51 protein-coding genes and 3 pseudogenes (2 of these 54 cut by a window edge) are annotated in these 55,977 nt (G+C 70.7%); 21 read left to right on the top strand and 33 right to left on the bottom strand.

The window, feature by feature from the left end:
• The 5 genes from ABZ876_RS26005 to ABZ876_RS25985 form a co-directional block, all read right to left on the bottom strand.
• Window positions 1-652 carry the start of an MFS transporter gene (locus ABZ876_RS26005; protein ID WP_361785805.1) on the bottom strand. The gene continues 905 nt to the left of window position 1, outside the view, so 652 of the gene's 1,557 nt are visible here — the first part of the coding sequence; its start codon is at window positions 650-652; the stop codon falls past the left edge of the window.
• A gap of 50 nt (window positions 653-702) precedes the next feature.
• Window positions 703-1,332: an NUDIX hydrolase gene (locus ABZ876_RS26000; RefSeq protein ID WP_361785802.1), complete on the bottom strand. Its 630-nt coding sequence runs from the start codon at window positions 1,330-1,332 to the stop codon at window positions 703-705.
• Between the two features lie 121 nt (window positions 1,333-1,453).
• On the bottom strand, window positions 1,454-1,990 hold the full coding sequence (locus ABZ876_RS25995; protein ID WP_361785799.1) for a GTP cyclohydrolase I: 537 nt from the start codon (window positions 1,988-1,990) through the stop codon (window positions 1,454-1,456).
• A gap of 329 nt (window positions 1,991-2,319) precedes the next feature.
• On the bottom strand, window positions 2,320-3,258 hold the full coding sequence (locus ABZ876_RS25990) for an NAD(P)-dependent oxidoreductase (RefSeq protein ID WP_361785796.1): 939 nt from the start codon (window positions 3,256-3,258) through the stop codon (window positions 2,320-2,322).
• Window positions 3,255-4,418, bottom strand: coding sequence for a pyridoxal phosphate-dependent aminotransferase (locus ABZ876_RS25985; protein WP_361785793.1), 1,164 nt, complete (start codon window positions 4,416-4,418; stop codon window positions 3,255-3,257). Before ABZ876_RS25985 ends, ABZ876_RS25990 begins: the two co-directional genes overlap by 4 nt.
• A 371-nt stretch (window positions 4,419-4,789) precedes the next feature.
• Here ABZ876_RS25985 and ABZ876_RS25980 point away from each other — a divergent pair, with 371 nt between their 5' ends.
• Window positions 4,790-5,710 carry a helix-turn-helix transcriptional regulator gene (locus ABZ876_RS25980; RefSeq protein ID WP_361785790.1) on the top strand — a complete coding sequence of 307 codons (921 nt, stop codon included), beginning with the start codon at window positions 4,790-4,792 and terminating at the stop codon, window positions 5,708-5,710.
• Window positions 5,711-5,792: 82 nt separating this feature from the next.
• Window positions 5,793-6,323, top strand: a complete 531-nt coding sequence (locus ABZ876_RS25975) for an N-acetyltransferase (RefSeq protein WP_361785787.1) — start codon at window positions 5,793-5,795, stop codon at window positions 6,321-6,323.
• A 44-nt stretch (window positions 6,324-6,367) separates the two neighbouring features.
• On the opposite strand, the gene ABZ876_RS25970 is transcribed toward ABZ876_RS25975, so the two are convergent.
• The 6 genes from ABZ876_RS25970 to ABZ876_RS25945 are packed head-to-tail and all read right to left on the bottom strand — an operon-like array spanning window position 6,368 to window position 12,960.
• On the bottom strand, window positions 6,368-7,384 hold the full coding sequence (locus ABZ876_RS25970; RefSeq protein WP_361785784.1) for a DUF6879 family protein: 1,017 nt from the start codon (window positions 7,382-7,384) through the stop codon (window positions 6,368-6,370).
• Between the two features lie 60 nt (window positions 7,385-7,444).
• Complete coding sequence (locus tag ABZ876_RS25965; RefSeq protein WP_361785781.1) at window positions 7,445-8,410, bottom strand: SCO2521 family protein; 966 nt, start codon at window positions 8,408-8,410, stop codon at window positions 7,445-7,447.
• Between the two features lies 1 nt (window position 8,411).
• The gene (locus ABZ876_RS25960) at window positions 8,412-9,371 is read right to left on the bottom strand and encodes an SCO2522 family protein (protein ID WP_361785778.1); all 960 of its coding nucleotides are present in this window, start codon (window positions 9,369-9,371) and stop codon (window positions 8,412-8,414) included.
• A complete protein-coding gene (locus ABZ876_RS25955) occupies window positions 9,368-10,282 on the bottom strand; it encodes an SCO2523 family variant P-loop protein (protein WP_361785775.1) in 915 nt (304 codons plus the stop codon). The genes ABZ876_RS25960 and ABZ876_RS25955 overlap by 4 nt, the downstream gene beginning before the upstream one ends.
• Before the next feature lie 4 nt (window positions 10,283-10,286).
• Window positions 10,287-12,125 (bottom strand): SCO2524 family protein, encoded by a 1,839-nt coding sequence (locus ABZ876_RS25950; RefSeq protein WP_361785772.1) that lies wholly within the window; start codon window positions 12,123-12,125, stop codon window positions 10,287-10,289.
• A 49-nt stretch (window positions 12,126-12,174) separates the two neighbouring features.
• Window positions 12,175-12,960 carry an SCO2525 family SAM-dependent methyltransferase gene (locus tag ABZ876_RS25945; protein ID WP_361785769.1) on the bottom strand — a complete coding sequence of 262 codons (786 nt, stop codon included), beginning with the start codon at window positions 12,958-12,960 and terminating at the stop codon, window positions 12,175-12,177.
• A 247-nt stretch (window positions 12,961-13,207) separates the two neighbouring features.
• Here ABZ876_RS25945 and ABZ876_RS25940 point away from each other — a divergent pair, with 247 nt between their 5' ends.
• The gene (locus ABZ876_RS25940) at window positions 13,208-13,741 is read left to right on the top strand and encodes a GNAT family N-acetyltransferase (protein ID WP_361785767.1); all 534 of its coding nucleotides are present in this window, start codon (window positions 13,208-13,210) and stop codon (window positions 13,739-13,741) included.
• A gap of 57 nt (window positions 13,742-13,798) precedes the next feature.
• On the opposite strand, the gene ABZ876_RS25935 is transcribed toward ABZ876_RS25940, so the two are convergent.
• Window positions 13,799-14,236, bottom strand: coding sequence for a protein phosphatase (locus ABZ876_RS25935; protein WP_361785764.1), 438 nt, complete (start codon window positions 14,234-14,236; stop codon window positions 13,799-13,801).
• A gap of 81 nt (window positions 14,237-14,317) precedes the next feature.
• Window positions 14,318-15,067: a FadR/GntR family transcriptional regulator gene (locus tag ABZ876_RS25930; protein ID WP_361785761.1), complete on the bottom strand. Its 750-nt coding sequence runs from the start codon at window positions 15,065-15,067 to the stop codon at window positions 14,318-14,320.
• A gap of 238 nt (window positions 15,068-15,305) precedes the next feature.
• Here ABZ876_RS25930 and ABZ876_RS25925 point away from each other — a divergent pair, with 238 nt between their 5' ends.
• Genes ABZ876_RS25925 through ABZ876_RS25905 form a run of 5 tightly spaced genes read left to right on the top strand, consistent with a single transcriptional unit; the run spans window position 15,306 to window position 21,954 of the window.
• Complete coding sequence (locus ABZ876_RS25925; protein ID WP_361785758.1) at window positions 15,306-16,934, top strand: ABC transporter substrate-binding protein; 1,629 nt, start codon at window positions 15,306-15,308, stop codon at window positions 16,932-16,934.
• Window positions 16,935-16,953: 19 nt separating this feature from the next.
• Complete coding sequence (locus ABZ876_RS25920) at window positions 16,954-17,916, top strand: ABC transporter permease (RefSeq protein ID WP_361785755.1); 963 nt, start codon at window positions 16,954-16,956, stop codon at window positions 17,914-17,916.
• Window positions 17,913-19,892, top strand: a complete 1,980-nt coding sequence (locus ABZ876_RS25915) for a dipeptide/oligopeptide/nickel ABC transporter permease/ATP-binding protein (protein WP_361785752.1) — start codon at window positions 17,913-17,915, stop codon at window positions 19,890-19,892. Before ABZ876_RS25920 ends, ABZ876_RS25915 begins: the two co-directional genes overlap by 4 nt.
• Window positions 19,889-21,019 (top strand): ABC transporter ATP-binding protein, encoded by a 1,131-nt coding sequence (locus tag ABZ876_RS25910; protein WP_361785749.1) that lies wholly within the window; start codon window positions 19,889-19,891, stop codon window positions 21,017-21,019. Before ABZ876_RS25915 ends, ABZ876_RS25910 begins: the two co-directional genes overlap by 4 nt.
• Window positions 21,019-21,954, top strand: a complete 936-nt coding sequence (locus tag ABZ876_RS25905) for a dihydrodipicolinate synthase family protein (RefSeq protein ID WP_361785746.1) — start codon at window positions 21,019-21,021, stop codon at window positions 21,952-21,954. Before ABZ876_RS25910 ends, ABZ876_RS25905 begins: the two co-directional genes overlap by 1 nt.
• Before the next feature lie 3 nt (window positions 21,955-21,957).
• Here ABZ876_RS25905 and ABZ876_RS25900 read toward each other — a convergent pair whose 3' ends face one another.
• The 3 genes from ABZ876_RS25900 to leuA all read right to left on the bottom strand — a co-directional run bounded on the left by ABZ876_RS25900 (window position 21,958) and on the right by leuA (window position 26,158).
• Entirely contained in the window at window positions 21,958-23,169 is a 1,212-nt protein-coding gene (locus ABZ876_RS25900) for a sialidase family protein (RefSeq protein WP_361785743.1), read from the bottom strand.
• Window positions 23,170-23,557: 388 nt separating this feature from the next.
• Entirely contained in the window at window positions 23,558-24,262 is a 705-nt protein-coding gene (locus tag ABZ876_RS25895; RefSeq protein ID WP_361785740.1) for a TerB family tellurite resistance protein, read from the bottom strand.
• 174 nt (window positions 24,263-24,436) lie between these two features.
• Window positions 24,437-26,158: a 2-isopropylmalate synthase gene (gene leuA, locus ABZ876_RS25890; protein ID WP_361785737.1), complete on the bottom strand. Its 1,722-nt coding sequence runs from the start codon at window positions 26,156-26,158 to the stop codon at window positions 24,437-24,439.
• 367 nt (window positions 26,159-26,525) lie between these two features.
• Here leuA and ABZ876_RS25885 point away from each other — a divergent pair, with 367 nt between their 5' ends.
• The 8 genes and pseudogenes from ABZ876_RS25885 to ABZ876_RS25850 all read left to right on the top strand — a co-directional run bounded on the left by ABZ876_RS25885 (window position 26,526) and on the right by ABZ876_RS25850 (window position 33,444).
• The gene (locus ABZ876_RS25885) at window positions 26,526-27,593 is read left to right on the top strand and encodes a M4 family metallopeptidase (RefSeq protein WP_361785734.1); all 1,068 of its coding nucleotides are present in this window, start codon (window positions 26,526-26,528) and stop codon (window positions 27,591-27,593) included.
• Between the two features lie 33 nt (window positions 27,594-27,626).
• Entirely contained in the window at window positions 27,627-27,893 is a 267-nt protein-coding gene (locus ABZ876_RS25880) for a protealysin inhibitor emfourin (protein WP_361785731.1), read from the top strand.
• A gap of 78 nt (window positions 27,894-27,971) precedes the next feature.
• Window positions 27,972-29,285 carry a GH1 family beta-glucosidase gene (locus ABZ876_RS25875; RefSeq protein WP_361785728.1) on the top strand — a complete coding sequence of 438 codons (1,314 nt, stop codon included), beginning with the start codon at window positions 27,972-27,974 and terminating at the stop codon, window positions 29,283-29,285.
• A pseudogene (locus ABZ876_RS25870) lies at window positions 29,282-29,922 on the top strand (MFS transporter); the annotation flags it as partial. The gene ABZ876_RS25875 and the pseudogene ABZ876_RS25870, both read left to right, overlap by 4 nt.
• Window positions 29,923-30,151: 229 nt before the next feature.
• Window positions 30,152-31,228, top strand: a complete 1,077-nt coding sequence (locus tag ABZ876_RS25865) for a PhoH family protein (protein WP_361785725.1) — start codon at window positions 30,152-30,154, stop codon at window positions 31,226-31,228.
• Window positions 31,229-31,240: 12 nt separating this feature from the next.
• Window positions 31,241-31,738 (top strand): rRNA maturation RNase YbeY, encoded by a 498-nt coding sequence (ybeY, locus tag ABZ876_RS25860; RefSeq protein WP_361785722.1) that lies wholly within the window; start codon window positions 31,241-31,243, stop codon window positions 31,736-31,738.
• The gene (locus tag ABZ876_RS25855; RefSeq protein ID WP_361785719.1) at window positions 31,735-33,045 is read left to right on the top strand and encodes a hemolysin family protein; all 1,311 of its coding nucleotides are present in this window, start codon (window positions 31,735-31,737) and stop codon (window positions 33,043-33,045) included. Before ybeY ends, ABZ876_RS25855 begins: the two co-directional genes overlap by 4 nt.
• A gap of 45 nt (window positions 33,046-33,090) precedes the next feature.
• Window positions 33,091-33,444 carry a cytidine deaminase gene (locus ABZ876_RS25850; RefSeq protein ID WP_361785716.1) on the top strand — a complete coding sequence of 118 codons (354 nt, stop codon included), beginning with the start codon at window positions 33,091-33,093 and terminating at the stop codon, window positions 33,442-33,444.
• A 47-nt stretch (window positions 33,445-33,491) separates the two neighbouring features.
• Here the strand turns inward: ABZ876_RS25850 and ABZ876_RS25845 are convergent, their stop codons facing one another.
• Complete coding sequence (locus ABZ876_RS25845; RefSeq protein ID WP_361785713.1) at window positions 33,492-33,830, bottom strand: P-II family nitrogen regulator; 339 nt, start codon at window positions 33,828-33,830, stop codon at window positions 33,492-33,494.
• Entirely contained in the window at window positions 33,827-35,155 is a 1,329-nt protein-coding gene (locus ABZ876_RS25840) for an ammonium transporter (protein WP_361785710.1), read from the bottom strand. The genes ABZ876_RS25845 and ABZ876_RS25840 overlap by 4 nt, the downstream gene beginning before the upstream one ends.
• A gap of 176 nt (window positions 35,156-35,331) precedes the next feature.
• On the opposite strand from ABZ876_RS25840, the gene era reads away from it, so the two are divergent.
• Window positions 35,332-36,282 carry a GTPase Era gene (gene era / locus ABZ876_RS25835; RefSeq protein ID WP_361785707.1) on the top strand — a complete coding sequence of 317 codons (951 nt, stop codon included), beginning with the start codon at window positions 35,332-35,334 and terminating at the stop codon, window positions 36,280-36,282.
• A 57-nt stretch (window positions 36,283-36,339) separates the two neighbouring features.
• On the opposite strand, the gene ABZ876_RS25830 is transcribed toward era, so the two are convergent.
• Both ABZ876_RS25830 and ABZ876_RS25825 read right to left on the bottom strand, forming a co-directional pair.
• Window positions 36,340-37,470: a PfkB family carbohydrate kinase gene (locus ABZ876_RS25830; protein WP_361785895.1), complete on the bottom strand. Its 1,131-nt coding sequence runs from the start codon at window positions 37,468-37,470 to the stop codon at window positions 36,340-36,342.
• A gap of 124 nt (window positions 37,471-37,594) precedes the next feature.
• Window positions 37,595-38,048: pseudogene (locus tag ABZ876_RS25825) on the bottom strand (enolase C-terminal domain-like protein); the annotation flags it as partial.
• Between the two features lie 228 nt (window positions 38,049-38,276).
• Here ABZ876_RS25825 and ABZ876_RS25820 point away from each other — a divergent pair.
• Window positions 38,277-39,617 (top strand): MFS transporter, encoded by a 1,341-nt coding sequence (locus ABZ876_RS25820; RefSeq protein ID WP_361785704.1) that lies wholly within the window; start codon window positions 38,277-38,279, stop codon window positions 39,615-39,617.
• A gap of 16 nt (window positions 39,618-39,633) precedes the next feature.
• Here ABZ876_RS25820 and ABZ876_RS25815 read toward each other — a convergent pair whose 3' ends face one another.
• The 7 genes and pseudogenes from ABZ876_RS25815 to ABZ876_RS25785 form a co-directional block, all read right to left on the bottom strand.
• On the bottom strand, window positions 39,634-40,632 hold the full coding sequence (locus tag ABZ876_RS25815; protein ID WP_361785701.1) for an adenosine deaminase: 999 nt from the start codon (window positions 40,630-40,632) through the stop codon (window positions 39,634-39,636).
• Window positions 40,633-40,653: 21 nt separating this feature from the next.
• Window positions 40,654-41,559 (bottom strand): ribonuclease Z, encoded by a 906-nt coding sequence (locus ABZ876_RS25810; RefSeq protein WP_361785698.1) that lies wholly within the window; start codon window positions 41,557-41,559, stop codon window positions 40,654-40,656.
• A 6-nt stretch (window positions 41,560-41,565) separates the two neighbouring features.
• The gene (locus ABZ876_RS25805; RefSeq protein ID WP_361785695.1) at window positions 41,566-41,919 is read right to left on the bottom strand and encodes an HIT domain-containing protein; all 354 of its coding nucleotides are present in this window, start codon (window positions 41,917-41,919) and stop codon (window positions 41,566-41,568) included.
• A gap of 162 nt (window positions 41,920-42,081) precedes the next feature.
• Entirely contained in the window at window positions 42,082-45,375 is a 3,294-nt protein-coding gene (locus tag ABZ876_RS25800; protein ID WP_361785692.1) for a S41 family peptidase, read from the bottom strand.
• A 71-nt stretch (window positions 45,376-45,446) separates the two neighbouring features.
• A complete protein-coding gene (locus ABZ876_RS25795) occupies window positions 45,447-46,019 on the bottom strand; it encodes a hypothetical protein (protein ID WP_361785689.1) in 573 nt (190 codons plus the stop codon).
• Between the two features lie 99 nt (window positions 46,020-46,118).
• A pseudogene (locus ABZ876_RS25790) lies at window positions 46,119-46,508 on the bottom strand (VOC family protein); the annotation flags it as partial.
• 37 nt (window positions 46,509-46,545) lie between these two features.
• The gene (locus ABZ876_RS25785) at window positions 46,546-47,745 is read right to left on the bottom strand and encodes a transposase (RefSeq protein ID WP_361785686.1); all 1,200 of its coding nucleotides are present in this window, start codon (window positions 47,743-47,745) and stop codon (window positions 46,546-46,548) included.
• A gap of 87 nt (window positions 47,746-47,832) precedes the next feature.
• Here ABZ876_RS25785 and tnpA point away from each other — a divergent pair, with 87 nt between their 5' ends.
• Window positions 47,833-48,225 carry an IS200/IS605 family transposase gene (tnpA, locus tag ABZ876_RS25780; RefSeq protein ID WP_361785683.1) on the top strand — a complete coding sequence of 131 codons (393 nt, stop codon included), beginning with the start codon at window positions 47,833-47,835 and terminating at the stop codon, window positions 48,223-48,225.
• A gap of 122 nt (window positions 48,226-48,347) precedes the next feature.
• Here tnpA and ABZ876_RS25775 read toward each other — a convergent pair whose 3' ends face one another.
• From ABZ876_RS25775 to hrcA, 4 genes are all read right to left on the bottom strand, one after another.
• Window positions 48,348-49,085 carry a 16S rRNA (uracil(1498)-N(3))-methyltransferase gene (locus tag ABZ876_RS25775; protein ID WP_361785681.1) on the bottom strand — a complete coding sequence of 246 codons (738 nt, stop codon included), beginning with the start codon at window positions 49,083-49,085 and terminating at the stop codon, window positions 48,348-48,350.
• Window positions 49,082-50,158: a nitronate monooxygenase gene (locus tag ABZ876_RS25770; protein ID WP_361785678.1), complete on the bottom strand. Its 1,077-nt coding sequence runs from the start codon at window positions 50,156-50,158 to the stop codon at window positions 49,082-49,084. The genes ABZ876_RS25775 and ABZ876_RS25770 overlap by 4 nt, the downstream gene beginning before the upstream one ends.
• Window positions 50,159-50,302: 144 nt before the next feature.
• The gene (gene dnaJ, locus ABZ876_RS25765) at window positions 50,303-51,439 is read right to left on the bottom strand and encodes a molecular chaperone DnaJ (protein ID WP_361785675.1); all 1,137 of its coding nucleotides are present in this window, start codon (window positions 51,437-51,439) and stop codon (window positions 50,303-50,305) included.
• Window positions 51,440-52,456, bottom strand: coding sequence for a heat-inducible transcriptional repressor HrcA (gene hrcA, locus ABZ876_RS25760; protein WP_361785672.1), 1,017 nt, complete (start codon window positions 52,454-52,456; stop codon window positions 51,440-51,442).
• Window positions 52,457-52,652: 196 nt separating this feature from the next.
• Here hrcA and ABZ876_RS25755 point away from each other — a divergent pair, with 196 nt between their 5' ends.
• Both ABZ876_RS25755 and ABZ876_RS25750 read left to right on the top strand, forming a co-directional pair.
• A complete protein-coding gene (locus ABZ876_RS25755) occupies window positions 52,653-53,387 on the top strand; it encodes an MBL fold metallo-hydrolase (protein ID WP_361785669.1) in 735 nt (244 codons plus the stop codon).
• Window positions 53,388-53,433: 46 nt separating this feature from the next.
• A complete protein-coding gene (locus tag ABZ876_RS25750; RefSeq protein ID WP_361785666.1) occupies window positions 53,434-54,243 on the top strand; it encodes a DUF3097 domain-containing protein in 810 nt (269 codons plus the stop codon).
• Here ABZ876_RS25750 and ABZ876_RS25745 read toward each other — a convergent pair.
• Window positions 54,221-54,799, bottom strand: coding sequence for a Uma2 family endonuclease (locus ABZ876_RS25745; protein ID WP_361785663.1), 579 nt, complete (start codon window positions 54,797-54,799; stop codon window positions 54,221-54,223). The genes ABZ876_RS25750 and ABZ876_RS25745 overlap by 23 nt on opposite strands.
• 100 nt (window positions 54,800-54,899) lie before the next feature.
• Window positions 54,900-55,977, bottom strand: the 3' portion of a protein-coding gene (gene hemW, locus ABZ876_RS25740; RefSeq protein WP_361785660.1) for a radical SAM family heme chaperone HemW. It continues 155 nt past the right edge of the window; the window shows 1,078 of its 1,233 coding nt (coding positions 156-1,233); its start codon lies off the right edge, out of view; its stop codon occupies window positions 54,900-54,902.

The raw sequence follows: 55,977 nt of genomic DNA, 5'->3' as shown, positions 1-55,977 counted from the left end.
TCTGTTTGAACCCGTAGACCACCGGCAGCACCGTCGTGACGGACAGCACGACGCTGACCGGGTCCAGCCGGCCGGCCGCCGGATCGCGGTATTCGGGCAGCAGCGGCGGACCGGCGACCAGCAGGACGATGCCCACCGGCACGCCCAGCAGGAAGACCGAGCCGTACCAGAAGTGTTCCAGGAGCAGCCCGCCGATCAGCGGGCCGATCATTGCGCCGATGCTGAAGTTGGTCATCCACGCCGCGACGGCCAGCCGCCGCTGCCGCGGGTCACGGAACATGTTGCTGATCAGGGAGAGGGTCGACGGCATCAGTGTCGCTCCCGCGACGCCCAGCAACGCGCGCGACGTGATGAGCATCGCCGCGCTGGACGACCAGGCGGCGAGCAACGAGGCCGCCGCGAAGGCGGCGGCACCCGTCAGAAGGAGTCTGCGGCGGCCGATCCGGTCCCCGAGAGTGCCCATGGTGGTGAGGAAACCGGCCACCATGAAACCGTAGATGTCGACGATCCAGAGCAGTTGCGTGCCGCTCGGGTGGAGTCGCTCGCTGAGGGCGGGTGCGGCCAGATGCAGCACGCTCATGTCCAGGCCGATGAGCATGGTCGGCAGTGCGAGGACCGCGAGGCCCATCCATTCCCGTCGCCCGGCCCGCATCGGAACGTCGGTGTCCGTGCGGGGCCTCTCTTCGCAATGAACCATCGGAATCAGCCGGCTGTTCGGGGGGAGATCAGTGCGTCCCGGCATTCGCCGAGCAGTCGGCGTACGGCGTAGGTCACCGGGTGGTGCAGCGCTTCGTCGGGCGTGAGCCAAAGGGCCGAGGTCCCCTCCGGGCCGAGTTCCACCGCGAGTTCCGCGTCCACCGCGACGGCCGTCCGGTAGACGTGCCACAGATGGGCGTCGGCGCCACGGCGGCAGCCGTCACCGGGTACGGGAGTCCTGGTCAGGTGTTCGAGCCTCCGGCCGGTGATGCCGGTCTCTTCTTGCAGTTCGCGCGCCGCCGCCTCGTCGGAGTCCTCGTGGCGTTCGACGTGCCCGGCGGGGATCGTCAGGCCGAAGGGGAACGCCGTACGGTCGAAGAAGAGGAGGCGGCCGTGGACGTCCTGGACGAACACTCCCGCCGTCTCGTGCCAGTACTCGCCCTCGGCGTCCGTCCACCATCGGACCGCGGGATCGAGCACCAGCGCCCGGTCGGCGACGTGACCGCAGGCGAGGCACACCGAGTGGCGGCGGGCACCCTCGGTCCGCCACTCCACCGACGTGCTGTGGCAGCGCAGGCAGTAGTTGCGCACGGCGCCGTCCCGCAGCGCGTGCGGCGGAAGGAAGTCCAGTTTCATCTCTCACTCCGGTTCTCCGACGTCCCGTCACCCGCGTTCCGGCCGCGGGACCCCCGGCTTCCCGCGGCAGACAGCAATGTGTCCGCCGCGGAAGCGGGGTGCGTCGGACCTGGCGGAACGCCTAGGTGTCGAGGCCGAACCGGGTGAACAGTTCCTTGTCGCCCGTGACGTAGGAGGTGTCGGTGACACACGTCTGGTCGGACGGGCCCCGGCTGCACATGCACATGTGCCGGCCGGTGGAGACCACGCGCGCCGCACGGGCGCCGCCCGAGGACATGATCTCCTCGGCGATGTCCTTCACCAGGTGCTCCTGGATCTGGAACCTGCGGCTGAACGCCTGCACCAGACGGGGGAACTTGCCCAGGCCCAGGATCCGGCTGCCGGGCACGTAGGAGATCGCCACCTTTCCGTAGAACGGCAGGAAGTGGTGCGCGCAGATGGAGTAGTAGTTGATGTCGTGCACGCGGACCACACCGGCGTGCTCGCCCTGGACTTCGACTGTGGTCTTGAGGATCGTCGACGTGTCGATCTCATAGCCGCTCAGCAGTTGGCGGTAGGCCCGGACGATGCGGGGTTCGCACTCCGGCTCCCGGTACCAGTCGAGCGCACGTTTGTCGGTTGTGACGTTCTCTTCGAGCCACTCGGCGATGGTGCTCATTAACACCTCCTGATGGACGCGCTTGTCGCGCCTCTACTGCTGCTGTTCCAAGGCGGTCTGAGGCCGGTTCCACACATGCGGCTCCAAGGAACTCGGTCGTGACGTTCCGGCGAAGTGGTCGCTCCTGACGACCGTGCGGCTTCCGGTACCGCAACGCCGGTCCTACGGGTGCTCGTGCCGCTCGTGGCCCTGTCCGAAAGCGCGTTCCGGGGGCCACAAGCACGGGCGCACGTGCCGTGAACAGCAGCTTTGTGCTGACGTTGCCATGCTGCCTGCCGGTCACTTGAGGCCGCAACTTGTCCGGGATATCCGAGTGATCCTGATTTTTCTCACCGTCTGCCCGGCCCGGTGAGGACGTTGCGCGGGTGACCGGCGAGGTAACTTGTGAGGTTGTCGTACACCTCCTGGAGGTTGGCCGACCGGGCCGTGTCGGTGTACCAGGCGGTGCCCGGGGTGAGGATCACGTTGTCCAGCGTGCGCAGCAGCTCGGCGTCCTGGGTGGTGATGTCGTCCAGGGCGGCGCCCGCGAGCCTCCCGGTGGTGAGCATCCGGGTGAGCGCGGCCTGGTCGAGGAGCGCGCCGCGGCTGGTGTTGACGAGGACGGCCGAGGGCTTGAGGGTCCCGAGGCGCTCGGCGGTCAACAGTCCGCGTGTGGTCCCGTCGAGGGGGACGTGCAGCGACAGAACGTCGCTGCGGCGCAGTACCTCATGAAGCGGCAGCACGGTGATGCCGGGTGCCGCCCTGCCCGTACGGTTGGCTCCGATCACCTCCATGCCGAATCCGGCCGCGATCCGGGCAACGGCCGTGGCGATGCGGCCGGTACCCAGCAGCCCGAGGGTCCGGCCGTGCAGTTCCAGGCCGAGGAACGGCCCGTACAGGTGACTGGCTCCGGCCCGCACCGCCCGGTCCGCCGCGGGCAGCCGGCGGATCAGGGCGAGCAGGGATGCGAAGACGTGTTCGGCGACGGCCTGACGGGAGTACGTCGAGCAGTGCGCGACGGTGAGACCGGCGCGGGCGGCGGCGTCGAGGTCCACCGTGTCGAAGCTCGTGGTGACCAGCGTCAGATAGCGCAGCCGGGTGATCCTGCTCAGCAGGCCGGCGGCCAGACGGGTCCACTCCACCACGGCGAGGTCGGCCCCGCACAGCCGGCGCAGGGCGGTCTCGGGATCGGGGCGGTCGATGAAGACCTCGAATTCCCCGAGCGTGGCGAATCTGGCCCGCCACCACTCGGGCAGATAGGTCGGCTCGTCGAGGTAGACGATCCTCATCGGGCGCGGCTCCCCGACAGCCGCGGAACTGTCTCGACCGCGCTGCGCAGACGTGCGCAGGCCCTGGCGAACATGACGGGGTCGCGGGCGAGGGCGATACGGATGTGGTGGGAGCCGAGATCCGGGTCGTGCCAGTAGAAGTGGTCGCCGGGCACCACGGCTATGCCGAGGTCCCCGAGCAGTTCGACGACCTCCAGGCTGCCCGGCGAGGGGGCCGCGATGCGTACCCATTCGACGCTGATGGTGGCCTCCGGTGCGCCGGGTACCAGTACGGAGCCGTCCAGGGCCCGGTGGAGGGCCCGGCGGTTGGTGCGGATCAGCCGGCGTACCGAGGCGTCCAGACCGCGCCGCACGGAGTCGTCGAGATAGGCGGTGAGCAGGGTCAGGACGAACGGGCTGACGTTCAGCAGCAGGTCGTTGTGGAGTTCGGCGAGACGGTCGTGGAGGTCGGCGCTGGTGGCGAGGATGCTGCACTTGAGGTCGAGGGTGGGCCAGGTCTTGCCGGTGTCCTCGATGCACAGGTAGCTCACCCCGGAGCGGTCCAGCTCCGCGTACTGGTCCCAGACGTCGCCCCGGTCGAAGAAGCGGAAGGTCCAGTCGATCACCAGTACGGTGCCATGGGCGGCGCAGACCTCCGCGACCCGCCGGAAGTCCGCGGGTTCCAGGGTGAAGCCGGTGGGGTTGTTGGGCAGGGTGAGGAAGAGCGCCCCGGGCGCGTCGACGGCCGCGAGCAACCGGGCGAGGTCCGGTCCGTTCACCGCCGTCTCGGGGACGGGCGTGAGCGTCACGCCCCGGCGCATGAGCAGGGTGGCAAGGTTGTCGAAGCACGGCTGCAACAGGGCCGCCCCGATGTCCGCGCCGCCCAGGAAGGCTCCGACCAGGTCGATGGACAGGGAGGCCGAGTAGCAGAGCAGGGCGTGCGGGTGGCGGATCGCGGATCGCTGTCCGGCCAGCCGGTAGAACGTCTCCTTGAAGGTGTTCTCGACGTTCTGTTGCCGGCTCAGTTCGCTTGTTTCATAGAGTGCCGGCAGGCGCCGGGTTATCTCCCGCTGTGCCGCGTCCGCCCGTTGATGGGCGTGACCGTCGGCGAGGTTGAGTTCACGATCGAATCCGATCCGCTCGTACTGCGTCAGATTCGGCAGCCGGGTCGGTTGCGTCATGACTTCCCCCTCCGTTCTCGGCAGCCGCCGGCTCTCGCCCGCTGTCGTCCTTTTCGGTTCCGTGCAGCCGAATGAGCAGATCGTGCACCACGAGGACCGCGGTGAGGTATTGCCAGAGATCCGGCCGTGCGATGAGTACCGTGGACAGGCCCAGAGCGAGTGTTCCGACGATGAGTCGACGCCGCCTGTTCCGCGACCTGAATAACCGGAACTTCGCCCCCATCATGGCTGCTCCTCCTCCCGTTGCCTCCACGATACGGACGCCGACAACGGCCAGCAACGGCCGTCTGTACCGACGGAGCAGCAGCCGATAGCGTGGGTAACTCCCCGACGCGGAATCCGCGTTCACCGGTTGTGCTGAGGTAGCGATCATGGTCTCAAGCCAGCGCCGCGTTGAGTTCGAGACAGTTCTGCGGGACCTTCTCGACAGTCCAGCGATATCCGGAGGCAGAAAAAAGTTGGCGCGCGCACTCGCCGTCAACGAAGCGACGATCTCCCACTACCTCAACGGCCGCATCAGGCCGAGCTTCGAGACTCTCGTGCGTATCGCGGACCACTTCAACGTCAGCCTGGACTATCTGGTGTTCGGTGAACGCCCCCGGGCCCAGGCGGAGGACGACCCAGCCGGTGTGCGGGCGCAGATCCGCAGGGCGGTCGTGGAGGCCAGTGACGCGAGCGGGCGCCATCTGGACATGGTCACGCGCATCAGCCGCCGACTGCAGGCGAAGATCGACGAAACGGCCCGGGTTCTCGTCGAGCACGGCGAGAACCAGGGCCCGGTGGGCTTCGTCACCGACGCGGAAGCGATCGGCATGGAGGCCTGCGTGCGGCGCATGCGCATCATGACGCGCCTCTTCCAGTCCGATGTCAACGACGGCGAACCGGGCGCGTTCATGGACGTGGTGATCCACAATCTGAAGCTGGGCCGCCCTTATCAGTATCTGCTCTACGGAGAGGGCGACTCCTGGCGGCCATCGGTCGAGAAATTCCGGGAGCTGGTCGTCCACAGCGGCGTCCCGGTCGAACTGTCACGCGAGAATTTACAGTTCCGCTGGCTCTCCCAGGAACTCGTCAGTTCCGTCTGCATCCTCGATCTGGATCTGCCGTTGATCAAACGCCAGGAGCCCATCCTGTGGGAACGGCATCAGGACAACATCTCTCCCGAGGGCATCTGGGCCTATTTGTCGATCGAGCGTCCCGACGCACAGGGCGGGGTGACCATCGAGCCGCTCTACCTGCTGTCGACCCTTCGTCAATTCAGCAGGGACTGGGCGACCGCGAAACCGATATGAGCCGCGCAGACCACGGACCTCGGTGTTGGTATAGTGACGCGCTCAGGAAGGCCCAGGTCGACGTGGACTGAGTGGACACCAGATGAGTCAGGCAGCAGACGAGCCGAGGGACACCACACACGACGGGGACGAGCGCACCGAGGGAACCGGCGCCCCATTCGTACCGGCCGGCTTCACCATCCCCCGCGGTTTCAGTGACGGGAAAATCCATTTGGTTCCGCTCGGTCCGGAGCACAACGACCGTGACTACCGGGCCTGGACCTCGAGCATGGATCACATTCGGCGGACGCCTGGATTCGAACGGTACGGCTGGCCCGTACCGATGTCACGCGAGGACAATCTCCGGGATCTCCGCAGACACCGCGAGGACTTCGAGCACCGTATCGGCTTCACCTACTCAGTCCTGATCGACGAGGACGTCGTCGGCTGCGTCTACATCTATCCGGCCGGCCCGCCGGGTCACGCCGTCGTCCGCTCCTGGGTGCGCGAGGACCACGCCGAGTTGGACGAGCCGCTGTACGAGCTGGTCAGCGAGTGGCTGCGGGAGAAGTGGCCGTTCCGTGATATCACCTACTCCCCGCGGACCGAGGAGCGCGACTTCGCCACCCGCTGACGGGATCGCGCACCGGCCCGCGAGGAGACCGTCGGGTCCTGTACTCAGCCGGAGAGGTCCTGGGTGGCCTCCCACAGCCGGTTGAAGCGCTTCATCCGGTGTTCGACGAGGGCGGCCCTGGCGTTGAGGGTGGTCTTGGCGTTGACCTTCTTCGTGTCCTGGTCGATCTCGTAGGTGAGTTCGTTGTCGAAGATGATGAAGTCGCTGTGTGTGCCGAGCTGCACCCGGTGGGGCAGTTGGGAGAGGGCCACCACGCGGGCGTCGATGCCCAGTGAGCGCTGGCTCTCGCACAGCTCCTTCAGCTTGTCGTCGATCTGTTGCTCGGTGTCGACGATGAACAGCCGCCTGATCTTCACCCCGCGTAGTATGGCGTCGCTCTGCGCCTCCAGATAGCGGCTCGCGGGCTCGCTGTTCCAGAAGTCACGGTCGACGGACGTGCTGGTGGCGTCGAGGGACTTCTTGATGCACCGGGTGAGGTCGATCAGCCAGTCCTGGTTCTCCCCCAGGCAATCGGCGATGTTGTTGCTCAGGTTCTCCAGCAGCTGGGCGAGCCGGTCGATCTCCTCGCTGGCGAAGGTCTTCACCAGTTCGTTGTTCATCAGCCCCGCCTTGGTGGCGCTGCGGGCGAGCTTGGTCACCCCGTCGGAGCGCAGTACGGAGCGGTCCACCTGGCTGAAGAGTTCGGTGGCCTCGCTGATCCGGGCGAAACGGTCGTCGACCAGGTCGGTCATCTCCCGGCGGTGGTCGGTGAGGTGGCCTCGCACTTCTCGATGGTGCTCCGCCAGGCTGTCCCTCATCTCCCGGATGCGGGTGCGCTGTCCGCTCTCCATGGCCTCCAGCCGCCGCTCGAAGTCGACCATGTACTGGACGATCAGCGCGGAACCGCCGATCACGATGGAGACCGTCAGTTTCCACACCTCGTCCTGCTTCTGGTTGAGCGCGTTGGTCAGGACGTAGGCGATGATCGACACCACGACGGTGACGAGCGTCTTCAGCAGGAGCGGTGGGACGCGCGTGCCCTCCGGCCGTGGCGTGTTCGTGGAACCTTGCGTATCGGTCATTCCTTTCCTCCCCCGTCGGACCCTTCTGGAACGCGTGCCGGACCGGCTCGCGCGTCGTGTTCAGCGTGCGGTCAGCGCCTCCCTCAGCAGCGGGATGGCCTGGAGAGCCATCTGGTCCCGGATGCGCTGCACCAGCGTGTGCCACTGGCGGCTGAATCCCGGCTGCTCCTCCAGCGCCTCCCACAGCGCCGACAGCTTCCGGTCCACCCGTGCCCGGGGCATCCACAGGTGCATCAGATGGTCGACGGCGGGGCGCAGCGCCAGGACGGCCATGGGCCCGTCCGTCGACCCGAAGCGGCTGCCGTCGAGCATCCGTACGAGGGTGGTGAGCAGCCAGTCGTGCAGAGCGAGGTCCTCGCACAGGCGCACGACGGCGCTCGGCTCCGTGCCTTCGGGGACGCCGAGCCGTACCGTGCGCAGTTCGTCGTCGACGACCGTGAAGTCGATGGAGGGGTCCTGGCCGTCCGGGACGGGCAGGGCCGTCCAGCGAAGGCGGGTGCGGCGGCTTTTGAAGGGACTCTTCTGGTCCAGCAGCGGGTGGCGCAGCAGCCTGGTGAGGAGCCCCTCGGCGATCAGGCCGGGGTCGAGTTCGCCGGGCCGGCCGCCTTTGAGGAGCCCCTCGGCGACGGCCTGTGCGGGCAGTTTCCCGAGAGGTTCCACCACCCCCGGACGTACCAGGTAGTGGCCCCAGGGCTGCCGTTGGTCGGGTCCCGTGCCCGGGACGCGGAAGGACGAGCCGGCCTGGAGGACGCGGCCCTCGGTGAGGGCCGCGCGGGTGACGACCGTGCCGACGGCGCGTACCTTGGCGCCGTTGGAGGCGGGCAGCGTGCAGTCGACCCCCATGAGGGTGTCGGGCGAGAGGGCGTAGAGGTTCGGGCGTTCGGAGACGAGGACGCGCTCGTCGGCCCTCAGCCGCAGCACATGGCCGGCCGCCCGGAGGTCCAGCGCCTGGGATGTCGGCAGCAGGCAGGTGCGTACTTCGCCGCAGGCGAGCGTCGTGGACCTCGTCCGCCCCGGGGTCCCCATGTCACCACCCCGGATAGAAGACGTAGGAGGCCCGGTCCGCCACCGAGTCGGGTACGGCGATGCCCTCGCGGTCCGACCGCTCGGCGACCTGCCGCAGCGCGCCCGCGTCCACCTCGGTCTGGTCGAGGATGATGCGCACGGCGTGCTCGATGGGAAGGAACCGCGACGGCAGCACGGAGCAGGTGCGGTAGGCGTTGAAGGGGGTGGCGGTGGCGTTGAGCTGGAGCAGCGGCGCCAGCTGGTCCCATTCGGGCGGGAAGCCGCCCGTGGAGTGGGCGCGCGGGACGAAGACGGGTTCGCCCTCGTTGCGGAGCAGGCCGAGGCGGGTCAGCTGCCAGACCGCTGCGAGGAAGGGGCAGGACCAGGTGCGGTGCCCGTCCTTGTCGTCCCACAGTTCGACGTCGAGGAAGACGGAGTGCCGGTGGGCGGCGGTCTCCTGGGGAGGCTGCCAGGCTCCGGACCGCCTCATCGCCTGGGCGCGCTGGGCGGGGGTGCGGACCCCGTTGGCGAGCCAGCCGGTCTGGCCCACGGGCGGGCGCAGGCCGTAGGTGCCGGGCGGTGGTGATTCGACCAGCCGGCCCGCCACCGATTCCGCGAGCGGCACCTTGTCCGCGACGGCACAGCCGGACTCTCTGGCCAGGTAGTCGATGACCAGTCCCGCGCGCTCGGCCTCGGCGAGCAGGACGGGCACGACCTCGGCGGGTGTGGAGAAACGGGTGAAGTAGTCGTCGATGAGGAAGCAGGTGCTGATGCGGGGGCGCTTGCCGCCGGCCCGGGCGGTGGCGTCGGCGCGGGCCGCCTCCGCCCAGGGCTTCACGCTCTCGAAGTGCCGCCGCAGCCGTTGGGGGCCGCCCTCGAAGTCCTCCATGTACAGATGGCCCAGCTCCAGGGAGAGATGGGACAGCGGTAAGGAGCGGGTGAGCGGCTCGGCGGCGGTCTCCCGGAACACGGCGTCCGTCACGGCTGCCCCCAGTGGGCGTCGTCGGTCAGCTTGCGGGCGAGTTCCTCCAGCGCCTCAAGCGTCTCCTTGTTGGCGATCTGGGTGGACAGCACGTCCTCCTCGGTGATGAGCTGCTCGCGCCATTGCAGGACGGGTTCCAGCGGGACGGTTCCGAGGACGACGCTGTCGCCGATCTTCCGGTCGGAGGCGAGCTGTCGCAGATAGTCGTCGCACCGCTGCATCCAGACGGACTGGGCGGGCGACACCTGGGACCACAGCGCGGACTCGGGATCGGGTACGGCGGCGCGTACGAAGCGGATGGACTGGCGGAGCGTGTCCTTGTCATGCAGGCCGGCCGCCGCACCGTTGAGGATGCCGTGCTCGCCGAAGACCAGTCCCGACGCCGCCAGCACGTGCTGGCGGGTCCAGCGGTGGAAGACCAGCCAGCGGGCCTCGACGCTCCGCAGCTCCGGCTGCGCGGTCGCTTCCAGCACCATGTCCATGGCGTAACTGCGTCCGGCGCTCAGGTCGACGATGATGACGTCGAACTCGCTGTTGAGGCGGAGCAGCAGATCGACGCAGCGGCGCAGGGTGTCCTGGTCCGTGGCGAACTCGCCGCCGCTCGCGTCTCCCGGCAGCAGGACCAGCCGGCCGGAGCCGTTGGGCCGGTTGCGCAGCACCGGGTGCAGGGTGTGGGCCCAGATGTCGATGCGGGCCGGCTCCACGGTGCCGGCCTCCAGGTAGGTGTGCAGGCCGTCCTCGTCGACGCCCAGCTCTCCGGGGACGTCGAAGACGGCGGCGGCGGTGGGCGAGCCGAAGTCGAAGTCGACGTAGCACACGTCGTCACCGGCGAGCGCGCGTTGGTAGGCGAGGTTCGCGCTGGTCACGGAGCGGCCCGTGCCTCCCTTGTCGGAGGCGGCGAAGACGAGCACGGTGTCATACCTCCCGGGCGGCGTCCCGGGCCTGGGCCAGGACGTCGAGTTCACCGAGCACGGACAGGGTCAGCGCACAGGCCGTGCCCGGCTGTTCGTCGAGGATCCTGCGTGCCCGCCGCAGCCTGATCTCTATGCTGCGCAGCGACTTCGCCCGCTCGCCGTCGACCGCGAGGGTGGGCTCCATCTGCTCGAAGCCGAACAGATGGGTGGACTCGTTGAGCAACGCGCGGGCCAGCACGGCCAGTTCGGCGCTGCGGTTCGGCCGCTGCACATACAGCTTGCGGGCGGCGACCATGCATTCGGTGACCCGCTCGGTGACGCTCCAGGACACCTGGTTCGAGCCCTGGGGAGAGTCGGGGTACACGGCACGGACGTTGTCCCACAGCCCGATGCCCTCGCCCTCCTGGATGCGGCGTTGCCACAGATGCCCGAAGATCTCCTCGGCGAGTCGGAGCAGACGGTCCTGGGCGGTGATGTTGCGGGACAACTCGCTGAGCTGGATGGTGCGTTTGAGCAGCTGGGCCGAGAAATCGGTCATGATCCATTGCAGGGGCGCGCCCGCGCTCTCGCTGCCTTGCAGGGGCAGGGTGACGCCGGGGCTGTGGAGCCGTACGGCCGGGTCGTCGCGTGTCATACGGCTGGTGATGCGGCCGCGTTCGGCGAGGCGCTCCATGACCGTCACCGTGCGGGTGAGGTCCTCGTCGGTGGCCCGCCGGCGGACCAGGTCGTGGACCAGGATGGCGGCGACGGAGAGCGAGAAGTACTCGGATTCCAGCAGCTGCCCGGTGGTGCGCCAGGGGAGGTCTTCCAGCGGCCAGCGCTCGGGGTCGAAGCGGGCGATGCCCGACCAGTACTGCTGGGTGATCTCCCAGCGCAGCCGGAGGGCTTCGGCGAGCTTCTGCTGTTCGGGGTTGAGCAGGCCGAGGGTCAGGGTGCGGTCGGAGAACAGGTCCTGGATGCCGTCGAGTGCGACCACGGTGAAGTACAGATAGGGCACGGCGTCCGCGACGCCGTCGGGCTGTGCGCCGATCGGTTCGCTGGTCTCCACCTTGGGTGCGTCCTTGACCAGACTCCAGGCCCAGCCGCATTCGAAGAGCTGGTTGTCGTCCTTGAGCCGTTCCTCGACGTCGACGCCGAGGACGAAGCTCTCGGTGATGGTGGCGCGCAGCGGTTTGAATCTCCGTTGGAACTGCTGCAGGACGGCACGCTCGGAGAGCTGTCCCTGGCCGACCAGTCGGCGTAACCGCTGTCCCTGGCCGGAGTCGGCGTCGAAGACGTTGACGGTGAAGGAGCGCAGCAGGCTGACCATCGCGGCGGTCAGACGGGTGCTGGTCGCCTCCCTCAGCTGTGCGATGGCCTGCCTCATGTCGCTGCGGGAGGTGCGGTCCTGGTAGACCTTGAGGAAGCCGAGCGTGGCGAGGCAGAGCGTGACCGACATGGAGAAGGAGTCGACCACGCCCAGTTCCCGCTGTTCCCGGGTGATCTCCTGCTTGGGGTCCTGGGAGGTGAAGTAGTAGCCACCGGCGAACGTGGGGGTGGCGTCCGGGCCGGTGTGCGTGCGCATGAACTGGTCGAGGACCGTCACGAGGTTGGCGGGGATCTCGGTGCGCCCGCCGACCCGTTTCAGCGCCTTCTCCACGTCCGTCTGGGTGGTGTCGGGCTCGTCGAGACGGAACGCGGGGATCTCGGTGGCGGGGTACATGAGGCACAGCAGCCGTTCGGCGTCCGCGACACTGCTGAGGCCTCCCCATTCGCCCCAGGACCACTTTCCGCCGTCGAAGGAGTGGCGGGCAATGCCCTGCCAGATGTCCAGCAGGTGCTGGCGCGGCTTGATCTGCATCCCCATGCCCCTCACACAGGTCGCTCTGCCCTGTATTCCGTGCCCTCGGTCAGAAATGGACCTCGGAATTCCGGTGACCGAGGGCCAGGATCATTCCCTCGTGTCCCGGACGCACCATGTCCGTCGGCTTCTTGAGCCCCAGGACGGCGACTTTTCCGGCGTAGGGCCGCAGACTCTCGTGCACCTGCAACTCGTCGACGTCACACGCCGGAAAATGTTCGTCGCCGACGTCATACCCAGTGGAGCGGGCCATGAACGCGGCGGCGAAGGGGGCACCGGGCGCAAGGGCCTGCATGAAGCACGCGACACCGCGGCGGAACTCCGCGTGGGAGGCGGACATGGACTCGGCGACGAAGAACATCGTTCCGATGGCCCAGTGCGCGGGACGGCGGACCAGGTCGAAGAGGTTGCCGCGCTCGACCCGGACGGTGTCGGTGAATCTAGTCCTCCGGTTTTCGTCGATGTCGCGATAGGCGGGGCCCTCTCGCAGCACCCGCCAGAAACTGTCCCAGCCCGCGTCGAAGTTGACCCGTTGTTCCCTCAGATACTCGACGTTCGCACGTGAAAGCTCCAGCTGGGTGATCTCCTTGCACCATGGCAGCATGGACAGCGCCGGATAGAGGTTGGCACCTGCACCGACGTCAATACCCAGAACCGGACGTTCGAAATGCCCTTGGAAATGATCGCTGAAGTGATCGCGCACACACGCGATGATCTCCGCGTCCACGTCGAGCAGCTCACGGTAATTGTGATCGATGTACGCGCGAGGGTCGAATGCGTCCCACGGGGCATCGGCGTTGAGTTTGGGTGCCCCCACTGGGGCTTCCAGGTCCATGCTTAACCGTACCAACGGGCGAGTGGACACGGATCCCCTTTGCCGCGACGGAGGGAACCCCGGACGACCGGCCGGGCCACGGCGAATGGGCCCCTTGGTCCTGAACCCTCCTTGAGCAGGCGGACACCGGCGGGAGATGCTGGTCAAAATCCTGCCGAAAGCGAACCGGACGGCAGGGTGTGCGCCATCCGAGTCGTATTCACCCAAATGGGGCCCGTGTGTCCCCGACCTTTGACCAGGGGGTGGCATGTCCGCTCAGCCAGCGGAACGCTCAGGAGATCCTTTCGCGTCACTCACCGGCCAGGGCCTTTTCCCTCCCGCACGGAAACGGCCCGTGCGGATGAGAGGGGTCAACGAGTCGGACCTGCCGGAGCTGCACCGTCTCGACCGGGAGGTCTTCCAGGAGGTCGCGTACCCCTACTTCATGCTGCGCCAGCTGTTCGACATGTACGCCGATCACCTCTTCGTCCTCGACGACGGCGAGGCGTTGCAGGGCTATGTCCTGGCCGGCACCGTGCTCGGCACCGGCTGGGTGCTGGGCCTGGGCGTCGCCCGGGAGCGGCGCGGGGAGGGCCTGGGGCGGCGGCTGATGCTGGAGATCCTGCGGCAACTGCGCAACGACGGCGTACGGGAGGTCAGGCTGACCGTCGACCCCACCAACGCGGCCGCCATCGCCCTCTACAAGTCCTCCGGATTCGCCCCGGCGGCACCCGACGGCGGACTCCGCAGGAACTACTTCGGACCGGGCGAGCACCGCCTGGTGCTGGAGCTGAGCCTGTGAGCCGGGGGGACCGCCTGGCGCAGGGGGTGGGCCCGTGAGCCGGGCGGGCGCCGGGGCTCAGCCGGTGAAGCGCTCCACGTAGCGCCGCTGCCAGGGGGTCTCCACGGCGTGCCGGTCGTAGTGGGCGCGTACGAACTCCACGGCCTCGCGCGGCGGCACGCCGTCCAGCACGGCCAGGCAGGCCAGCGCCGTTCCGGTACGGCCGCGGCCGCCGCCGCAGGCGAGCTCGACGCGTGCGGTGGCGGACCGGGTCCAGGCCTCGGCGAACAGCCGCCGCGCCTCGGCACGGTCGGCCGGCAGCCGGAAGTCGGGCCACCGCAGCCAGTCGTACTCCCAGGGCACCCGCGGAGGCCGTTTGCCGAGGAGGTACACCGCGTAGCCGGGCACCGGGCCCTCGGGCAGCGGACGCCGCAGGGCCCGCCCGCGCACCAGCCGCCCGGACGGCAGCCGCAGCACGCCGGGCGCGCCCGGCTCCCACTCCCCTGTGTCCACCATCGCCCCAGTCTCGGCCACCGGCGGGCGCGGGCGCAGCGTTTCCGCGGCGCCTTGTGGCGGTGGACCGACGGAGCGGGCAGGTCAGAAGCCGCCGGACGGCTCGCCGTACTCCTGGGCCGTACGATCCTCGATGCCCCGGAAGTGGTCCGTCATCGCCCGCTCCGCGCCCTCGACGTCCCGTGCCCGCAGAGCCGCGACGATGTCCCGGTGGCGGCGCGCCGTCAGCTGCGGGGCCGCGCCGTCCGCCCAGTCCCGGGCCCGGGCGACCCGCCGGAACACCGTCCAGAACGCGCTCAGCAACTGCGGCACGAGCGCGTTGCCCAGCGAGCCATAGAGCAACTCGTGGAACTCACGGTCCAGTTCGGGGAAGGACCGGCCCTGGCGGCCCGCCTCCTCCATCCGGGCCACCACCGCCTCCAGACGCTTCAGTTCCGGCTCGGACAGCGTCAGGGCGACCCGCCTGATCAGCCCTTCCTCCAGCACCTCGCGGACCTGGAGGATCTCGTTCAGGGCGTCCATCTCGTCGTCGGGCCGGGTGAGCGTGCGGAAGGTGAGCCCGTCGACGAAGGGGGTCAGCGACGCCTGCCCCACATAGGTCCCGTAGCCGTGCCGGATCTCGACGATGTCGAGCGCCTGAAGGGCCTTGAGCGCCTCCCGGACCGAGTTGCGGCTCACCCCGAGATCCTCCATCAGCTCCGACTCCGTGGGCAGCGGTGCGCCGGGCCTGAGTTTGCGATCGAGGATGAGTTGCATGACCTCGCGCTGGATCCGGCTGCTCACGCGCCGCTCGATCCTGCGCCGGTTCCCGGGGTCATCGGACATGCGCCGCATCGTACGCGCGTGCTCCTCGGGCGTCCCGCCCCCGGCGCCTATGAAAACGTCAACTAACCGCATTTCAAGCCGTCATTGGTCGCACCTTTGACGGCTCGTCCATTCGTGTGGGTCCCCTTGACCGCCCTCACGCCCCCACCTATGGTCGCGCTGCCGCCCATGACGTAGGACGTCGTATGTCCCCATCCTCGAGCCCCTGTCCGAAGCTGTCACTCCGTCCACCTTTGCTGGAGGAACCGTGCGCGACGTGACCCTCGACGTACCGGTGCCGGCCCGCCGGGCGTTCCTGAAGTACTCCGGCGCGCTGGGCGCGGCCGCCGCCCTGTCCTCGTCGCTGGCCGCCTGCTCCTCGGGCCCGGAGTCCACCAACGACACCGGCAGCGGGGACGGCAGGAACCGGACACTGACGGCGGTCATCGGCTACGGCAACGACGGCAGCTGGGATCCCACCCAGACCGCCTCGGCCTTCTGCATGGCCGCCAACAACCATATCTACGAGGGCCTGGTCGACACGGACCCCATCTCGCGCGAGCCGTACGCGGCGCTCGCCACCGAGGTGCCGAAGGACCCGGGCGCCACGTCCTGGAGGTTCACCCTGCGGGCGGGCGCGAAGTTCCACGACGGGCATCCGGTCACGGCCGACGACGTGGTGTTCGTCTTCGACCGGATCCTGGATCCGGACACCCAGACCCTCGGCAAGGGGTTCTTCGCGAGCTGGCTGAGCGAGGTACGCAAGGTCGACGCGCGGACCGTCGAACTGGTACTCAGGTTCCCGTTCCCGGACGGTCTCTCGCGGCTGACGCTGGCGAAGATCATGCCCAAGCACATCTTCTCCCGCCCCGGAGCCTGGGACGACGCGATCAAGGGACTGGCGGTGGGCTCGGGCCCGTACCGGCAGACCGCGCACCACCCGAAGTCCAACACCACCTTCGAGGCGTTCGCCGACTACAACGGGCCGCGCAAACCCGCCTTCAGGAAGATGAACTGGCTGACGATCGTCGACGCCGCGCCGCGCGTCGCCAGGATCTCCGGCGCCGAAGCGGGGGCGCAGATCGCGGACAACATCCCCTACGCCAACATCCGGCAGCTTTCCGCGAGCGGGCTGACGGTGCGGGGCGGGGCCGGGATGAACAACCTGTTCCTGATGTTCAACACCCGGCACAAGCCCTTCGACGACGTCCGTGTCCGGCAGGCGCTGCACTACGCCATCGACACCGAAAAGATGGTCGAGGTGGCCCTGAAGGGACACGGGAAGCCGTCGGCCTCCTTCCTCAACGAGGCCAATCCGGCGTACCGGCGGGCGAAGACGGTCTACGACCACGATCCCGAGAAGGCGAAGGCGCTGCTGAAGGAGGCCGGGGTCAGCGGGCTGAGGATCGACGTTCTCGCGGTGAACGTGAGCTGGATCGTCGACTGCCTGCCGACCATCAAGTCCTCCTGGGACGCGATCGGCGTACGGACCACGCTGTCGCCGCAGGAGACCACGGCCGTCTTCACGAAGATGGACCAGAAGCAGGACTACCAGGTCGTCGCCGCCGCCTCGAACCCCAACCAGTTCGGCCTCGACGCGGACCTGATCATGCACTACAACTACGGCCCGCAGAACCTGTGGATGCAGTACGCCCACTGGGCCGACGACCCGGTCGCCAAGAAGCTCTTCGCGGACATGGACCGGGCGACCCGGGAGCCCGACCCGGAGCGGAAGAAGGCGATGATCCAGGACTACATCGACGTCGTCGCCGAGCAGGCCGTGCTCTATCCGGTCGTCCACAACGAGCTGATGACGGCCTGGAACCCCAGGGAACTCACCGGGATAAGGGCACAGCCCTACCCGGGCATCAACCTTCTCCAGGCCAAGTGGGTCTAGCGACTTCGGGAGTTGGTCCATGGTCGCCGTCGCCAGGATCCTGGCCCGCCGCATCCTGCTGCTGGTGCCGCTGATGCTCGGCATCGTGCTTTTCGTGTTCCTCGTGATGCGGTTCTCGGACGTCGACCCGGCGTCCGCGTTCTTCCAGGGCGCCAACCCGACACCGCAGCAACTGCACGACTTCCGGGAGCACAACGGGCTGCTCGACCCGCTGCCGGTGCGCTACGTCCACTTCGTGGGCGATCTGCTCCACGGCGACATGGGCACCAGCGCCCTGACCCGGGCGCCGGTGGTCGAGCAGGTCACGACCGCGCTGCCGCTCACCCTCCAGCTCACCTTCCTCGGGCTCGGCATCGCGGTGGTGCTGGCCCTGGCCGGCGGGGTGACGGCCGCGATCCACCGGGACCGGCTGCCGGACCAGATCATCCGCGTGGTGTCCCTGACCGGGGTCGCCGCCCCCGGGTTCTGGCTGGCGCTGCTGATGATCCAGTACCTGGCGGTCGACCGGGGCTGGTTCCCGGCCGGCGGATACATCAACCCGGCGGACTCCTTCACCGGGTGGGTGCGGACGATGGCCCTCCCCGCGTTCGCGCTGTCGCTGCCCGTGGCGGCGCAGCTGACCAGGATCGTGCGGACGGCCGTGGTGGAGGAGCTGGACAAGGACTACGTGCGTACGGCGATCGGCAGCGGGCTGCCGCCGCGGGTGGTGGTCGGCCGGAACGTGCTGCGCAACGCGCTCATCAACCCGCTGACCGTGCTGGGCCTGCGCGTCGGGTACCTGCTGGGCGGAGCGGTCGTCATCGAGACCATCTTCTCCCTGCCGGGGATGGGCAAACTGATGATCGACGCCGTCAAGAACGGTGACCCGGCCGTCGTCCAGGGCGTCGTCCTGACCACGGCGACCGGCTTCGTGGTCGTCAACCTCGTCATCGACATCCTGTATCTGCTGGTCAACCCGCGACTGAGGGATGCGGCCCGATGATCACCACACGCAGGGGCCTCGGCGAGGCCCTGTCCCGTCCCGGTATCCGGCTGCGCGGCTGGCGGCGGCTGCCGCCGCTGTCGAAGACCGCGGTCTGCTTCCTGGCCGTCGTGGTGCTGGTGGCGCTGCTCGCGCCGGTGATCGCCCCGCACGACCCGCTCGACCAGCAGGAGCCGGTCGACGGCACCGGGCACCCGTCCGCCGGCCACTGGATGGGGCAGGACAGCCTCGGCCGGGACATCCTCAGCCGGCTGATGTACGGGGCCCGCTGGTCGCTCGCGATCGGGCTCGGGGCGACCGTGCTGGCCCTGGCCGTGGGGGCCCTGCTCGGCGCGGTCGCGGCGACCTCCCGCAAGGCCGTGGACGAGACGCTGATGCGCTGTCTGGACGTCGTCATGGCGTTCCCCGGCATCGCGCTCGCCGCCGTCCTCATCTCCGTCTTCGGCGGCGGGATCACCGTGCTGATCTGCGCGATCGCGTTCCTGTTCACCCCGCCGGTCGCCCGGGTCGTACGGGCGAACGTGCTGGACCAGTACGGCGAGGACTATGTCACCGCCGAACGGGTGATCGGTGCGCGTACTCCTCATATCGTCCTGCGGCACGTGGCGGTCAACTGCGCCGCCCCCGTGCTGGTCTTCTGCACCGTGCAGGTCGCCGAGGCCATCGTGTTCGAGGCGTCGCTGTCGTTCATCGGGGCGGGCGTGCGGCCCCCGGACCCGTCGTGGGGCAGCGTCATCGCGGACGGCAAGAACATGGTGCTGACCGGCGGCTGGTGGGCGACGGTCTTCCCGGGCCTGCTGATGCTGGTCACGGTCCTGTCGCTGAACATCCTGTCCGAGGGCGTCTCGGACGCGTGGGCGGCACCCGCGGCCCGTGCCGTCCGGGTGCGGGGCGACGGCGACCGGTGGGAGACGCCGGAGCCGGGCAGCGGCGAGGTGGTTGCGCTGCCGGGGCTCGCCGAGGCGGCGCGGCGGCTGCGCTCCCGTGCCCGTCCGCTTCCGGACGGTCCGCCGGTGCTCGCGGTGGAGAACCTCGCCATCGGTTTTCCCGGCCGGCACCACGGCGTGGACATCGTCGACGGCATCAGCTTCGAGGTGCACCCCGGCGAGGTCCTCGGGCTGGTGGGCGAGTCGGGCTGCGGGAAGTCGCTGACCGCGCTCACGGTCATGGGGCTCCAGCCGAAGGGCGCCCAGGTGCGGGGCCGGGTCCGGTTCGGCGGGCGGGACCTGCTCACCGAGCCGGTGCGGGTACGGCGCAGGCTGCTCGGCCACGAGATGGCGATGATCTATCAGGACGCGCTGTCCTCGCTGAACCCGGCGATGACGATCCGGGCGCAGCTGAAACAGGTCGTACGGCGCGGCGGCCGCCGCGGTCCGGCCGAACTGCTGACGATGGTGGGGCTGGACCCCGAACGCACCCTGCGCAGCTATCCGCACGAGCTGTCCGGCGGTCAGCGGCAGCGGGTCCTGATCGCCCTGGCGCTCTCCCGCGACCCGAAGCTGATCATCGCCGACGAGCCGACGACCGCGCTGGACGTGACCGTTCAGGCGCAGGTCATCGAACTGCTGCTGCGGCTGCGGGCGGAACTGGGGTTCGCGCTGATCCTCGTCTCGCACGACCTGGCGCTCGTGGCGGACGTCACGGACCGGGTGGTGGTGATGTACGGCGGGCAGATCGTGGAGACCGGGGTGACCGCGGATCTCGTGGAGGCGCCGGCCCACCACTACACGCGCGGACTGCTCGGCAGCGTCCTGTCCCTGGAGTCGGCGGCCACACGGATGACGCAGATCAAGGGGGTCGTTCCGGCGCCCGCCGACTTCCCGGCGGGCTGCCGGTTCGCGGACCGCTGCCCGCGGGCGAGCGAGGTGTGCCGGGCGAAGGCGCCCGGCCTGACGGGCACCCGGACGCACACGGCGGCCTGCCACCACCCGGCGGTCGACCTGGTGACGACGGAGGAGAGCGAGGCCGTGACGTGAATGCGACCGTCGAGCCTTCCGGCGCCCCTGACGCCGACGACGCCCGTGACGCGATCGTGGAGCTCCGCGACGCCCATGTCGTCCACAGGGCGCGCAGCGGCGGCCTGTTCGCCAGGGACCGGGTGTACGCCCTGACCGGCGCCGATCTGACCGTGGCGCCCGGGGAGACGGTCGGCGTGGTCGGCGAGTCGGGCTGTGGCAAGTCGACGCTGGCGAAGGTGCTGGTGGGTGTGGAGCGGCCGACGTCCGGCACGGTGCTCTTCCGGGGCCGGGACCTGTGGTCGATGCCGCCCGCCGAGCGCCGGGCCGCGGTCGGCGGCAGTACCGGCATGGTGTTCCAGGACCCGTCGACGGCGCTGAACCGCCGGCTGACCGTGCGCCGGATCCTGCGCGACCCGCTGGACGTGCACCGGCGCGGGACCCCGGACCGCCGGGAGGAGCGGGTACGGGAGCTGATGTCCCTGGTGGGTCTCCCCGGGGCCCTCGCCGACGCTCTGCCCGGGCAGCTCTCCGGAGGGCAGCGGCAGCGCGTGGCCATCGCCCGCGCCCTCGCCCTCGACCCGGAGCTGGTGGTCGCCGACGAACCGACGAGCGCACTGGACGTGTCGGTCCGCGCGCAGATCCTTAACCTCCTGCTGGACCTGAAGGAACGCCTGGGCCTGGCGCTCGTCTTCGTCTCGCACGACATCCAGACGGTACGGCGGATGAGCGACCGTGTGGTCACCATGTATCTGGGCCGGATCGTCGAGGAGGCCCCGGCCGGCCGGGTCACCGACCACGCCCGGCACCCGTACACCCGTGCCCTGTTCTCCGCGACGCCCGGTCTGCTGGACCCGATCGACCCGATCCCGCTGGTGGGCCCGGTGCCGTCGGCGACCCGGCCGCCGAGCGGCTGCCCGTTCCGTACCCGCTGCTGGAAGGCGGACGAGCCGTGTGCCACGGCGATGCCGGGCTTCTCGGGCGCGTCGGCGGCCGGGCACCGCTTCCGCTGTCACCATCCTGTGGAGGAGGGCGAGCCGACGCGCGACCTGGTGCGCGAGGCGGCAGGGCCCTCCCCGGCCACCGCCATGGCCGAGGTACCGCCGGAACACGTACTGCCCGACCAGAAACACGCACGGGAGCCCTGATGACCCTGCCCACCCCGCTCACCGGTGTCGTCCCGCCCGTCTGCACCCCCCTGACTCCGGACCGCGAGGTGGACGTCCCCTCGCTCCTCAGGCTCGTGGACCATCTGCTGTCGGGCGGGGTGGACGCGCTGTTCGTGCTCGGTTCGTCCTCGGAGGCCGCCTATCTGACGGACCGTCGGCGCCGTCTGGTGGTGGAGACGGTGGTGGCCCATGTGTCCGGCCGGGTTCCGGTCCTGGCCGGGGCCATCGACATGACCACGCCCCGGGTGCTGGACCATGTGGCGTACACGGCCGGGGCGGGCGCGGACGCGGTGGTGGTGACGGCGCCCTTCTACACGCGCACGCACCCCGCGGAGGTCGCCCGCCACTACCGTGTGGTCGCCGAGCGCTCCCCTGTGCCGGTGTTCGCCTACGACATCCCGGTCTCCGTGCACACCAAGCTGAGCCCCGAGCTGGTTCTGGAGCTGGCCGCGGAGGGGACTCTGGCCGGTCTGAAGGACTCCAGCGGCGATCTGGCCGCCTTCCGTGCGGTGGTGACGGGCGCCCACGCGGACCCCCGGATCGCGGGCTTCAGCGTGCTGACGGGTTCCGAGCTGGTCGTGGACTCGGCCCTGGCGCTGGGCGCGGACGGGGCGGTCCCGGGGCTGGCCAACGTGGATCCCGAAGGGTACGTGCGCCTTGACCGCCTGTGCCGTGCGGGCGACTGGGAAGCGGCGCGGGCGGAGCAGGATCGGCTGTGCGCGCTGTACGGCATGACCGGAGCCGGGGATCCGGCCCGGATGGGCGGCAGTTCGTCGGGCCTGGGGGCGTTCAAGGCGGCCCTGCACCTGCGGGGGGTGATCGCGTGCCCGGCCACGGCGGAGCCGCAGGTGGCGCTGTCGGAGGCGGAGACGGAACGGGTGGGCAAGTATCTGGCGGCGGCGGGGCTGCTGTAGCCGTCAGTCCGCACCGGGAACGGGGATCCGCCGGAACTCGATCGTTTCGTAGGGTCCCTTCGTCCCGTTCTCGTAGAGGATCCCGGCCTTTCCGCCGGGCAGCTGTACCAGGTCGCTGTAGGCCGCCTTCCGCCAGGACAGGGTCAGCATCTTGGTGAAGGTCGATCCGTTGTCGGTGCTGCGCCAGAGGGCCATCGCCTCGCGCGCGGTGGGCACGGAGGGCCCGGAGAAGAGCAACGGGGCGCGGGTGCCCCGGAGCTGCAGGACGCTGCCCTGGACGACGGGGACGTCGTCCAGGGTGTGCTGCACGGCGTAGGGGCGGTCCAGGGTCCGGCCGCCGTCGTGGGAGTAGCTGTCGAGACGGTTCCCGGGGCTGCTGCCCATCTGGTCCCGCGCGCTGAAGTAGAGCCGCCCGTCGGGGAGCTGGGTCGCGCTGCTCTCGTTGGCGTTGACGTACCCGTCATAGGAGTCGTCGCGGAAGCCCAGGTGCCACGTCCTGCCGCCGTCGTCCGAGCAGATCGCGTGCGCGCCGTAGTACTTGGCCTCCCGTCCGGTGTCGGAGGAGCCGGGGGGCGGCGCGGCGGAGTGGTTGGCGGGCACGACGAGACGTCCGGCGTGCGGGCCCCGGGTGAGGGCGACCGCGTGACCGGGGCCGGTGGCGTACCACCGCCACTCCGGGCGCTTCACCTGGGGCGTGATCTCCCGGGGCGCCGAGAAGTGCCGGCCGTCGTCCCCGCTGGTCTGCACGAAGACGCGGCGGCTCTGGGCGGGTATCACCTCGCCGCGCATGATCTGCGCCTCGCTCACCGCACCGCTGTTGTAGGACGTGACGAGGACGATCCGGCCGGTCCGCGGGTCCAGGACCGGCGCCGGGTTGCCCCGGGTGTTCCCCCGGCCGGCGGCGACGACCGTGAGGGGCCCCCAGGTGCAACCACCGTCGGAGGACCGTCTCAGCACGACGTCTATGTCCCCGCTGTCCCCGGCTCCGCCCCGCCGCCCCTCGGCGAAGGCGAGCACGGTCCCCTTGCCCGTGACGACCGTCGCCGGGATCCGGTAGGTGTGGTAGCCACCCCGCCCGGCGGTGTACGGCACCGAGGAGAGGCAGCCGCCGCGGTGCGGATGCGAAATGGCGGACGTCGCCTGCGCCACCGGGAGGACGCTGAGCAGCCCGGCGGCGACCGTCGCTCCGACGGCGGTGCGACGGGTGAGGGTCATGGCATGCTCCCTGCGCTGTGGGGATCATGGGACGTGGGACGTCCCGTCGTGATCAATGTGCCACGGATGTCACGGCGGTAGACCTGCCGAGCAGGGGCTCTGGCGTGCGGTCGGACCCTCCTGCGGAGTACACGCGGGGCCGCGCGCAGACGGAGCCGGTGGCCGGTGGCGAGGCAGAGCGGGGCGTAGCACGGTACGAGGCGTTCCACGGGGCGGCTGTCCCGGCCGAGGGTGCGGATGCCGTCCTGGAGGGCCGTGTCGGCGACCAGCCGGCGGGGCTCGGATGTCCAGGGGTGGTCGGCCCGTGGAGCCGGTCGTGGTCGGCGCAGCGGGCGCGGGCGGCCTCACGCGCCGCGCGCCGGCGGCCGGAGAGCCGCAGCGCGTTCCGCTAGGAGGGTGTGCGTGCCGCCACCAGGAGGCGGGTCACGTCGTCCGAGCAGATCGTCAGGGCCGCGCCGACCGTGATGAGGACCTCGCGTTCGGCGGGGGTGTAGGGGCCGTCCGCGAGGGCGATCCGGGCGCCTTGCAGGAGGATCGACTCGCGGCCGGGGGCGGCGAGGTGCGGGGCCAGGGGGTCCAGCGCCTCGTGCAGTTCTATGGCCAGGCTCGCGCCGCCCGGTTCGCCGCAGACCCGGCCGGTGTCGGCGTTCAGGGCCTCGACCAGCGCGCCGAGCCCGTCCACCGTGCAGTCGTCGAAGCCGGCGGAGCGAACGGCGGTGGCGGCCGTCTCCAGGGCCGTACGGGAGCAGGTGCCGCCCGCGGCGAGGACGGCGAGGGCCACGGTGTGGACGGCGTCGCGGAGCATTGCGGAGAAGCGGGTCGTGGTGGGGTGGTCCAGGACGTCGGTGCCGTAGTGGTGGCCGCAGGCCGCGCACTCCACGACCGGGCCCGTCTCGCCGCGCGGCAGGACCGGGACGCCGACGAGAGCGAGGCGGCGGCGCCCGGTGAGGCGCTGGTAGTTGCGGTCGCCACCGCAGCCGGGGCAGAAGAACTCGCCGTCGCCGACGGCGGTCCATGCGGTACGGATGCCAAGAACCTGCGAAACACGGCCCCCGCGCACTCCACGGCCGTTGCGTCCCCGTCCTGGCAGCACGTCGCACCTCCCTCACCACGCGGCATCATCGTCGCGCTGGCGTGATGTTAGCCACATTGTTGATGCGGAGTCAGTACCCCGGACGAGACCTCTCCGTGATCTTTGGCTGAAATGGCCGGTCCATGACGTGGCCCCGTCCGCCCTGAAGGGCGGACGGGGCCGGGAACGTGCCGGTCAGCGGGTGGCGCGGTTCACCGCGGAGACGACGGCCTTCAGCGAGGCACGTGTCGTATTCGCGTCGATGCCGATGCCCCACAGGACCTTGCCGTCGATCGCGCACTCGATGTAGGAGGCTGCCTGCGCGGAGGCGCCCTCGCTCATGGTGTGCTCCTGGTAGTCCAGCAGGCGTACGTCGATGCCGATGGACTGCAGCGCGTCGAAGAAGGCCGAGATCGGACCGTTGCCGGAGCCGGTGAGGACGGTGTCCTCGCCGTCGACCGTGGCCTCGACCGTCAGTGTGTCGACGCCGTCCTTGTCGGTGGTCGTCTGGCCGGTCCTCACCTGGATGCGGCCCCACGGGTTGTCCGGGTTCGGCAGGTACTCGTCCTGGAAGACGCTCCAGATCTCCGTCGGGCTGACCTCGCCGCCCTCGGCGTCGGTCTTCGCCTGGATGATCTTCGAGAACTCGATCTGCATCCGGCGCGGCAGGTCCAGCTTGTGGTCGTTCTTCAGGACGTAGGCGATGCCGCCCTTGCCGGACTGCGAGTTCACGCGGATGACCGCCTCGTAGGAGCGGCCGACGTCCTTGGGGTCGATGGGCAGGTACGGCACCGCCCACTCGATGTCGTCGACGGTCTTGCCCTGGGCGGCCGCGTCGGCCTCCATGGCGTCGAAGCCCTTCTTGATGGCGTCCTGGTGGGAGCCGGAGAAGGAGGTGTAGACGAGGTCGCCGATGTACGGGTGGCGCGGGTGGACCTCCATCTGGTTGCAGTACTCCCAGGTACGGCGGATCTCGTCGATGTGGGAGAAGTCGATCTGCGGGTCGACGCCCTGGGAGAAGAGATTCATGCCCAGGGTGACCAGGTCGACGTTGCCGGTGCGCTCGCCCTGGCCGAACAGACAGCCCTCGACGCGGTCGGCGCCGGCCATCACTGCCAGCTCGGCGGCCGCGACGGCGGTGCCGCGGTCGTTGTGCGGGTGGGCCGACAGGCAGACGAACTCGCGGCGGGAGAGGTTGCGGTGCATCCACTCGAAGCGGTCCGCGTGGGTGGAGGGCGTCGAGCGCTCCACGGTGGCGGGCAGGTTGAGGATGATCTCGCGGTCCGGGCCCGGCTGCCAGACGTCCATGACCGCCTCGCAGACCTCGAGGGCGAAGTCCAGCTCGGTGTCGGTGAAGATCTCGGGGCTGTACTGGTAGCCGAACTCCGTCTCGGGGCCCAGCAGCTTCTCCGCGTACTCCGTCACCAGGCGGGTGCCGTCGACGGCGATCTGCTTGATCTCTTCCTGGGAGCCGCGGAAGACGACCCGGCGGAAGACCGGGGCGGTCGCGTTGTAGAGGTGGACGTTCGCCCGCCTGGCGCCCTTCAGGGACTCCACGGTCCGCTCGATCAGGTCCTCGCGGGCCTGGGTCAGTACGGAGATCGTCACATCGTCCGGGATGGCGCCCTCTTCCTCGACGATCGAGCGCACGAAGTCGAAGTCGGTCTGGCCGGAGGCCGGGAAGCCGATCTCGATCTCCTTGTAGCCCATCTTCACCAGCAGGTCGAACATCGCCCGCTTGCGGACCGGGGACATCGGGTCGATCAGGGCCTGGTTGCCGTCGCGCAGGTCGGTGGAGAGCCAGCGGGGGGCACGGCTGATCCGCTGGTCGGGCCATGTGCGGCCGGGGATGTCGACCTGCTCGTACGGGCGGTACTTGTGGATCGGCATGGACGTGGGCTGCTGACGGTTCGCCATGATGCGTGGGCTCCTGAGGGGGTCCGGGAGGACGGCCGACGGCGCAGCGCCAAACTCCGCGGGGAGGGGGTCGGCCTCGACTACAGGCCCTCGCCGCGGCAGCTAAGAAGGAGCAGCCCGAAACGCATGATGCTCCGCATGTTAGTGGAGCCGCGCCGGATGCGAGGGCTCGTATCAGTATGCGGGATCCGGGTGACTTTTCGGACAAAAAGTGCGCCAGCTCACAGCGGAACGACTCCGCCCTCCGAGATCACCGCATCACTGCCATATCACCCCTTCCCCGAATGGACGCCTTCATGTCGCGGCTTTTCACCAATCATGGTTGCGAGGGGTGACAGGACTGTCACGGAATGCAATGGTGCCCGACATGAACGCCAACGGGGGCTTTGAGCCCGTCTTCTGCAGCATCGTGCCACCGCATGTCCTCGACAATCTCGCCCAGCACGAGGACTCCGCGCTCGCCACTCCCGCGCGCCGCACCCTGGAGCGGGACGCCCTGGAGCGCACCCGCCGCCGTCTGACCACGGTCATCGGCGCACCCGCGGCGACCCCGCCCACAGCCGACGCCGGCGCGCCGTACCGCACGGTCTACGACGCCGAGCACCAGGAGACCCTGCCCGGTACCAAGGTCCGCGACGAGGGCGACGAACCCGGCGGGGACGCCACCGTCAACCGGGCGTACGCGGGCCTCGGCGCCACCTTCGAGCTGTATCTGCGGGCGTACGGCCGCGACTCCATCGACGGCAAGGGACTGCCGCTGGACGCGACCGTGCACTTCGGCGAGAACTACGACAACGCCTTCTGGAACGGCGAGCAGATGGTGTTCGGCGACGGTGACGGCGAGATCTTCCTCGACTTCACCCTCCCGGTCGACGTCATCGGCCACGAACTCACCCATGGCGTCACCCAGTACACCGCGAACCTGGCCTACTTCGGCGAGTCGGGCGCCCTCAACGAGTCGATGTCGGACGTCTTCGGCTCGCTGATCAAGCAGTACTCGCTCGGCCAGACCGCCGCCGAGGCCGACTGGCTGATCGGCGCCGGGCTGCTCGCCCCGCGTGTCACCGGCCAGGCGCTGCGCTCGATGAAGGAACCGGGCAGCGCGTACGACGACGACGTACTGGGCAAGGACCCTCAGCCGGGGACGATGGACGGGTACGTGCGCACCAGCCGGGACAACGGCGGGGTGCACATCAACTCCGGGATCCCCAACCACGCGTTCTACCTGGTCGCCACCGAACTCGGCGGACACGCCTGGGAACGGGCCGGACAGATCTGGTACGACGTGCTGACCGGCGGAGAGCTGGACACGCACGCGACCTTCGCGGACTTCGCGCGGCTGACCGTGGCGGCGGCCGTGACCCGCTACCGCGAGGGCGCGGAGCAGGAGGCCGTGCTCAAGGCCTGGGGGCGGGTCGGGGTCCCGGCCACGTAGCCCCGGGCGCCCGTCTCGTACTAGACAGGTCCCATGCGTATTCGGGTGAGGCGTACGGGCGGGTTCGCGGGCATCGAGCGCCTGGCCGAGGTGGATACCTCGGGACGGGCCGACGCCCAGGAGTGGCACACCCTGGCCGAGCGGGCACTGGCCGCCGGCCGGGGTGTGCCGCCGGCCGGGGTGCCGGACGGCTTCAGCTATGAGATCACCGTGGACGGCAGGACCGTGTACTGCGCGGATCCCCGGCTGAGCGAGGAGCAGCGGACGCTGGTCTCACGTGTGCTGAAGGAAGGCGCCTGAACCCGCCGCCTGCGAGGCAACCGGCAGTTCGCGCCTGCCCGTTGACTTCCGTTACCGGCGGTACGGATGATCCGGCGCATGGCGACGAACCCGATAGCCCAGTTCCCGGCCGGCTTCCTGTGGGGCGTGTCGACCTCGGCCCACCAGATCGAGGGGGCGGCCGACGCGCGCGAGCCCTCCGTGTGGGACGTGTTCACCGCGGAGCCGGGCCGGGTGAAGGACGGCTCGACCGCCGCGGTGGCCTGCGACCACTACCACCGTTACCGCGAGGACGTGGCCCTCCTGGCGGACCTCGGCGTGGACGCGTACCGCTTCTCGGTCTCCTGGCCCCGGGTGAGCTCCCCCGAAGGCCTGGACTTCTACGACCGCCTGGTCGACGAGCTGTGCGCGGCGGGCGTGCGGCCGGTGGTGACCCTCTTCCACTGGGATCTGCCGGTCACCCTGGACTGGCTGGAACGGGACACCGCGTCCCGGTTCGCCGAGTACGCGTCGGTCGTCGCCGGGCGGCTCGGCGACCGTGTGGCCAAGTGGATCACCATGAACGAGCCGGCCGAGCACACCTTGCTGGGCCATGCGCTCGGTGTCCACGCACCGGGCAGACGGCTGATGTTCGACGCCCTGCCGGTGGCCCATCACCAGCTGCTGGCCCACGGTCTGGCCGTACGGGCCCTGCGCGCGGCCGGGGCGGGCGACATCGGGATCGCCAACTCCCACGGCCCGACGTGGCCGGCGTCCGGGACGCCGGAGGACGTGGCGGCCGCGGAGTTCTACGACGTCCTGCTCAACCGGCTGTTCTCCGACCCTCTTCTGCTCGGCCGCTACCCCGAGGGCATCGGCGAACTGATGCCCGGAACACCGGAGGACGTCGCGACCGATCTCGAGGTGATCGCGGAACCGGTCGACTGGTACGGGATCAACTACTACGCGCCGACGCGGGTGGGCGCCCCGCGGGGCGAGGCGATCGAGTTCGGCAGTCTCTCCCTCCCCGCCGAACTCCCCTTCTCGGTCCGGGAGATCGAGGGCCACCCGATGACGGACTTCGGCTGGCCGGTGGTCCCCGAGGCGCTGACCGAGCTGCTCACCGGCTTCCACGAGCACTACGGCGACCGGCTCCCGCCCGTCGTCGTCACCGAGAACGGCTGCTCCTACGAGGGCGTCGAGGACCGGGAGCGCATCGCCTATCTGGACGGGCACATCCGGGCGCTGCACCGGGCGGTTGAGGCGGGGGTCGATGTGCGCGGCTACTTCGTGTGGTCGTTGCTGGACAACTTCGAGTGGGCCGAGGGGTACGCGCGCCGCTTCGGCCTGGTGCACGTGGACTACACGACGCTGAAGCGGACCCCGAAGGCGTCGTACGGGTGGCTGCGGGATCTGCTGCGGGCGCGCAGATGACGACGGCCGACCGGCCCGCGGACCTGCCCGCCGAGGGGCCCGCGGACGCCCTCGCCGAGGGGCCCGCGGACGTCCTCGCCGAGCCCGTCGAACGGGTCGGCGGGGGCTGGATCTCGGCCCTGTCGCTGGCCAACGGGGCGATCTGGGTGGGTTGGTACGGCCCGTTGCAGATCCTGCTCGCCTCGCAGGCGAAGGACTTCGCGCACTGGCCCGGGTGACGGGCGCGGGCGCGGTGGTGTCGCTGGTCGCGAATCCGTTCTTCGGCGCGCTGTCGGACCGGGTGGGCCGCCGCAAGCCGTTCGTGGTCTGGTCCGGAGTGCTGATGGCGGTCGCGACGGCCGCCCTGTCCGGCTGGCAGACCTGGCCGGGCACGGTCGTCGCGGCGGCGGTGCCCGGCGTGGGTTTCGGGGTGTTCACGTCGGTGGACTTCGCGCTGATGACGGACGTCCCGCCGAAGGCGCTGGACCGCGGCAAGGACCTGGGGGTGATCAACATCGCCAACGCCCTCCCCCAGGTCGCGGCCCCGGCCCCGGCCGCACCGATCGTCACGTACCTGGGCGGCTACCGGGTGCTGTACCTGGTGGCGGCGGTGATCGGACTGGCCGGGGCGGTGCTGGTGGGGCGGATCAGGGGAGTGGTCCGACGCCGACGACATGCGGAAGCTGTGCGGCAGCCGCGTCAGGATCGTCCCGCTCTGACCGTCCGTGCCGGTTCCGGGCGGTCGGCCCGGTGCCGCAGGTGGTCGTACAAGCACACGGAAAAGCCCTACGGCTCTGTCAGCGCCGCGTCGTACCCTTGAAACCGCGAGGCCGCCCTCAGCTGCGCGGCCCTACGGAGGAGGAATCGCAGGCCTACAGAGCCGGCCCATGACTCAGACACCCACAGCTCACACCCCCGCGCAGGGGGAGGCGAGAACGCAGATCACCGTCCCTGCACAGCACCCCATGGTGATGGTGCTGGGTTCCGGCGACTCCCTGCTGCGCGTGATCGAGACGGCCTTCCCGGGGGTCGACATCCACGTCCGGGGCAACGAGATCAGCGCGGTCGGCGACCCGGCGGACGTCGCCCTGATCCAGCGCCTGTTCGCAGAGATGATGCTGGTGCTCCGCACCGGGCAGCCGATGACGGAGGACGCAGTGGAACGCTCGATCGCCATGCTCCGGGCGAGCGACAACGGTGAGGGCGACGGACCGGAGACCCCGGCCGAGGTGCTGACGCAGAACATCCTGTCCTCCCGGGGCCGCACGATCCGGCCCAAGACGCTCAACCAGAAGCGGTACGTGGACGCGATCGACAAGCACACGATCGTCTTCGGCATCGGCCCCGCCGGTACCGGCAAGACCTACCTCGCCATGGCCAAGGCGGTCCAGGCCCTGCAGTCCAAGCAGGTCAACCGGATCATCCTGACCCGTCCGGCCGTCGAGGCGGGCGAGCGTCTCGGCTTCCTGCCCGGCACGCTGTACGAGAAGATCGACCCGTATCTGCGCCCGCTGTACGACGCGCTGCACGACATGCTCGACCCCGATTCCATTCCGCGGCTGATGGCCGCCGGGACGATCGAGGTCGCACCGCTCGCGTACATGCGCGGTCGCACGCTCAACGACGCCTTCATCATCCTCGACGAGGCCCAGAACACGAGCCCCGAGCAGATGAAGATGTTCCTCACCCGCCTCGGCTTCGACTCGAAGATCGTGATCACGGGTGACGTGACCCAGGTGGACCTTCCGAACGGCACCAAGAGCGGTCTGCGGCAGGTGCAGGAGATCCTGGAGGGCGTCGAGGACGTCCACTTCTCGCGCCTGTCGTCCCACGATGTCGTACGGCACAAGCTCGTCGGCCGTATCGTCGACGCCTACGAGAAGTACGACAGCAAGAACGGCACCGAGAACGGCACGCACAAGGCCGCCCGCGGCAAGGCCGGACACGCGCACAAGGGGAAGTAGACCAGCACTGCCATGGCGATCGACGTCAACAACGAGTCCGGTACCGAGGTCGACGAGCAGGCGATCCTCGACATCGCCCGCTACGCGCTCGCGCGGATGCGCATCCACCCGCTCTCCGAGCTCTCGGTGATCGTCGTGGACGCCGACGCCATGGAGCAGCTGCACGTCCAGTGGATGGACCTGCCGGGTCCCACGGATGTCATGTCCTTCCCGATGGACGAGCTGCGGCCCCCGGCCAAGGACGACGACGAGCCCCCGCAGGGGCTGCTGGGTGACATCGTGCTGTGCCCGGAGGTCGCCGCCAAGCAGGGCGCCGAGGCATCGACGCAGCACTCCATGGACGAGGAGCTCCAGCTCCTGACCGTCCACGGAGTGCTGCACCTGCTCGGCTACGACCACGAGGAACCCGACGAGAAGGCCGAGATGTTCGGCCTCCAAGCCGCCATCGTGGACGGCTGGCGCGCGGAGAAGGGCCTGACCGGCCCGTCTCCCGCCCCGACCGTGTCATGAGCCTCGAGCTCGTCGTCGGCGCGGTCGCGCTGGTCGTCGTCGCCTGGCTCGCCGCCTGCGCCGAGGCGGGCCTCGCGCGCGTCTCCAGCTTCCGCGCCGAGGAGGCCGTGCGCAGCGGCCGGCGCGGCAGCGCCAAGCTGGCCCAGGTGGCCGCGGACCCGACCCGCTACCTCAACGTGGCGCTGCTGGTCCGGGTCGCCTGCGAGATGGCCGCGGCCGCGCTGGTCACCTACGCCTGTCTGAAGGAGTTCCCCGGGACCGCCGAGGCCCTCCTGGCCGCGATCGCCGTCATGGTGCTGGTGTCCTACGTCGCCGTCGGCGTCTCCCCGCGCACCATCGGCCGCCAGCACCCGCTGAACACGGCGACGGCGGCGGCGTACGTCCTCGTGCCGCTGGCCCGGATCATGGGCCCGATCCCGAACCTCCTCATCCTCCTCGGCAACGCCCTGACCCCCGGCAAGGGCTTCCGTCGCGGCCCCTTCGCCTCCGAGGCGGAGCTGCGCGCCCTGGTCGACCTGGCGGAGAAGGAGTCGCTCATCGAGGCCGAGGAGCGCCGCATGGTGCACTCGGTGTTCGAGCTCGGCGACACCCTCGTACGGGAGGTGATGGTCCCGCGGACGGACCTCGTCGTCATCGAGCGCCACAAAACCATCCGTCAGGCGCTGACCCTGGCCCTGAGGTCCGGCTTCTCGCGCATCCCGGTCACCGGGGAGAGCGAGGACGACATCGTCGGGATCGTGTATCTGAAGGACCTGGTCCGCAAGACGCACATCAGCCGGGACGCCGAGTCGGAGCTGGTGTCCACCGCCATGCGGCCGGCCACCTTCGTGCCGGACACCAAGAACGCGGGCGACCTGCTGCGGGAGATGCAGAAGGAGCGCACCCACGTCGCCGTCGTCATCGACGAGTACGGCGGCACGGCCGGGATCGTCACCATCGAGGACATCCTGGAGGAGATCGTCGGCGAGATCACCGACGAGTACGACCGTGAGCTGCCACCGGTGGAGGACCTGGGCCACGACCGCTACCGCGTCACCGCCCGCCTCGACATCGGCGACCTCGGCGAGTTGTACGGGCTCGAGGCGTACGACGACGAGGACGTGGAGACGGTCGGCGGACTGCTGGCGAAGGCGCTCGGCCGGGTGCCGATCGCCGGGGCGTCGTCCGTGGTGGAACTCCCCGACGGCCGGGTGCTGCGGCTGACCGCGGAGGCCGCGGCGGGCCGCAGGAACAAGATCGTGACCGTGCTGGCGGAACCCGTGGGGCCGGCCGAGCCCGCCGAGGGGGAGCAGCCGAAGCCGGAGTGAGCCCCTGAGGGCCGCCCGGTGCGTGCGGCTTCGTATGCTCGGACCATGACCGACACCAACGCGCTCGACCCCGAGGACCGCAAGATCGTCACCCTGGCCCGTTCGGCCCGGGCCCGCAACGGTGTGCCGGAGGGTGCGGCCGTGCGCGACGAGACCGGGCGTACGTATGTGGCCGGAACCGTCGCCCTGGAGTCGCTGAAGCTGAGCGCCCTCCGGACGGCGGTGGCGATGGCGGTGGCGTCGGGCGCGAAGTCGCTGGAGGCGGCGGCCGTGGTCACCGAGGCCGAGTCCGCGTCCGCGGAGGACCGGGCTGCGGTGCGGGACCTCGGCGGTCCCGGGACGCCGGTGCTGGTGGCCGGCCCCGACGGCACGCTCCGCGCCACGCTCACGGCGGGCTGACGCACCGTACGACGCCGGCGGGCCGCGCGCAGGCGCGGCCCCCCTGGTCAGAGCGCGTCGGGACCGCGCTCGCCCGTACGCACCCGTACGACGGTCTCCACGGGCACCGCCCAGACCTTGCCGTCGCCGATCTTGCCGGTCTGCGCGGCCCTCACCACCGCCTCGATCACCGTGTCGGCGTCCGCGTCCTCGACCACGACCTCGATCCGCACCTTGGGCACGAGATCGACCCGGTACTCGGCGCCGCGGTACACCTCGGTGTGGCCGCGCTGACGGCCGTAGCCGCTGGCCTCGGTCACGGTCAGGCCGTGGACACCGAGTTCCTGGAGGGCCGTCTTGACCGCGTCCAGGCGGAAGGGCTTGACGACCGCGGTGATGAGCTTCATGCCTGGGAGGTGACCTTCTGCGTGACGGAGGGGACGGAGTGGGCGACCGGGGCGCCATGGCCCAGGACTCCGTGATCGTAGGCGGTCTCGGCGTGCACCGTAAGGTCCAGTCCGGTGTGCTCCTGTTCCTCGCTCGCGCGCAGGCCCATCACCTTGTCGATCGCCTTGCCGATCCCGTACGTCACGGCGAAGGCGTAGACCGCCACCACGGCCACGGCCAGCAGCTGCTTGCCGAACAGGGCGGGCCCGCCCCCGTACAGCAGGCCCTTCGTCCCGCCGGTCATCCCCCCGACCGCGAACAGGCCGATGAGCAGCGTGCCGATGACACCGCCGACCAGGTGAACGCCTACGACGTCCAGCGAGTCGTCGTAGTTCAGCTTGAACTTCCAGCTCACGGCGTACGAGCAGACGACTCCGGCGGCCAGGCCCACGACCAGCGCGCCGAGCAGGGACACCGTGCCGCAGGACGGGGTGATGGCGACCAGGCCCGCGACCGCGCCGGAGGCGGCGCCGAGCGTGGTGGGGTGGCCGTCGCGCTTCTGCTCGACGAAGAGCCAGCCGAGCAGGCCGGTGCAGCCTGCGGCGAGGGTGTTGAGGAAGGCGGCGGCCGCGAGGCCGTTCGCGCCGAGCGCCGAGCCCGCGTTGAAACCGAACCAGCCGAACCACAGGAGCCCGGCCCCGAGCATCACCATCGGCAGGTTGTGCGGGCGCATGGCGTCCTTCTTGAAGCCGAGCCGGGGGCCGAGGACCAGGCACAGGGCGAGCCCGGAGGCGCCGGAGGTGATTTCCACGGGCAGACCGCCGGCGAAGTCGAGGGCCCCGAGGCGGGTGAGGATCCAGCCGCCCGGGCCCCACACCCAGTGCGCGACCGGAACGTATACGAGCAGGGCCCACACCGGTACGAACACCAGCCACGCCCCGAACTTCGCGCGGTCCGCGACGGCGCCGCTGACGAGCGCCGCCGTGATGATCGCGAAGGTGAGCTGGAAGGTGGCGAAGAGCAGGGTGGGGACGCTGCCGTGCAGGCTCTCCGGGCCGAGGCCCGCCATGCCGGCGTGCTTAAGGCCGCCGATCAGCCCGCCCGCGCTGTCGTCGCCGAAGGCCAGGGAGTACCCGGCGGCCAGCCACACCACCGTGACCAGGGCGATCGACACAAAGCTCATCATCAGCATGTTGAGGACGCTCTTCGTGCGGACCATGCCGCCGTAGAACAGGGCCAGGCCCGGGGTCATCAGCAGGACGAGAGCGGTGGCGGCGAGCAGCCAGGCGGTGTCGCCGGTGTCGAGGGCGGGGGCCTTGCCGGCGGCCAGGTGGGCGATCTCCACGGGCGGGTCTCCTCGGGATGCGGGGCTCGTCCGAGGGTCACCGCCGCGCGTTTCCGGTCGCGTACGGGTGTGTTTCCGTGACGTTTCGTGTTGCGTCGCTGTTTCCGGAACCTCACCGGGCCCGGCGTACGGACAACCGTGCGGAGGGGCTCCGTGGATCAGGGACAATGGGCGCCATGAGCGTGCGCAGCCAGTCTTCCGAGCCGACCGAGGCCGTCCACCGGGCGGGCTTCGCCTGTTTCGTGGGCCGTCCCAACGCGGGCAAGTCCACCCTTACGAACGCTCTGGTCGGGCAGAAGGTGGCGATCACCTCGAACCGGCCGCAGACGACGCGGCACACGGTACGGGGCATCGTGCACCGGCCGGATGCGCAGCTGATCCTGGTCGACACCCCTGGTCTGCACAAGCCGCGGACGCTGCTCGGCGAGCGGCTCAACGACGTGGTGCGGACGACGTGGGCCGAGGTGGACGTGATCGGCTTCTGTCTGCCCGCCGACCAGAAGATCGGCCCCGGTGACCGCTTCATCGCCAAGGAGCTGGCGGGGATCAGGAAGACGCCGAAGGTCGCCATCGTCACCAAGACGGACCTCGTGGACTCCAAGACCCTGGCCGAGCAGCTGATCGCGATCGACCAGCTGGGCAAGGAGCTGGGGATCGAGTGGGCGGAGATCGTGCCCGTGTCGGCGGTCGGGGACAAGCAGGTGGAGCTGCTGGCCGATCTGCTGATCCCGCTGATGCCCGAGGGGCCCGCGCTCTACCCCGAGGGCGACCTGACGGACGAGCCGGAGCAGGTCATGGTGGCCGAGCTGATCCGGGAGGCGGCGCTGGAGGGTGTGCGGGACGAGCTGCCGCACTCCATCGCGGTGGTGGTGGAGGAGATGCTGCCGCGCGAGGACCGCCCGGCGGACAAGCCGCTCCTGGACATCCACGCGAACGTCTACATCGAGCGCCCCAGCCAGAAGGGGATCATCATCGGCCCCAAGGGCAAGCGCCTGAAGGAGGTCGGCATCAAGTCCCGCAAGCACATCGAGGCGCTGCTCGGCACCCCGGTGTTCCTGGACCTCCATGTGAAGGTGGCCAAGGACTGGCAGCGGGACCCCAAGCAGCTGCGGCGCCTGGGCTTCTGACGGCTGTCCGGGCTGCCGGGTGCCGCCCGGGTGCCGAGCGGCGTCACCTCGCCGCACTCATGTCGATCTGCGGAACCCGATCGTCGGTACGGCACGCCGCCGCGGCCAGGCTTCCACGCACTCCTCCGGGACCAGCCGGTCGAGGAACGCGTACCGGCTGAGGGCCGCCGGGTCCTGGTGCTCGTAGGACTGCACCCGGCGCCACCACGCCGCGACCTCGGACCACCCGGGCGCCGACAGCGAGCCGCCGAACTCCTGCACCGAGAGCGCGGCCGTCAGGCCCCCGAAGGCGAGGCGGTCGGCCAGCGGCCACTCGGCCAGCGTGCCGGTGACGAAGCCCGCCACGAAGACATCGCCCGCGCCCGTCGGATCCAGTGCCTCCACGGCGATCGCGGGCACGGCGGCGGTCTCCCCGGTGCGCCCGTCCACGGCGTAGGCGCCCTCCGCACCGAGGGTGACCACGGCCAGCGGCACACAGGCGCTCAGCGCGTGCGCGGCGGCGCGCGGGCAGTCGGTGCCCGTGTACCGCATGGCCTCCTCGGCATTCGGCAGGAACGCCTCGCAATGCTCGAGGTCGGCGAGGCCCGCGAGGTCCCAGGCACCGGTGTCGTCCCAGCCGACGTCGGCGAAGATACGGGTGCCCCGTGTGGCGGCCTCGGCGATCCAGGGGGCGCGCCGGCCCGGGGTGAGCGAGGCGACGGCGGCCCGGGCGGGGGGCGGGCAGGCGGGGGTGGGTTCCTCCGGCGGCGGCTCGTGGCCGTGGGAGACCATGGTCCGCTCGCCCTCGTAGGCCATGGAGACGGTGACCGGGGAGTGCCAGCCGGGGACCCGCCGGGACGGCGAGAGGTCGATGCCCTCGCCCTGTTCCAGCTCGTTCCAGCAGTACTCGCCGTAGTGGTCGTCGCCGAAGGCGGCGGCCAGGGAGGTCTTCAGGCCGAGGCGGGCCAGCGCGGTGGCCATGTTGGCGACACCGCCGGGGCTCGACCCCATCCCGCGCGCCCAGGACTCGGTGCCGCGCACGGGGGCGGAGTCGAGCCCGGTGAAGATGATGTCGAGGAACACCGTCCCCGTGAGGTACACGTCCCTGCGCGGGTCCCCCGGCACGCGCAGGGCGGCCAGGGGATCGACCTGGGAGTGGTGGTGCGCTTCCTCCCCGAGGTGGGGATGGGGGTGCGGGCCCTCTTCCATGCCGCTTCGACGGTGCCGTCCCTCTCCGGTGGTGGTCACGGTGGGCTCCCTGGCGTGGTGCGGATCCAGTCAGTGTGCACCACCGGTCACGGTGCGCGGCGCCGGCTGACCGGGGCCGTCCCGCCTACCAGCGGGGCACCACCGGAGTGACCCAGCCCGGATCCGCGACGCGCATCGCCGCCTCGTCGTCGCGGTCGCGCAGGGCGCCGTCGTCGGCGAGCCAGCGTGCGTGGAGGGCGGCCAGCCGGTCGCGGTCCAGCGTGACGCCGAGACCGGGCGCGTCCGGTACGGCGATCCGGCCGCCTTCGAAGGTGAGGCGCTCGGTGACGACGTCCTCCGACTGCCAGGGGTAGTGGGTGTCGCAGGCGTGGTGGAGGTCGGGCACGGTCGAGGCGACATGGGTCATCGCGGCGAGGGAGACGCCGAGGTGCGTGTTGGAGTGCATGGACAGCCCGACCCCGAACGCCCGGCGGACGGCGGACGGCGGCGAGTTCCCGGGTGTTGCGCAGCCCGCCCCAGTAGTGGTGGTCGGACAGCAGGACCTGGACGGCGCCGCGTGTGAACGCCTCCTCGATCTCCGGGAACGCGGGGGCGCTGCACCGACGTGGAGACCGGCCGCATCCATGGAAAGCGCGCAGTTATACCCGAGTTCACCGGCCACAAACTGAAGAGTGATACACATCACACATCCCGCGCTTCTTCTCGAACCGCGTGCTTGATACAAATTGCCCGCGCGTTCCTGTCGGTCGACGGACGGCGCCCCCTCCCCCCTTTCGAGCCGCCCTTCCGCACGCCCTGGAACGCCCGTGTCCCCCCGCATCGCCCAGCCCTGGCCCCTCGTCGCCCTTTTCACGGCCGGGTACCTCGCCGCGTACCTCCTGCCCACCACCGTCGGCAGGCTCGACGCGGGTCTGCCGCTCTCCGCCACCGAGGCCGGTTCCATCGGCAGCGCCCTGCTGTTGAGTTCGGCCTCCGCCGGCTTTCTGCTGGCCGCCCATGTCCACCGGATCGGCCCCCGGCGGCTGGCCCGCGCCGGCCTGCTGCTCGCCGCCGCCGGATACGGCACGGCCGCCCTCAGCCACAGCGTCCCCTTGGTCGTCGCGGGAGCGGTCGCCGGAGGATTCGGCTCGGGCACGGCCACCACGGTCGCCGCGACCGGCATCGCCGCCCAGCCCGATGCCCACCGGACCTCGACCCTGGGCCTGTTGAGCGTCTCCGCACTCGCCGGGGCGATCTACCTGACGATCCCCCACCTCGGACCGGGCCACGGCCTCCCGCTCGCCGCACTCGCGCTCACCGCCCTGCTGGTGTGGCCCCTGACCGGCCGTCTCGCCTCCCCCGCACCCGTCACCACCGCTCCCCGCGGAACGGGCCGGCTGCCCCATCGCGGCTCCGGACTGGTCCTGTCCGCCGGCATCCTGTGCTGGTCCCTCGCCCAGAACTCCCTGTGGGGCGTCAGCGGACGCATCGGCCTCACTCAGGCGCACCTCACGGAGGTCACCGTCGGCGCGGTCTTCGCGGCCGCGCTCGGCGCCGGGCTGCTCGGGGTGATCGGCGCGGGCATGCTGGGGCCGCGTCTCGGCCGCGCGCTTCCCGTCGGCGCGGGCACCGTCCTCATCGCCGGGTGTATCGCGCTCAGTGCCTCCGCCGGCGGCCTCGGTACCTTCGCGACCGGCGAGATCGCCTGGAACACGCTCTACCCGATCGTGCTGTCGTATCTGATCGGCCTCGCCGCCTCCCTCGACGTACGTGGCCGCTGGGCCGTTCTCGTCGGCTCGGCGTCCTCGCTCGGCACCGCGGCGGGTCCCCTCACCGGAAGCGTGCTGGCCGCCCGGGCGGGTTTCCCGGCGATGGGCGCGATCCTCGCGACCGGACTGCTGGCGATCGCCCTCCCGCTGGCCGCCGTCGCCCTGCACACCGGCGGCCGCCCGCTGCTGCCGGGCGCCGTGCGCCGCCGCGGCGGCCCGGCGGCCGCCGTGGTCGCCGCCACCACGGTCGGCCCCGCGGGCACGGTGCCCCAGATCGGCGCAGCCGAGCAGCCCGTCGTGGAGATCACGCTCGACCACCCGGCGGTCCCGGCCCGGCGGACGTACGGCACGGCCGGGCCCGGGCAGGCGACCGCGGCGCCGGGACTCGGGACCCCTTAGTGCACGGTGAATCCGATCAGTTCCCGGTGAACTCGTACGCGTCCACCTCGGCGAGGTAGCGTGCCCGCCGCTCCTCGTCGTGCTCCAGGAAGGACACGACGAACGAGTTGCGGGCCAGCTCGCGCATCCGCTCCTCGCTCAGGGCGAAGGTGTCGCGCACGGCGTCGAAGTTGTCCCCCGCATACCCTCCGAAGTAGGCCGGGTCGTCGGAGTTGACGGTGCACAGCAGCCCGGCATCGAGCATCGCGGGCAGCGGATGGTCCGCCATGACGTCGACGGCACGCAGCCGCACATTGGACAGCGGGCACAGCGTCAGCGGCACCCGCTCGCGCACCAGCCGCTCGACCAGCACCGGGTCCTCCAGGCAGCGCACCCCGTGGTCGACGCGCTCGATGCCGAGCACGTCGAGGGCCTCGGTGATGTACTCCGGTGGCCCCTCCTCCCCCGCGTGCGCGACACGACGCAGACCGAGGGCGGCGGCGGCCTCGTACACCTCACGGAACTTGGCCGGAGGATGGCCGACCTCGGCGGAGTCGAGGCCGACGCCGACGATCCGGTCGAGGTACGGCTCGGCGGCCCGCAGCGTCTCCATGGCGGAGTCGGCGGACTCGTCCCGCAGGAAGCACATGATGAGCTGGGTGGAGACGCCGTGGTTCTCCTCGCTGCGGCCGAGCGCGCGCCACAGGCCCTCGACGACCGTGCCCATGGGTACGCCCCGGGCGATGTGCGCCTGCGGATCGAAGAAGATCTCGGCGTGCCGTACGCCCTGCGTGGCGGCTCGTGCCAGGTACGCGTTCGCGAGGTCCTCGAAGTCCCGCTCGGTCCGCAGTACGGTCATCAGCTCGAAGTACAGGTTCAGGAAGGACTGGAGGTCTTCGAAGGCGTACGCCTTGCGCAGCTCGTCGGTGTCCGCGTACGGCAGTTCGACGCCGTTGCGGGCGGCCAGCTCGAAAGCCAGCTCCGGCTCCAGGGTGCCTTCGATGTGGAGGTGCAGTTCAGCTTTGGGGAGGGGCATCAAAGCATCGTAGAGCCCGATTCACACCCGTTTCGGGACCGGCACTCTCTGCAGGTCGTGGGCCACGGTCAGCTCCCCCTCGTACCCGGCGGCCCGCGCCTGCCGCTCGAACTCCTCCGCCTCCGTGTAGCGCTGGCTGAAGTGGGTGAGGACCAGGTGCCGTACCCCGGCCTCCCGGGCCAGACTCGCCGCCTGACCGGCCGTCAGGTGGCCGTACTCCACCGCCAGCTGCTCGTCCTCGTCGAGGAAGGTCGACTCGATGACGAGCAGATCGCAGCCCTCGGCGAGGGCGTACACCCCCTCGCACAGCCGGGTGTCCATGACGAACGCGAACCGCTGTCCGCGCCGCACCTCGCTCACGGCTTCCAGCGGGACGCCGCCGAGGGAGCCCTCGCGCTGGAGACGGCCCACGTCCGGGCCCGCGATCCCGTGCGCGGCGAGCCGCTTGGGCAGCATCCGACGCCCGTCGGGCTCGACGAGCCGGTAGCCGAACGACTCGACGGGGTGGGAGAGCCGGCGGGCTTCGAGCGTGTACGTGCCCGTCGTCGCGAGCACACCGTCCTCGGCGACCGGTGCCTCGGTGAGCGGGACGGTCTCACGGTAGGCGGTGGCATACCGGAGCCGCTCGAAGAACCGCTGTCCCGACCTGGGGTAGTGCGCGGTGATCTCGTGCGGCACCTTGTCCAGGTTGATCCGCTGGATGACCCCGGCCAGCCCCAGCGAGTGGTCCCCGTGGAAGTGCGTGACACAGATCCGGTGCAGGTCGTGGGCGGCGACCCCGGCGCGGAGCATCTGCCGCTGGGTGCCCTCGCCGGGGTCGAAGAGGATGCCCTCGCCGTCCCAGCGCAGCAGATAGCCGTTGTGGTTGCGGTGCCGGGTGGGGACCTGGCTGGCGGTGCCGAGGACCACCAGTTCACGGACGGACATGGGGCGTCAGCCGGGGGGCCACTGAAGGCCGCGGCCGCCGAGGACGTGGGCGTGCGCGTGCCAGACGGTCTGCCCGGCGCCGCTGCCGGTGTTGAAGACGATGCGGTAGCTCTCCAGCTTTTCCCGCACGGCGACCTCGCCGGCCTCACGGAGCACATCGGCGGCGACGGACGGGGCGGCGGCGGCGAGGGAGGCGGCGTCCCGGTGGTGGAGCCTCGGGATGACCAGGATGTGGGTCGGCGCCTGGGGGTTTATGTCCTGGAAGGCGACGGTGGTGTCGGTCTCCCGGACGATCGTCGCCGGAATGTGCCCCGCGGCGATCTTGCAGAACAGGCAGTCGTCCTGCGGCTCTCCCGCCATATGCGTGCCTCCTGACACAGACTGATCACTACGACGGCATCGTATCGGCCCGGCCCGTCCACCGGTCCGGAAAGGGCCGGCGGACGGGGAGGGCCGGGAACGTCCCCGGGAGACCGGGGAACGCCCCGCGGACACCCCGGAACATCCCTCGTGCCACGGGGATCACAGGCCCGGAAGCTCCGGGGGCCGCTTCGCCGGGCGCTCCTCCAGCGCGGCCAGCGCCAGCCGCACCGCCTCGTCCAGCTGGGCGTCACGCCCGGCCGCGTGGTCCTGCGGCGTCTGGACCACCTCGACGTCGGGATCGACCCCGTGGTTCTCCACGCCCCACCCGTAGCCCTCGAGCCAGAACGCGTACTTCGGCTGGGTCACCAGCGTTCCGTCGACCAGCCGGTACCGGCTGTCGATCCCGATGACGCCGCCCCAGGTGCGCGTCCCGACCACCGGTCCGATGCCGAGCGCCTTGACCGCCGCGTTGACGATGTCCCCGTCCGACCCGGAGAACTCGTTGGCGACGGCGACGACCGGACCGCGCGGAGCGTCCTGCGGATAGCTGTAGGCCCGCAGCCCGCGCGGCAGGTCCCAGCCCACGATCCGCCGCGCCAGCTTCTCCACGACCAGCTGGGAGGTGTGGCCGCCCCGGTTCTCCCGGACGTCCACGACCAGTCCCTCCCGGGCGACCTCGATCCGCAGGTCCCGGTGGAGCTGCGCCCACCCGGAACCCACCATGTCCGGCACATGCAGGTACCCGAGCCGCCCGCCGGACTTCTCGTGCACATACGCCCGCCGGTCCGCCACCCACGCGTGGTACCGGAGCGGCTCCTCGTCCGCGATCGGCACGACCACGGCGTGCCGCGGATCGCCCCCGCCCGCCGGCGAGACGGTCAGCTCCACCGGTGTGCCCGCCGTCCCGACCAGCAGCGGCCCCGGTCCGGCCACCGGATCCACCGGCCGCCCGCCGACCGCGATGATCGCGTCCCCGGCCCGTACCGCCACCCCGGGCGCGGCCAGCGGCGCGCGGGCGTCGGGGTCGGAGGTCTCCGACGGCAGCACCCGGTCGATACGCCAGCTCCCGTCCGGGTGGCGGGAGATGTCGGCCCCGAGCAGCCCCTGCCTGCGGTCCGAGCCCGGCCCGTAGCCGTTGGGGGTGACGTACGCGTGGGAGGTGCCCAGCTCGCCCTGCACCTCCCACAGCAGGTCCACCAGGTCGTCGTGCGTGGCGATGCGCTCCAGGACCGGCCGGTACCGCTCCAGTACGCCGTCCCAGTCGACCCCGCCGAGGTCGGGCCGCCAGAAGTTGTCCCGCATGAGACGGCCGGTCTCCTCGAACATCTGCCGCCACTCGGCCGCCGGGTCGACGGTCTGCCGTACGCGGGACAGATCCACGGTGATGTTGGCGTCGCTGTCGTCGTCGTTCGGGGCCCGCCGGTCGCTGGGTACGACCTTCAGCTTGCCGTCGGTCCACAGCAGCACCCGCTTGCCGTCGCCGCTGACCGAGAAGTGGTCGGCGTCCGAGGAGAGGTGCTCGATGCGCTGCTGGACGAGGTCGTAGCGCTCCAGCTCGCTCTTGGGGTCCGGTTCGTCGGGCGTGGCCCGTGAGGCGCCCAGGACACCGTGCACCGGGTGCCGCAGCCAGAGCACCCCGTCCTTGGCGGCCCGCAGCCCGGAGTAGCGCGCGGCCTCGACCGGGAACGGCACGATCCGGTCGGCGAGCCCTTCGAGGTCGATCCGGGTCGTGGGCGCGCCCTCGCTGTCGGGTGTCTCGTCCTTGTCGCGCGCGTCGAAGGGGCGGCCGTGCCGCTGCGGCCCGAAGGGGGACGGGGTGGTGGCGGCGAGCGTGATCAGGTGCGGCCGGGAGCCGCCCACGAAGGCCAGGTCGAAGACGTGCTCGTCGTAGACCGGGTCGAAGGCGCGTGCCGAGAGGAACGCCAGGTGCTTGCCGTCCAGCGTGAACGCGGGCGAGTAGTCCCGGAAGCGCAGCGGGGTCGCCTCGGTCACCGACAGGTCGGCGGTGTTGGCGAGTTTGAGCTGGCGCAGCGGGCGGGGGCCGGGGTGCGACCAGGCCAGCCATGCCGAGTCCGGTGAGAAGACGAGTCCGCCGACCTCGCCGTCCTCGCTGCGGTCGACCTCACGCACCTCGCCGCTGTCCCGCTCGACGAGCAGCACCCGCCCGTCGTGCGCGGCGACCGCGATCCGGCTGCCGTCGGGGGCCACCGCGAGGCCGAGGACCCGGCCGAGGCGCCCTGCCGCGAGCCGGCGGGGGGTGGCGCCGGGCGCGAGTCCGGTGGCGGGCGCGAACTCCAGCGCGTCCTCGCCCTCCGCGTCCGTCACCCACACCACCCACTCCTCGCCGCCCGCGCGGAAGGTGTGGGGCAGCCGGGCCCGTACGCCGTGCTCGGCGGCGAGCGCGCGGGCGGGTCCCGAGCGGTGGGTGACCCAGTGGACGGCGCCGCGCACCGAGATCGCGCTGCCGCGTCCGGTGTGGTCGGGCGAGGCGGCCCCGAACCAGCGGCTTGCGCTCACGGGGTACGGCTGAAGGTCCACGCGCTGCCCGCCGAGCCGGATGTCGAGCCGCCGGGGCTCGGCCCCCTCCAGGTCCTCCAGCAGCCACAGCTCACCGGCCGAGGAGTAGACGACCCGGGTTCCGTCGGCGGCCGCGTGCCGGGCGTAGAAACCCAGCCCGCTCTCGGCCTCTCCCCCGCTTTCGCCTTCGCTCGGGCGGGCGGACCCCCATGAGCGGGAGGTGTCCGCGAGGGGGCTGTGGCGACGCAGGTCGGAGCCGTCGGCGAGCGACGAGTACAGTGCGCCGACGCCCTCGTGGTCGGAGAGGAAGGCAAGGCGTTCCCCGGCCCATGACGGGTACTCGATGTTGCCGTCGAGATCCTCGTGCAGCCGGACGAACTCCCCGGCCCCTTCGCCGTCGTGGCCGGCCCGCTCGATCCACAGCTTGCCGGCCGTGCCGCCCCGGTACCGCTTCCACCAGGCGGCCTCGCGGCCCATGGGCGCGGACAGCAGCACCGTGCCCGGTCCGTGGGCGACGTCGCCGACGGGCCCGTACGGCAGGGTGGTGGCCGGGCCGCCGTCGAGCGGTACGGCGTGCGCCCAGGTGCGGCGCAGCGAGGCCTGGCCGACCGTGCTGAGGGCGAGTACCCGCCCGTCGGGGGTCCAGCCGCGCACCTGGGTCCTGGCACTGCCCCAGTGGGTCAGGCGCTGGGCGGAGCCGCCGTCGACGGGGGCGGTGTACACCTCGGGGGCGCCGTCGCGGGTGGAGGTCCAGGCGACGGTCCGGCCGTCCGGGGATATTCGGGGGTGGTTGACGGGGACGTTGTCGGCGCTGACCCGCCAGGCACGGCCGCCGTCCACCGGGGCGACCCAGACGTCGTCCTCGGCGGTGAAGGCGACCAACTCGCCGTGCAGATGCGGGAAGCGGAGATACGCGGGCGATGCGGACTGAGTCACCAGGTCACCCTAAGCAGCAAGGGTCTTCGTGGACAGGGGTTCTGTGAGGTGCCACCGGTTCCCGAGGGGTGTCATTTGCCCTGGGCGGGCCAGCAGGTGGGGTCGCCCTGGCACCAGATGGTCTTCGTCACGGTGACGGTGGGCCCGGGCTGCCCGGGCTGCCCGGTCGGCCGGTAGGTGACGGGCGGCTGGTACGTGGGCGTCGTGGCGGCGTCGCAGTTGCCGAGTCCGTTGACGTGGAACCACTCCTTGCCGCCCACGGTGGCCCGCAGGTCCCCGCGGACGCACTTGCCGTCGACGGCGCGGGTGACCCTGCCCGTGACGGTGATGTCCTTGCCGTCGTCCGTCCTCCCCTGGCAGTCGACGCCGACGACGGTGGACTCGGTCGGTGCGGGTGTTCCGCGGGACCTGGTGGCGGTGGGACTGCTGCCGTAGCCGGCCGTGCAGCTGAGCCAGCGCACATGCACATGCTGCCGCTGGAGTTCCCTGGTCGCGGTCTGGTCGGTGGTGTACGCCACCGCCGCGGAACTCAGGTCACCGGGCTGGCACGCCACGGCTGAGCCGACGGCGACCACCACGAGCCCGGTCGCCGCGGCGGGCCGCCATCCCCGCGGCCGCCGCCGAATACGCCTCAAGGCCCCCATGGAGGGCAGCGTGCCACTCTCCCGCCGCCGGCGGTAGAGCGCATACGGTCACCCGGACGCCCGCGTGCGCCCCTCATGGCCCCGCCTCCCGACGTGCCGTCAGCCGCCCATCAGGAGCCACTGCTGGAGTTCCACCAGGTTGCCCTCGGGGTCCTTGAGATGCGCGACTCGCATGCGGTCGGTCATCGGGGCCGGCCCGTGCAGGAGTGTCGCGCCGCGGGACGTGATCCGCTCGCAGTAGGCGTCCAGATCGTCCACGCGCAGCACCACGAGCGAACGGTGGCCCGTCGCCGCGTCGCCCAGTTCTCCCAGGATCCGGGCCATCATCGCCCGGTCCTGCAACGCGATGCCCGCCGAGCCGATGGCCGGACTGAACTTCTCGTAGGGCCCGTCCACGGCGCCCGACTGGGGCCTGAGGCCGAGGACGCCGGCATAGAACCGGTGGCACGCGGCGAAGTCCGAGACCAGCAGCCGTACCTGGGCGAGTTCCGTGACTCCTCCCCCTCATGAATGAGGGGGCTTCTCGCTATGCCGGTGCGGCTTCGCGACGGGCCAGCCCGGCCCGTAGGACATTGACAGCGCCCACTGTGTCCGCGTGCGCGTTGTGGCCGCAGGCGACGCAGTGGAACTTCTCCTGTGCGGGCCGGTTCTCCTTGGCGATGTGCCCGCATTCGGGGCATCGTCGGGAGGTGTTGCGGGGGTCCACGGCCATCACTTCCCGTCCGGCGCACTCTGCCTTGGCGGTGAGGATCTGGAGGAACACCCCCCATCCGGCATCGTTGATCGACCGGTTCAGCCCGGCCTTCGCGGCGGCTCCGTTGGGCAGGAAGCTGCCCGGCTGGTCGGTGTCCGGCTTCGGGGCCGGGGCCCTGCTCATGTTGCGGGTCTTGAGGTCTTCGTGCGCGATGAAGTCGTGTTTGCGTACGAGGTCAAGCGCGGTCTTGTGCGCGTGGTCCAGGCGCTGTCGGCGAACCTTGCGGTGAAGCCGGGCCGCCTTCTCCACGGCCTTGTGGCGGCGTTTCGAGCCGCGCTTGCAGCGGCTGAGCGCTTGCTGTGCGGCTTCGAGCTTTGCGGCGCCTGTCCGGCCGTGTCGGGGGTTGGGCACGAAGCCACCGTTTGAGTCGGCAAGGAAGTTGGCTATGCCCATGTCGATGCCGGCTACGCTGCCCGTCGCCGGGAGCGGCTCAGGGGCTGTCTGCTCGGCGGTCAGGATGACGTACCAGCGCTTGCCTTCGCGCTTGGCCGAGACCGTCTTGACCTTGCCCACCACGGGCCGGTGCTGGTGCACCTTGACGTGCCCGACGCCCTGAAAACGGACACGGGTCGCGGGGTCGTGCGGTGTGGAGTCCCACTGGCAGCCGTCCCCGTCCTTCGGGAACTCCACCGTGTCGAACCGCTTTCCCGGACGGAAACGTGGATAGCCCGGCTTGTCTCCGGCCTTGATGCGGCGGAAGAACGCGGCGAACGCCTTGTCCAACCGGCGAAGCGTGGCCTGCTGCGACGAGAACGACCAACGGCCCGGACGCTCCGGATCGAAGGCTCGGATGTCCTTGAGCTGGGCGGACTGCTGCCCGTACCGGATCGTCGTCTTCGAGACGTGCCGGTAGGCGTCACGGCGCTCCTGGAGCGCGGCATTGTAGAGGGAGCAGTGATCACGCAGCATCTCGGCGAGTGCGCCTTGCTGGCCCATGGTGGGCCGCATAAGGAACTTGTACGCACGGATCATCCGGCCCACCCCCTTTTCGGTCAGCCTTGGCGATCATACTACGCTTGGTGTATGTCACCACGCTGGATCCCAAACCCTGACATTCGCATGGGACGGCACGTCGCCTACACCCTCCACGCTCACTTGGTGTTCGTCACCAAGTACCGGCGAGGCGTCTTCGATGACGCCATGCTGAAGCGGTGCGAAGAGATCATGCGGGAGGTGTGCGGCAAGTTCGAGGTGGAGCTACGGGAGTTCAACGGCGAAGCCGATCACGTACACCTGCTCGTGCACCACCCGCCGAAAGTCGCCCTGTCGAAGCTGATCAACAGCCTCAAGGGCGTCAGCTCCCGGTACCTCCGGGCCGAGTACACCGGCCGGATCAACCGCATCGGGATGGGGTCGGTGTTCTGGTCCCGCTCCTACTTCGCGGGTTCCTGCGGTGGTGCACCGCTGACCGTCATCCGGCAGTACATCGAGGGCCAGAAGCGGCCCGTCTGACCGTCACCACGGAGGCGGAGCGCACTCCGGCGCTGCGCGCCTCCGCGCCGAGGACGCGTTTCCCTCCCCGGCTGAAGCCGGGGATACCCACGCAAGATCAACGGATGGCGTACCCCCGTGGGTCAGGACCAGCGTCCGCTGCGGCCGAGCAGCAGCGCGGCCGCAGCGGTGCCGGCGGTCGAGGTGCGCAGGACGGTGCGGCCCAGCCGGAAGGCTCTCGCGCCCGCCTGTGCGAACAGGGTCAACTCCTCCGGGGCGACGCCCCCTTCGGGACCGACGACCAGCACGATCCCGCCCTCGGCGGGGAGTTCCACGGTCGCGAGGGGTTCCTCTCCGCTCTCGTGCAGGACCGCGGCGAAGTCGGCCTTGGCCAGAAGTGCCGCAACCTGCTTGGTCGTTGCCGCGTCCGCGACCTCGGGGAAGCGCACCCGGCGGGACTGCTTGCCCGCCTCGCGGGCGGTGGCCCGCCACTTGCCGAGGGCCTTCAGCCCCCGCTCGCCCTTCCACTGGGTGATGCACCGGGATGCCTGCCACGGGACGATGGCGTCGACGCCGACCTCGGTCATGGTCTCGACGGCCAGCTCGCCCCGATCGCCCTTGGGGAGGGCCTGGACGACGGTGATGCGGGGTGCCTCGGGCGGCTCCTCGGACAGCGAGGTGACATGGACGAGCAGCCGGTCCTTGCCCTCGGTGCCGACGACCTCGCACTCCGCCCGGCGTCCGGCGCCGTCGGTCAGGACGACGGCCTCCCCCGGCCGCAGCCGCTTCACCGAGACCGCGTGCCGCCCCTCGGGGCCGTCGAGCACGAACTCGGGGCCGATGCCGTCGAGCCGGTCCACGACGAACACGGGGGCCGTCATCGCCCGCCACCTTGCGTGGACAACGCTGTCGCCGCCTCCCGGATTTCCGCGGCCAGCACCTCCACCAGCCGCCCGGCGGGCAGATCGCGGGCCATACGGTGGCCCTGACCGGCCCAGAGGCCCATGCCCTGCGGGTCGTTCGCCTTGGCGGCCGCCTTGCGCAGCGGCGAGGTGAGGTGGTGTATCTCGGGGTAGGCGGCGGGGGCGTACGGCCCGTGCTCCCTCATGAACCGGTTGACCAGGCCGCGCGCCGGGCGCCCGGAGAACGCGCGCGTCAGCTCCGTCCGCACGAACATGGGGTCGGTCAGCGCCTGCTTGTGCAGAGGGTGGGCGCCGGACTCGGGCGTGGCGAGAAACGCGGTGCCGAGCTGGGCCGCGCTCGCGCCCGCCGCGAGCACCGCGGCGATCTGGCTGCCGCGCATGAGGCCGCCGGCCGCCACGATCGGGATCCGCACGGTCTCGCGGACCTGGGCGACCAGGGAGAGCAGTCCGATTCCGGAGCCGTGGTTCTCGGCGCTGTCGCGGTGGGTGCCCTGGTGGCCGCCGGCCTCGACGCCCTGCGCGATCACCGCGTCGGCGCCCGCCTCCTGCGCGGCGAGGGCCTCCTCGGCGGTGGTCGCGGTGACCAGGGTGAAGGTGCCCACGCGGCGCAGGGACTCGAGGACCGACGGGTCGGGGACGCCGAAGTGGAAGGAGACCACCGGCACCGGGTTGTCGAGGAGGACGGCGAGCTTGACGTCGTAGCCGTCGTCACCGCCGCCGTCGGGGTCGCCGAGCTCGGTCTCGTACCAGGCGGCCTCGCCGGCCAGCTGTTCGGCGTAGACCTCGACGGCGGCGGGGTCCGCCTGGTCGGGCTGCGGCATGAACACGTTCACGCCGAAGGGGCGGGCCGTGAGCCCACGGAGCTGCTTGATCTCCTGGTACATGCCGTCGGCGGTCTTGTACCCGGCGGCGAGGAACCCGAGGCCACCCGCCTCGGACACGGCGCCGGCGAGCTGGGGCACGGAGACACCGCCCGCCATGGGCGCCTGCACGATCGGATATGGGAGGAGATCGGTCAGCGCGGAGGACATGACGGCATGTTGTCACGTCCTCCGAACAAGTCCGAATCCGGCCGTCCGCGGGCACGTGCCCGGGGAAGGGTCCGCGGGTCAGGGGTGGCGGGACCGTGCCGCCCGGGGGCCGGGCCCCGGGCCACGGCCTGCACCACCGCCTCGTCAGCGCCCGTTGAACGCGTCCTTCAGGCGAGAGAACAGGCCCTGCTGCCCCGGCTGGAACTGCCCCTGCGGCCGTTCCTCGCCCCGCAGCTTCGCCAGTTCCCTCAGCAGGCGCTCCTGCTCGGGGTCCAGCTTCGTCGGCGTCTGCACCTCGACATGCACGATCAGGTCGCCCCGGCCGCCGCCGCGCAGATGCGTGACGCCGCGGCTGTGCAGCGGGATCGACTGCCCGGACTGCGTGCCGGGACGGATGTCGACCTCCTCCATGCCGTCCAGCGTCTCCAGCGGCACCTTCGTGCCGAGGGCCGCCGCCGTCATCGGGATGGTGACCGTGCAGTGCAGGTCGTCGCCGCGGCGCTGGAACATCGGATGCGGCAGCTCGTGGATCTCGACGTACAGGTCGCCGGCGGGTCCGCCGCCCGGGCCGACCTCGCCCTCGCCCGCGAGCTGGATACGGGTGCCGTTGTCGACGCCTGCGGGGATCTTCACGGTGAGCGTCCGCCGGGAGCGCACCCGGCCGTCGCCCGCGCACTCCGGGCACGGGTTGGGGACGATGGTGCCGAAGCCCTGGCACTGCGGGCAGGGCCGGGACGTCATGACCTGGCCCAGGAACGACCGCGTGACCTGCGAGACCTCACCGCGACCGCGGCACATGTCGCAGGTCTGCACGGACGTGCCGGGCGCGGCGCCCTCGCCGTTGCAGGTGTTGCAGACGACGGCCGTGTCGACCTGGATGTCCTTCGTGGTGCCGAAGGCCGCCTCGTCGAGCTCGATCTCCAGGCGGATCATGGCGTCCTGGCCCCGGCGGGTGCGCGAGCGCGGACCGCGCTGCGACGCCGTGCCGAAGAACGCGTCCATGATGTCCGAGAAGTTCCCGAAGCCGCCCGCTCCGAAGCCGCCCGCGCCCGCGCCGCCGGCCTGGGACAGCGGGTCGCCGCCGAGGTCGTAGACCTGCTTCTTCTGCGGGTCCGAGAGCACCTCGTACGCCGCGTTGATCTCCTTGAACCGCTCTTGCGTCTTGGGATCGGGGTTGACGTCCGGGTGCAGCTCGCGGGCGAGCCGGCGGAACGCCTTCTTGATCTCTTCCTGCGACGCGTCGCGGCGCACGCCGAGCACGGCGTAGTAGTCCGTGGCCACTTACGACTCCGCCAGGATCTGTCCGACGTACCGTGCCACCGCTCGTACCGCTCCCATCGTTCCCGGGTAATCCATGCGGGTCGGTCCGACCACGCCGAGTTTCGCTACTGCCTCGCCGCCCGAACCGTAGCCCACGGAGACCACCGACGTGGAGTTGAGTCCCTCGTGCGCGTTCTCGTGGCCGATACGCACCCGCATGGCCGGATCCTTTGCCTCGCCCAGCAGCTTGAGGAGCACGACCTGCTCCTCAAGCGCCTCCAGGACGGGACGGATGGTGAGAGGGAAGTCGTGCACGAAGCGGGTGAGGTTGGCGGTGCCGCCGATGATCAGGCGCTCCTCCGTCTCCTCCACGAGCGTCTCCAGGAGGGTGGAGAGCACCGTGGTGACCGTGGCGCGGTCCTCCGGTTCGAAGGCCTCGGCCAGGTCCTGCACCAGTTGCGGCACGTCGGTGAAACGGCGGCCGGCGATCCGGCTGTTGAGCCGCGCCCGCAGATCGGCGAGAGACGTTTCTCCAAACGGCGCGGGGCAGTCGATCATGCGCTGCTCGACCCGGCCGGTGTCGGTGATCAGCACCAGCATCAGCCGGGCGGGCGCCATCGACAGCAGCTCCGCGTGGCGCACCGTCGAGCGGGTCAGCGACGGGTACTGCACGACGGCGACCTGCCGGGTGAGCTGCGCGAGCAGCCGTACCGTTCGCGCCACGACGTCGTCGAGGTCGACGGCGCCCTCCAGGTAGTTCTGGATCGCGCGGCGCTCGGGCGGGCTCATCGGCTTGACGGCCGCGAGCCTGTCGACGAAGAGGCGGTAGCCCCTGTCCGTGGGGATGCGTCCGGCGCTGGTGTGCGGCTGGGCGATGTAGCCCTCCTCCTCCAGCACGGCCATGTCGTTGCGGACGGTGGCCGGGGAGACACCGAGGTTGTGCCGCTCGGTGAGCGCCTTGGAACCCACCGGCTCCTCGGTGCCCACGTAGTCCTGGACGATGGCGCGCAGTACTTCGAGCCTGCGTTCACTGAGCATGCGTGCACCTCCAGCGGTCTGTCGTCCTGACGCTTCCCTGGCACTCTTCGCAGGTGAGTGCCAGCATCCCCGGGCCAAGTGTACGGCCGTCGGGTACGCCCCGGGCAAGGGCGGGGTCCGCCGCCGTGCCGACCTGTACCGACCTGTCCCCGGGTGTCCTGCCAGGCAGGGCGCCTGCGGATATAGCGTCGCCCCCATGACGGTGCGGTGGGAAGGGTCCGGATGGGAGGCGCTCAGCGTCCGGGCGGGGCGCACTCGGCTTCCGGGCTGGGACTGCACGGCGGGACTGGTGGTCGGCGAGCACGCGGCGCTCATGGTCGACGCGGGGTCGAGCCTGGGCGAGGGCGCGCGGCTGCGCACCGAGACGCGGCGGCTGCTCGCGCCGCTCGGCGAGGACCGGCGTGTGACGCATCTCGCGCTCACACACCCGCACTTCGACCATGTCCTCGGGGCGGCGGCGTTCGCGGGCGCGGAGGTGTTCGGGGCGGTGGGCATCGACGCGGTGTTCCTGCACGAGCACGGGGCGCTGGTCGCCGACGCGGTGCGGCACGGTCTGGACGCGGCGGAGGCGGCCGAGGCCGCGGAGCTGCTGGTCCGGCCGCGCCACATGGTCTCGGGCGAATGGACGCTGGACCTGGGCGGGGTGCAGGTCCTGCTGGCGAACGTGGGCCCGGCCCACACGGCCCACGACCTGGTGGTCCTCGTCCCCGGCGAGCGGGAGGTGGTGTTCTGCGGGGACCTGGTGGAGGAGTCCGGCGAGCCGCAGGCGGGCCCGGACGCGGTTCCCTCGCACTGGCCGGCGGCCCTGGACCGGCTGCTCGACCTGGGCGGTGGGGACGCGGTGTACGTGCCCGGACACGGTGCCGTGGTGGACGCGGAGTTCGTCCGGGCGCAGCGCGACGAACTGGCCGCCCGTTTCGGCGTGTCGTGACGCCTTCCGCGACCCCCGCGACCGGGTTTCTCCTATCGTCATCCGAATGCGCAACTACTCGCCGGATCTGACCCCGCCGTGGAAGAAGCCCCAGCCCGTACCGGAGGTCCCGGCGGATCCCGGTCTGGTGGTCGAGGAGCCGCGCACCGGTTTCTGCGGTGCGGTGATCCGTTGCGAGGCGGGGACGGTGACCTTGGAGGACCGCTTCGGCAAGCACCGGGTGTTCCCGCTGGAGCCGCGGGGGTTCCTGGTGGAGGGCCGGGTGGTGACGCTGGTACGCCCGTCGAGGGCGCCGGTGCGTCCCTCGCGGACGGCGTCGGGTTCGGTGGCCGTCCCGGGGGCGCGCGCGAGGGTGGCCCGGGCCGGCCGTATCTATGTGGAGGGCCGCCACGACGCGGAGCTGGTCGAGAAGGTGTGGGGCGACGACCTGCGTATCGAGGGTGTGGTGGTGGAGTACCTGGAGGGCGTCGACGACCTGCCGTCGATCGTGGCCGCCTTCGCTCCGGGTCCGGACGCGCGGCTGGGCGTGCTCGTGGACCACTTGGTGCCGGGCTCCAAGGAGTGGCGGATCGCCCAGTCGGTGACGAGCGAGCACGCGCTGGTGGTGGGCCACCCGTACATCGACATCTGGGAGGCCGTGAAGCCTGCGGCGCTGGGGATCAGGGAATGGCCGCGCGTCCCGCACGGGCAGGACTGGAAGAAGGGGGTGTGCCGGGCGCTGGGGTGGCCGGAGAACACGGGCGCGGCTTGGCAGGGGATTCTGGGGCGGGTGCGGTCCTACAAGGACCTGGAGCCGGAGCTGCTGGGCAGGGTGGAGGAGCTGATCGACTTCGTCACGGATAGCGATGGGGCCTGACGCCGGGGAAGGTCCCGAATTCGCTGGTGTCCAGCTCGATCCCCAGGATCGCCAGCGGCAGGCCGGCGCCGAACTTCGTCACGTGCTGCGTCTGGTAGCCGGCTCTCTCGCCCTCTCCGTCGGGGTTTGTGAGCAGGACACACTGCGCCATGACCGGGTCGACGATGAGATAGGCGGGCACCTTGCCTGCGGCGTAGATCGACCTCTTGACCTCGTAGTCCCGTGCGACGCTGGTTTTGGAAACGACCTCGACGACCATCGTGATCAGTGGTGACGGCAGCAGGCGCCCGGAGCGGGGCATCAGGTCACGCTCCAGGACCACCAAGTCCGGTACGGGCTCACTGGCTTCGTCGAGGACATCGACGTCCTGGGTCTGGAGGCGAGCCCACCGGTTGCGTGGAATCTGGTCCAACACGTCTTCCACAATCATGTTGTGCACCAGGTCAGGACTGGCCGTCATCACGATTTCCCCCCGGAGAAGCTCGACCCTGACGCCCTCAGGAGGCTCGACCTCCTCGAAGTACCTGGTCATCCCACGCTCGTCCACAGCGGTCATCTCCGTGGCCCTCCACATCCGCCGCGTCCTGTCAGCGGCAGCCTACGAACCAGGTTAGGGACCGAACCGGCGTTCCGCGCCGACTCACTTGCCGGAGTGATCAGTCCACCAGATCCCGCACCACCGCGTCCGCCAGCAGCCGTCCCCGCAGGGTGAGGACCGCCCGGCCCTCGTCGTACGGCCCCTTCTCCAGCAGTCCGTCCGTCAGGGCGCGGCGTGAGGCCGCGAGGCCCTCCTCCCGCAGCAGCGACAGCGGCACGCCCTCCCGCAGGCGCAGTTCCAGCAGGATGCGCTCCACCCGGCGGTCCTCGTCCGAGAGAAGCTCTCGCCCGGCTCCCGGCGACCGTCCGGCCGCAAGCGCCGCCGCGTACGCCCCCGGATGCTTCACATTCCACCAGCGCACGCCGCCCACATGGCTGTGCGCGCCCGGCCCCGCGCCCCACCAGTCGGCGCCGCGCCAGTACAGCTCGTTGTGCATACAGCGGCCGGATTCCGAGGTGGCCCAGTTGGAGACCTCGTACCAGTCGTAGCCCGCCGAGCCGAGCACCTCGTCCGCGATCAGATAGCGGTCCGCGTGGACGTCGTCGTCCGTCATCGGTATCTCGCCCCGGCGGATGCGGCGGGCGAGCCGGGTGCCCTCCTCGACGATCAGCGCATAGGCCGAGACATGGTCGGGGCCCGCACCGAGCGCCGCGTCCAGCGACGCCCGCCAGTCGTCGTCCGACTCGCCCGGCGTGCCGTAGATCAGGTCCAGGTTCACGTGCTCGAAGCCCGCCGCCCGCGCCTCGGCCACGCAGGCCTCGGGGCGGCCCGGGGTGTGGGTGCGGTCCAGGACCTTCAGCACGTGGGGGCGCGCGCTCTGCATGCCGAAGGAGATGCGGTTGAAGCCCCCCTCCCGCAGCGTGGCGAGATAGCGCTCGTCCACCGACTCCGGGTTCGCCTCCGTCGTCACCTCGGCGTCGTCCGCGAGCCCGAACTCTTCGCGGATCGCCCCCAGCATCCGTACGAGGTCCTCCGCGGCCAGCAGCGTCGGCGTGCCGCCCCCGACGAAGACCGTGCGGACCTCGCGCGGGTCGTCGCCGAGTACCTTGCGGGCCAGGCGGACCTCCTCGGTCAGGGTCCCGGCGTAGTTGTCCTGGGAGGCGAGCACCCCGCCCGTGCCGCGCAGTTCCGTCGCG

The sequence above is a fragment of the Streptomyces sp. NPDC046931 genome (assembly GCF_040644655.1).
Lineage (GTDB): Bacteria > Actinomycetota > Actinomycetes > Streptomycetales > Streptomycetaceae > Streptomyces.
Note: the sequence above shows the minus strand (reverse complement) of the source record. Positions and strands in the feature narration are given on the sequence as shown.

Bases quoted from the DNA above. Each gene is read 5' to 3' on its own strand.
- ybeY (WP_361785722.1), top strand. From the start codon at position 31,241: ATGGCGATCGACGTCAACAACGAGTCCGGTACCGAGGTCGACGAGCAG.
- ABZ876_RS25905 (WP_361785746.1), top strand. From the start codon at position 21,019: ATGACCCTGCCCACCCCGCTCACCGGTGTCGTCCCGCCCGTCTGCACC.
- era (WP_361785707.1), top strand. From the start codon at position 35,332: ATGAGCGTGCGCAGCCAGTCTTCCGAGCCGACCGAGGCCGTCCACCGG.
- ABZ876_RS25875 (WP_361785728.1), top strand. From the start codon at position 27,972: ATGGCGACGAACCCGATAGCCCAGTTCCCGGCCGGCTTCCTGTGGGGC.
- ABZ876_RS25985 (WP_361785793.1), bottom strand. From the start codon at position 4,418: ATGACGCAACCGACCCGGCTGCCGAATCTGACGCAGTACGAGCGGATC.
- ABZ876_RS25845 (WP_361785713.1), bottom strand. From the start codon at position 33,830: ATGAAGCTCATCACCGCGGTCGTCAAGCCCTTCCGCCTGGACGCGGTC.
- hrcA (WP_361785672.1), bottom strand. From the start codon at position 52,456: ATGCTCAGTGAACGCAGGCTCGAAGTACTGCGCGCCATCGTCCAGGAC.
- ABZ876_RS25885 (WP_361785734.1), top strand. From the start codon at position 26,526: ATGAACGCCAACGGGGGCTTTGAGCCCGTCTTCTGCAGCATCGTGCCA.
- ABZ876_RS25980 (WP_361785790.1), top strand. From the start codon at position 4,790: ATGGTCTCAAGCCAGCGCCGCGTTGAGTTCGAGACAGTTCTGCGGGAC.
- ABZ876_RS25815 (WP_361785701.1), bottom strand. From the start codon at position 40,632: ATGCCCCTCCCCAAAGCTGAACTGCACCTCCACATCGAAGGCACCCTG.
- tnpA (WP_361785683.1), top strand. From the start codon at position 47,833: ATGGGACGGCACGTCGCCTACACCCTCCACGCTCACTTGGTGTTCGTC.
- ABZ876_RS25975 (WP_361785787.1), top strand. From the start codon at position 5,793: ATGAGTCAGGCAGCAGACGAGCCGAGGGACACCACACACGACGGGGAC.
- ABZ876_RS25795 (WP_361785689.1), bottom strand. From the start codon at position 46,019: ATGGGGGCCTTGAGGCGTATTCGGCGGCGGCCGCGGGGATGGCGGCCC.
- ABZ876_RS25945 (WP_361785769.1), bottom strand. From the start codon at position 12,960: ATGGACCTGGAAGCCCCAGTGGGGGCACCCAAACTCAACGCCGATGCC.
- ABZ876_RS25750 (WP_361785666.1), top strand. From the start codon at position 53,434: ATGCGCAACTACTCGCCGGATCTGACCCCGCCGTGGAAGAAGCCCCAG.
- ABZ876_RS25965 (WP_361785781.1), bottom strand. From the start codon at position 8,410: ATGGGGACCCCGGGGCGGACGAGGTCCACGACGCTCGCCTGCGGCGAA.
- ABZ876_RS26000 (WP_361785802.1), bottom strand. From the start codon at position 1,332: ATGAAACTGGACTTCCTTCCGCCGCACGCGCTGCGGGACGGCGCCGTG.
- ABZ876_RS25900 (WP_361785743.1), bottom strand. From the start codon at position 23,169: ATGACCCTCACCCGTCGCACCGCCGTCGGAGCGACGGTCGCCGCCGGG.
- ABZ876_RS25755 (WP_361785669.1), top strand. From the start codon at position 52,653: ATGACGGTGCGGTGGGAAGGGTCCGGATGGGAGGCGCTCAGCGTCCGG.
- ABZ876_RS25805 (WP_361785695.1), bottom strand. From the start codon at position 41,919: ATGGCGGGAGAGCCGCAGGACGACTGCCTGTTCTGCAAGATCGCCGCG.
- ABZ876_RS25770 (WP_361785678.1), bottom strand. From the start codon at position 50,158: ATGTCCTCCGCGCTGACCGATCTCCTCCCATATCCGATCGTGCAGGCG.
- leuA (WP_361785737.1), bottom strand. From the start codon at position 26,158: ATGGCGAACCGTCAGCAGCCCACGTCCATGCCGATCCACAAGTACCGC.
- ABZ876_RS25865 (WP_361785725.1), top strand. From the start codon at position 30,152: ATGACTCAGACACCCACAGCTCACACCCCCGCGCAGGGGGAGGCGAGA.
- ABZ876_RS25775 (WP_361785681.1), bottom strand. From the start codon at position 49,085: ATGACGGCCCCCGTGTTCGTCGTGGACCGGCTCGACGGCATCGGCCCC.
- ABZ876_RS25810 (WP_361785698.1), bottom strand. From the start codon at position 41,559: ATGTCCGTCCGTGAACTGGTGGTCCTCGGCACCGCCAGCCAGGTCCCC.
- ABZ876_RS25995 (WP_361785799.1), bottom strand. From the start codon at position 1,990: ATGAGCACCATCGCCGAGTGGCTCGAAGAGAACGTCACAACCGACAAA.
- ABZ876_RS25970 (WP_361785784.1), bottom strand. From the start codon at position 7,384: ATGACCGATACGCAAGGTTCCACGAACACGCCACGGCCGGAGGGCACG.
- ABZ876_RS25830 (WP_361785895.1), bottom strand. From the start codon at position 37,470: ATGGAAGAGGGCCCGCACCCCCATCCCCACCTCGGGGAGGAAGCGCAC.
- ABZ876_RS25935 (WP_361785764.1), bottom strand. From the start codon at position 14,236: ATGGTGGACACAGGGGAGTGGGAGCCGGGCGCGCCCGGCGTGCTGCGG.
- ABZ876_RS25785 (WP_361785686.1), bottom strand. From the start codon at position 47,745: ATGATCCGTGCGTACAAGTTCCTTATGCGGCCCACCATGGGCCAGCAA.
- ABZ876_RS25855 (WP_361785719.1), top strand. From the start codon at position 31,735: ATGAGCCTCGAGCTCGTCGTCGGCGCGGTCGCGCTGGTCGTCGTCGCC.
- ABZ876_RS25745 (WP_361785663.1), bottom strand. From the start codon at position 54,799: ATGACCGCTGTGGACGAGCGTGGGATGACCAGGTACTTCGAGGAGGTC.
- ABZ876_RS25915 (WP_361785752.1), top strand. From the start codon at position 17,913: ATGATCACCACACGCAGGGGCCTCGGCGAGGCCCTGTCCCGTCCCGGT.
- ABZ876_RS25950 (WP_361785772.1), bottom strand. From the start codon at position 12,125: ATGCAGATCAAGCCGCGCCAGCACCTGCTGGACATCTGGCAGGGCATT.
- ABZ876_RS25880 (WP_361785731.1), top strand. From the start codon at position 27,627: ATGCGTATTCGGGTGAGGCGTACGGGCGGGTTCGCGGGCATCGAGCGC.
- ABZ876_RS25850 (WP_361785716.1), top strand. From the start codon at position 33,091: ATGACCGACACCAACGCGCTCGACCCCGAGGACCGCAAGATCGTCACC.
- ABZ876_RS25990 (WP_361785796.1), bottom strand. From the start codon at position 3,258: ATGAGGATCGTCTACCTCGACGAGCCGACCTATCTGCCCGAGTGGTGG.
- ABZ876_RS25940 (WP_361785767.1), top strand. From the start codon at position 13,208: ATGTCCGCTCAGCCAGCGGAACGCTCAGGAGATCCTTTCGCGTCACTC.
- ABZ876_RS25920 (WP_361785755.1), top strand. From the start codon at position 16,954: ATGGTCGCCGTCGCCAGGATCCTGGCCCGCCGCATCCTGCTGCTGGTG.
- ABZ876_RS25930 (WP_361785761.1), bottom strand. From the start codon at position 15,067: ATGCGGCGCATGTCCGATGACCCCGGGAACCGGCGCAGGATCGAGCGG.